This window comes from Paraburkholderia ferrariae NBRC 106233 (genome assembly GCF_000685035.1).
Classification (GTDB): domain Bacteria; phylum Pseudomonadota; class Gammaproteobacteria; order Burkholderiales; family Burkholderiaceae; genus Paraburkholderia; species Paraburkholderia ferrariae.
This window is the reverse complement of record NZ_BAYB01000022.1, coordinates 55,189-112,859: the sequence shown is the minus strand read 5'-3', so window position 1 is coordinate 112,859 and position 57,671 is coordinate 55,189. Positions and strand designations below refer to the sequence as shown.

General features: G+C 66.7%; 48 protein-coding genes (2 of these 48 only partly in view). 17 read left to right on the top strand and 31 right to left on the bottom strand.

Annotation, left to right across the window (positions count from 1 at the left end; genetic code table 11):
* On the top strand, positions 1-34 hold the 3' portion of the coding sequence (locus tag BFE01S_RS39755) for a hypothetical protein (RefSeq protein ID WP_052420957.1). 1,046 nt of this gene lie to the left of the window's left edge; 34 of the gene's 1,080 nt are visible here — the last part of the coding sequence; the start codon falls outside the window, past its left edge; it ends in the stop codon at positions 32-34.
* 18 nt (positions 35-52) lie between these two features.
* Here the strand turns inward: BFE01S_RS39755 and BFE01S_RS39750 are convergent, their stop codons facing one another.
* The 7 genes from BFE01S_RS39750 to BFE01S_RS22635 form a co-directional block, all read right to left on the bottom strand.
* Entirely contained in the window at positions 53-919 is an 867-nt protein-coding gene (locus BFE01S_RS39750; RefSeq protein WP_169742656.1) for a DUF3667 domain-containing protein, read from the bottom strand.
* A 216-nt stretch (positions 920-1,135) separates the two neighbouring features.
* On the bottom strand, positions 1,136-1,876 hold the full coding sequence (locus BFE01S_RS22660) for a 3-ketoacyl-ACP reductase (RefSeq protein WP_028227470.1): 741 nt from the start codon (positions 1,874-1,876) through the stop codon (positions 1,136-1,138).
* Positions 1,877-2,035: 159 nt separating this feature from the next.
* Complete coding sequence (locus BFE01S_RS22655) at positions 2,036-2,923, bottom strand: transglutaminase family protein (RefSeq protein WP_028227469.1); 888 nt, start codon at positions 2,921-2,923, stop codon at positions 2,036-2,038.
* Complete coding sequence (locus BFE01S_RS22650) at positions 2,920-5,511, bottom strand: circularly permuted type 2 ATP-grasp protein (protein WP_028227468.1); 2,592 nt, start codon at positions 5,509-5,511, stop codon at positions 2,920-2,922. Before BFE01S_RS22650 ends, BFE01S_RS22655 begins: the two co-directional genes overlap by 4 nt.
* 36 nt (positions 5,512-5,547) lie before the next feature.
* Complete coding sequence (locus tag BFE01S_RS22645) at positions 5,548-9,024, bottom strand: transglutaminase family protein (protein WP_028227467.1); 3,477 nt, start codon at positions 9,022-9,024, stop codon at positions 5,548-5,550.
* A 397-nt stretch (positions 9,025-9,421) separates the two neighbouring features.
* Positions 9,422-10,468, bottom strand: coding sequence for a 2-dehydropantoate 2-reductase (locus BFE01S_RS22640; RefSeq protein WP_028227466.1), 1,047 nt, complete (start codon positions 10,466-10,468; stop codon positions 9,422-9,424).
* A 156-nt stretch (positions 10,469-10,624) separates the two neighbouring features.
* Positions 10,625-11,392, bottom strand: coding sequence for a class II aldolase/adducin family protein (locus tag BFE01S_RS22635; protein WP_028227465.1), 768 nt, complete (start codon positions 11,390-11,392; stop codon positions 10,625-10,627).
* 353 nt (positions 11,393-11,745) lie between these two features.
* On the opposite strand from BFE01S_RS22635, the gene BFE01S_RS22630 reads away from it, so the two are divergent.
* Complete coding sequence (locus BFE01S_RS22630) at positions 11,746-12,300, top strand: DUF4142 domain-containing protein (RefSeq protein ID WP_028227464.1); 555 nt, start codon at positions 11,746-11,748, stop codon at positions 12,298-12,300.
* A gap of 79 nt (positions 12,301-12,379) precedes the next feature.
* Here BFE01S_RS22630 and BFE01S_RS22625 read toward each other — a convergent pair whose 3' ends face one another.
* From BFE01S_RS22625 to BFE01S_RS22605, 5 genes are all read right to left on the bottom strand, one after another.
* A complete protein-coding gene (locus BFE01S_RS22625) occupies positions 12,380-12,808 on the bottom strand; it encodes a DUF1801 domain-containing protein (protein WP_028227463.1) in 429 nt (142 codons plus the stop codon).
* 22 nt (positions 12,809-12,830) lie between these two features.
* Complete coding sequence (locus BFE01S_RS22620) at positions 12,831-13,358, bottom strand: SRPBCC family protein (RefSeq protein WP_028227462.1); 528 nt, start codon at positions 13,356-13,358, stop codon at positions 12,831-12,833.
* Entirely contained in the window at positions 13,355-13,690 is a 336-nt protein-coding gene (locus tag BFE01S_RS22615) for an ArsR/SmtB family transcription factor (protein WP_028227461.1), read from the bottom strand. The genes BFE01S_RS22620 and BFE01S_RS22615 overlap by 4 nt, the downstream gene beginning before the upstream one ends.
* Positions 13,691-13,823: 133 nt before the next feature.
* Entirely contained in the window at positions 13,824-14,591 is a 768-nt protein-coding gene (locus BFE01S_RS42015; protein WP_052420955.1) for an OmpA family protein, read from the bottom strand.
* A gap of 254 nt (positions 14,592-14,845) precedes the next feature.
* A complete protein-coding gene (locus BFE01S_RS22605) occupies positions 14,846-15,538 on the bottom strand; it encodes an aspartyl/asparaginyl beta-hydroxylase domain-containing protein (RefSeq protein WP_028227460.1) in 693 nt (230 codons plus the stop codon).
* Between the two features lie 100 nt (positions 15,539-15,638).
* Here BFE01S_RS22605 and BFE01S_RS22600 point away from each other — a divergent pair, with 100 nt between their 5' ends.
* The gene (locus tag BFE01S_RS22600) at positions 15,639-16,142 is read left to right on the top strand and encodes a hypothetical protein (RefSeq protein WP_028227459.1); all 504 of its coding nucleotides are present in this window, start codon (positions 15,639-15,641) and stop codon (positions 16,140-16,142) included.
* Positions 16,143-16,161: 19 nt separating this feature from the next.
* On the opposite strand, the gene BFE01S_RS22595 is transcribed toward BFE01S_RS22600, so the two are convergent.
* Together BFE01S_RS22595 and BFE01S_RS22590 are read right to left on the bottom strand one after the other, a co-directional pair.
* Positions 16,162-17,067: an alpha/beta hydrolase family protein gene (locus tag BFE01S_RS22595; protein WP_042338264.1), complete on the bottom strand. Its 906-nt coding sequence runs from the start codon at positions 17,065-17,067 to the stop codon at positions 16,162-16,164.
* A 26-nt stretch (positions 17,068-17,093) separates the two neighbouring features.
* Positions 17,094-17,912 (bottom strand): AraC family transcriptional regulator, encoded by an 819-nt coding sequence (locus BFE01S_RS22590; RefSeq protein WP_052420954.1) that lies wholly within the window; start codon positions 17,910-17,912, stop codon positions 17,094-17,096.
* A 129-nt stretch (positions 17,913-18,041) separates the two neighbouring features.
* Between BFE01S_RS22590 and BFE01S_RS22585 the strand changes: the two genes are divergently transcribed.
* Together BFE01S_RS22585 and BFE01S_RS39740 are read left to right on the top strand one after the other, a co-directional pair.
* Entirely contained in the window at positions 18,042-19,280 is a 1,239-nt protein-coding gene (locus tag BFE01S_RS22585) for an FAD-dependent oxidoreductase (RefSeq protein WP_042338262.1), read from the top strand.
* 14 nt (positions 19,281-19,294) lie between these two features.
* Positions 19,295-19,744 (top strand): hypothetical protein, encoded by a 450-nt coding sequence (locus tag BFE01S_RS39740; RefSeq protein WP_042338261.1) that lies wholly within the window; start codon positions 19,295-19,297, stop codon positions 19,742-19,744.
* A gap of 8 nt (positions 19,745-19,752) precedes the next feature.
* On the opposite strand, the gene BFE01S_RS22575 is transcribed toward BFE01S_RS39740, so the two are convergent.
* Together BFE01S_RS22575 and BFE01S_RS22570 are read right to left on the bottom strand one after the other, a co-directional pair.
* Positions 19,753-21,129: a sigma-54-dependent transcriptional regulator gene (locus tag BFE01S_RS22575; protein WP_028227455.1), complete on the bottom strand. Its 1,377-nt coding sequence runs from the start codon at positions 21,127-21,129 to the stop codon at positions 19,753-19,755.
* Complete coding sequence (locus BFE01S_RS22570; protein ID WP_028227454.1) at positions 21,114-22,583, bottom strand: sensor histidine kinase; 1,470 nt, start codon at positions 22,581-22,583, stop codon at positions 21,114-21,116. Before BFE01S_RS22570 ends, BFE01S_RS22575 begins: the two co-directional genes overlap by 16 nt.
* A 352-nt stretch (positions 22,584-22,935) precedes the next feature.
* Here BFE01S_RS22570 and BFE01S_RS22565 point away from each other — a divergent pair, with 352 nt between their 5' ends.
* From BFE01S_RS22565 to BFE01S_RS22545, 5 genes are all read left to right on the top strand, one after another.
* Positions 22,936-24,060: an efflux RND transporter periplasmic adaptor subunit gene (locus tag BFE01S_RS22565; RefSeq protein WP_028227453.1), complete on the top strand. Its 1,125-nt coding sequence runs from the start codon at positions 22,936-22,938 to the stop codon at positions 24,058-24,060.
* A 13-nt stretch (positions 24,061-24,073) separates the two neighbouring features.
* Entirely contained in the window at positions 24,074-27,169 is a 3,096-nt protein-coding gene (locus BFE01S_RS22560) for an efflux RND transporter permease subunit (RefSeq protein ID WP_028227452.1), read from the top strand.
* Between the two features lie 6 nt (positions 27,170-27,175).
* A complete protein-coding gene (locus BFE01S_RS22555) occupies positions 27,176-30,403 on the top strand; it encodes an efflux RND transporter permease subunit (RefSeq protein ID WP_028227451.1) in 3,228 nt (1,075 codons plus the stop codon).
* Between the two features lie 2 nt (positions 30,404-30,405).
* Positions 30,406-31,920 carry an efflux transporter outer membrane subunit gene (locus BFE01S_RS39735; RefSeq protein ID WP_042338260.1) on the top strand — a complete coding sequence of 505 codons (1,515 nt, stop codon included), beginning with the start codon at positions 30,406-30,408 and terminating at the stop codon, positions 31,918-31,920.
* A 123-nt stretch (positions 31,921-32,043) separates the two neighbouring features.
* The gene (locus BFE01S_RS22545) at positions 32,044-32,766 is read left to right on the top strand and encodes a Crp/Fnr family transcriptional regulator (RefSeq protein ID WP_028227450.1); all 723 of its coding nucleotides are present in this window, start codon (positions 32,044-32,046) and stop codon (positions 32,764-32,766) included.
* A gap of 27 nt (positions 32,767-32,793) precedes the next feature.
* Here the strand turns inward: BFE01S_RS22545 and BFE01S_RS39730 are convergent, their stop codons facing one another.
* From BFE01S_RS39730 to BFE01S_RS22520, 5 genes are all read right to left on the bottom strand, one after another.
* Positions 32,794-33,048, bottom strand: coding sequence for a hypothetical protein (locus BFE01S_RS39730; protein ID WP_052420953.1), 255 nt, complete (start codon positions 33,046-33,048; stop codon positions 32,794-32,796).
* 300 nt (positions 33,049-33,348) lie between these two features.
* A complete protein-coding gene (locus tag BFE01S_RS22535; RefSeq protein ID WP_028227449.1) occupies positions 33,349-35,241 on the bottom strand; it encodes an AI-2E family transporter in 1,893 nt (630 codons plus the stop codon).
* 59 nt (positions 35,242-35,300) lie between these two features.
* Complete coding sequence (locus BFE01S_RS22530; protein WP_028227448.1) at positions 35,301-35,954, bottom strand: MlaC/ttg2D family ABC transporter substrate-binding protein; 654 nt, start codon at positions 35,952-35,954, stop codon at positions 35,301-35,303.
* Between the two features lie 248 nt (positions 35,955-36,202).
* On the bottom strand, positions 36,203-36,868 hold the full coding sequence (locus BFE01S_RS22525; RefSeq protein ID WP_028227447.1) for an O-methyltransferase: 666 nt from the start codon (positions 36,866-36,868) through the stop codon (positions 36,203-36,205).
* Between the two features lie 8 nt (positions 36,869-36,876).
* On the bottom strand, positions 36,877-37,281 hold the full coding sequence (locus BFE01S_RS22520; protein ID WP_028227446.1) for a VOC family protein: 405 nt from the start codon (positions 37,279-37,281) through the stop codon (positions 36,877-36,879).
* 405 nt (positions 37,282-37,686) lie between these two features.
* Between BFE01S_RS22520 and BFE01S_RS22515 the strand changes: the two genes are divergently transcribed.
* Positions 37,687-37,962 (top strand): hypothetical protein, encoded by a 276-nt coding sequence (locus BFE01S_RS22515; protein ID WP_028227445.1) that lies wholly within the window; start codon positions 37,687-37,689, stop codon positions 37,960-37,962.
* A gap of 17 nt (positions 37,963-37,979) precedes the next feature.
* Here BFE01S_RS22515 and BFE01S_RS22510 read toward each other — a convergent pair whose 3' ends face one another.
* Positions 37,980-38,582 carry a LuxR family transcriptional regulator gene (locus BFE01S_RS22510; RefSeq protein ID WP_245621172.1) on the bottom strand — a complete coding sequence of 201 codons (603 nt, stop codon included), beginning with the start codon at positions 38,580-38,582 and terminating at the stop codon, positions 37,980-37,982.
* Positions 38,583-38,771: 189 nt separating this feature from the next.
* Between BFE01S_RS22510 and BFE01S_RS44510 the strand changes: the two genes are divergently transcribed.
* Both BFE01S_RS44510 and BFE01S_RS22500 read left to right on the top strand, forming a co-directional pair.
* Positions 38,772-39,494, top strand: coding sequence for a hypothetical protein (locus tag BFE01S_RS44510; RefSeq protein WP_028227443.1), 723 nt, complete (start codon positions 38,772-38,774; stop codon positions 39,492-39,494).
* A 199-nt stretch (positions 39,495-39,693) separates the two neighbouring features.
* Complete coding sequence (locus BFE01S_RS22500) at positions 39,694-40,152, top strand: GNAT family N-acetyltransferase (protein ID WP_028227442.1); 459 nt, start codon at positions 39,694-39,696, stop codon at positions 40,150-40,152.
* 46 nt (positions 40,153-40,198) lie between these two features.
* Here BFE01S_RS22500 and BFE01S_RS22495 read toward each other — a convergent pair whose 3' ends face one another.
* On the bottom strand, positions 40,199-42,433 hold the full coding sequence (locus BFE01S_RS22495; protein WP_028227441.1) for a putative bifunctional diguanylate cyclase/phosphodiesterase: 2,235 nt from the start codon (positions 42,431-42,433) through the stop codon (positions 40,199-40,201).
* 417 nt (positions 42,434-42,850) lie between these two features.
* Here BFE01S_RS22495 and BFE01S_RS22490 point away from each other — a divergent pair, with 417 nt between their 5' ends.
* The 3 genes from BFE01S_RS22490 to BFE01S_RS22480 all read left to right on the top strand — a co-directional run bounded on the left by BFE01S_RS22490 (position 42,851) and on the right by BFE01S_RS22480 (position 46,314).
* On the top strand, positions 42,851-43,993 hold the full coding sequence (locus BFE01S_RS22490) for an HPP family protein (protein ID WP_028227440.1): 1,143 nt from the start codon (positions 42,851-42,853) through the stop codon (positions 43,991-43,993).
* Positions 43,994-44,083: 90 nt separating this feature from the next.
* On the top strand, positions 44,084-44,497 hold the full coding sequence (locus BFE01S_RS22485; protein ID WP_028227439.1) for a MarR family winged helix-turn-helix transcriptional regulator: 414 nt from the start codon (positions 44,084-44,086) through the stop codon (positions 44,495-44,497).
* A 5-nt stretch (positions 44,498-44,502) separates the two neighbouring features.
* Positions 44,503-46,314 (top strand): chloride channel protein, encoded by a 1,812-nt coding sequence (locus tag BFE01S_RS22480; RefSeq protein WP_028227438.1) that lies wholly within the window; start codon positions 44,503-44,505, stop codon positions 46,312-46,314.
* 211 nt (positions 46,315-46,525) lie between these two features.
* On the opposite strand, the gene BFE01S_RS22475 is transcribed toward BFE01S_RS22480, so the two are convergent.
* The 5 genes from BFE01S_RS22475 to BFE01S_RS22455 all read right to left on the bottom strand — a co-directional run bounded on the left by BFE01S_RS22475 (position 46,526) and on the right by BFE01S_RS22455 (position 51,390).
* Positions 46,526-47,770 (bottom strand): acyl-CoA dehydrogenase family protein, encoded by a 1,245-nt coding sequence (locus BFE01S_RS22475; protein ID WP_028227437.1) that lies wholly within the window; start codon positions 47,768-47,770, stop codon positions 46,526-46,528.
* Positions 47,771-47,815: 45 nt separating this feature from the next.
* Positions 47,816-48,580: an SDR family oxidoreductase gene (locus BFE01S_RS22470; protein WP_028227436.1), complete on the bottom strand. Its 765-nt coding sequence runs from the start codon at positions 48,578-48,580 to the stop codon at positions 47,816-47,818.
* 66 nt (positions 48,581-48,646) lie between these two features.
* Positions 48,647-49,663, bottom strand: coding sequence for a phosphotransferase (locus BFE01S_RS22465; RefSeq protein WP_028227435.1), 1,017 nt, complete (start codon positions 49,661-49,663; stop codon positions 48,647-48,649).
* 25 nt (positions 49,664-49,688) lie between these two features.
* Positions 49,689-50,372: a histidine phosphatase family protein gene (locus BFE01S_RS22460; RefSeq protein ID WP_028227434.1), complete on the bottom strand. Its 684-nt coding sequence runs from the start codon at positions 50,370-50,372 to the stop codon at positions 49,689-49,691.
* A gap of 112 nt (positions 50,373-50,484) precedes the next feature.
* Complete coding sequence (locus tag BFE01S_RS22455; RefSeq protein ID WP_028227433.1) at positions 50,485-51,390, bottom strand: LysR family transcriptional regulator; 906 nt, start codon at positions 51,388-51,390, stop codon at positions 50,485-50,487.
* A gap of 264 nt (positions 51,391-51,654) precedes the next feature.
* On the opposite strand from BFE01S_RS22455, the gene glgX reads away from it, so the two are divergent.
* Positions 51,655-53,847 (top strand): glycogen debranching protein GlgX, encoded by a 2,193-nt coding sequence (gene glgX, locus BFE01S_RS22450; RefSeq protein WP_028227432.1) that lies wholly within the window; start codon positions 51,655-51,657, stop codon positions 53,845-53,847.
* Positions 53,848-54,004: 157 nt separating this feature from the next.
* Here glgX and BFE01S_RS39725 read toward each other — a convergent pair whose 3' ends face one another.
* From BFE01S_RS39725 to argE, 3 genes are all read right to left on the bottom strand, one after another.
* Positions 54,005-55,312, bottom strand: coding sequence for a flavin-containing monooxygenase (locus BFE01S_RS39725; RefSeq protein ID WP_042338258.1), 1,308 nt, complete (start codon positions 55,310-55,312; stop codon positions 54,005-54,007).
* A gap of 22 nt (positions 55,313-55,334) precedes the next feature.
* Positions 55,335-56,756 (bottom strand): purine-cytosine permease family protein, encoded by a 1,422-nt coding sequence (locus tag BFE01S_RS22440; protein WP_028227431.1) that lies wholly within the window; start codon positions 56,754-56,756, stop codon positions 55,335-55,337.
* Positions 56,757-56,877: 121 nt separating this feature from the next.
* A protein-coding gene (gene argE / locus BFE01S_RS39720; RefSeq protein ID WP_042338257.1) for an acetylornithine deacetylase crosses the window boundary here: on the bottom strand, positions 56,878-57,671 show its 3' portion. It continues 400 nt past the right edge of the window; only the last 794 of its 1,194 coding nucleotides appear in the window; its start codon lies beyond the right edge, outside the window; its stop codon occupies positions 56,878-56,880.

The following is a 57,671-nucleotide window of genomic DNA, read 5'->3' as shown; positions in this document are numbered from 1 at the left end:
GTTCGTCTCGCGCGGCGGCAAGCTCCTGCGCTGATACGGCAATAAGCGGCGCTCAGTGCGCCTGCAACGTGATGCCGGAGGACATCAACGTCACGAGGCCCAGCGCCACGGCGCACAGCAGCGCATAGGTGCCCGCCAGAAACAACGCCCGCGCCAGTTGCGGCCACCAGCGTCCGCCATAGACGCGCCTGAGCGCGACAACCAGCCAGACGAAAAGCACGGCGACAGCGCAGGCTGCATACGACCGTATGCCCGGCAGCAGGCAGACGAGAAACGCGATAAAAGCGAAGGCATGCAGGTGCAGCGAAAATAACAGATGGACTCCGTAACTTTGCTGCCGGCTTCGATAGGCGAGCGCGCACATTGCCGCGAACAAGGGCATCAGCACGAAAAGCGCATAAGGCAGCCGGTGCAGCAGATGTTCGCTGAATGCCGCGAAGCTTTCGGGCTGATTCAACTGGCCGACGACCTGGGCCGCGAACGAGAGCAAACGTCTTTCGTCGGGATCGGCGTCGGACGCCGCGATCGTTGCGAGGGCCTGCGCCGGGTGCGCCACCGGCTTGCCGTCGATATGCACGACCTGCAGCGGCGTGAACATGCCGGACCAGCCAAGCAGCAGGAAGAAGAGAAAGCTGAACGTCAGATAGAGCGGCAGCGGCTTGACGTAGCGCTTGCGCCGTCCGGCGAGATACTCCGCCGTGAGCTGCCCCGGCTTGAGGATGAGCAGCTTGACCGTGGCCACCAGCTTGCCTTCCGCGGCCACGTAGTGATGCAGATACTCGTGCACGAACTCATGCAGCGTAGGCAACTCATGGACTGTCTCCTGGCCGCACTGCGCGCAATACGGGCCATGCACGGCGGCATCGCAATTCGGGCAATGCTCGGGCAGGGCATGCGGGGCGTGCCGGGCGACGGACATGAGCTCACCTGAGCGGGAGTGGGAACAGCGCGCATTCTGAAGGCGAAGGCTCATGGGCGTCAACCGGGCGGCAGGCGCGTAACGCGCCGCTCCGCGCGCTTGCCGCATAACACCGGCCGTAAACGCAAAATGCGGAAGCCGGTTCGCACCCGCTTCCGCACCGCATCAGGTAGGATGTCCGTCCGTTAAGACTGCCAGGCAGACGGCCCCCGTCCTTTAACTCATGTGCAGCCCGCCGTTCAGCGAGAAGTCCGCACCCGTCGAGAAACCCGCTTCGTCCGACGAGAGCCACGCGACGATCGAGGCGATCTCATCGGGGGTGCCCAGCCGGCGCACGGGGATGCTCGCCACGATCTTCTCCAGCACCTCGGGCTTCACTGCCTTCACCATGTCCGTGCCGATATAGCCCGGAGAAACGGTGTTGACCGTCACGCCCTTGGTGGCCACTTCCTGCGCGAGCGCCATCGTGAAGCCGTGGATGCCTGCCTTGGCCGTCGAGTAGTTGGTCTGCCCGAACTGGCCTTTCTGGCCGTTCACCGACGAAATGTTGACGATACGGCCAAAGCCGCGTTCGACCATGCCGTCGATCACCTGTTTGGTGACGTTGAAGAGGCTCGTGAGATTGGTGTCGATCACGGCGACCCAGTCCTCGTGCGTCATCTTGCGGAACACCACGTCGCGCGTGATGCCTGCATTGTTGACGAGCACGTCGACTTCGCCGACGTCTTTCTTGACCTTCGCGAACGCGGCGACCGTGGACTCCCAGTCGGCCACGTTGCCTTCCGAGGCAATGAACTCATACCCGGCCGCCTTCTGGTCTTCGAGCCATTTCACGCGGCGCTGCGAGTTCGGCCCGCATCCGGCGATCACCGTGTAGCCGTCCTTGAACAGCCGCTGGCAGATCGCGGTTCCGATGCCGCCCATACCACCGGTTACGTAGGCAATACGCTTCGCCATAAATCCTCCTTTCGATTATTGAGGGGTATAAGCCAGTCGACAAAAGCCATGGAGGATGGAAGTCAGTTTGACGACCGCGCGCGCGCCGCACGATGGGCATAAACCCCTACGTGAAAACGCGAAAGATGTCCGGCGCCGCGTGGACGGCAAGCCCGTCGTTCAGACCGGCAGCACGCTGACCGCCACCTCCACCTGATGCTCGCCGCCGCCGAGAAGCGAGCCGCGCAACAGCGACACGTCGCTATAGTCGCGGCCGGTGGCGAGCGTCACGTGATCAAGGTCGGCAAGGACGTCGTTGGTCGGATCGAGGTCGATCCAGCCGCTTGCCGGGCAGTGCACGGAGACCCACGCGTGCGAGGCATCCGCGCCGATCAGGCGCGGCTGGCCCGGTGGCGGGTCGTTGCGGAGATACCCGCTCACGTAGCGGGCGGGCAGGCCGAGCGAGCGCAGGCAGCCGATCATCACCTGCGCGAAGTCCTGGCAGACGCCGTGGCGCATCTCGAAGGCCCGCGCGGCGGGCGTGTCGAACTCCGTGGCCGAGGTCTCGTACTCGAAGTCCGCGTGAATGCGGTGCATCAGGTCGATCGCACCGAGTGCAACGGGAGTGCCGGGCGTAAAGCTCGGCAAGGCATAGGCGCGCAACTCGGGACTCGGAACGACGTTCGGCGATGCAAAGCAAAATTCGGACTCCGGATAAAAAAGCGCACCAGCACGATAGCGCAGACGCTCGGCGACCTGTTCCCATGGGGGCGTCGTGGACGCGTCGAGTGTATCCCAGCGCGGTGACAGCTGTACGACAGTCTCACTCGTCATGCATAACGTCTCGTGCGGGGTATCGAGCGAGAAGTAAAGCACATCATTGCCGAACGCGTCTATGCGACTTGTTCTATAGGAAGGATACGGATCAATGCTTTCGGTGTGCGACACAATCTGCTGCCACGCACAGGCCAGCGGACGAATGGTCGCGAGATGCTGCGCCGTGGCCACGGCCATCGAGTAGCGGTAGGTCGTTTTATGCGAGACGCTTAGCGTAGTCGGGCCGTTCATGCGCCTCCCGGAGCCGCAGGCGCCGCCGCATGGCTGAAATAGCGCGCGCTGATTTCGCTGGAAGCCGTCATCGCGATCGCGCCAAGCCGGTCGCACAGTTCCACGAGCACGGGATAGCCGCCGTATTGATCCGTCGTGCAGAGCTGTTCGAGCGTCGGCATCGATGCGATATCGGGCATGAGCGCCGCGAACGGCAGGCGCGGCGCACCGCCCGCGGCCGCTTCGATCTCCGCGAGCTTCTGGCGCAGCCGCGCATAGACGCCATAGAGGCCGCGCGGATTCATTTCGTCGATCACGAGCAGGTCCAGCAGCGCGGGCACTTCCAGCCGCCCCGGATACATGGAGCGATAGGTAAGCGTCGAATCGAACAATTGCAGCAGCAGATCGAAGCCCTCGGGGCTCGCGAGCAGCCCGTTCGCCGCCACCGTGCGCAGGAAGGTGGCCATGGTCCACATGCGCTCGATATGACGGCCCGCGAACAGCAGCCGCCAGGTTTCGTCGCGCGTCATGCGGTCGCCCTGTGCGCCGCTGATGGCCAAAAGCTGCGTCGCGAGATGTTCGAGCGCATCCATCAGCGCAACGCGGTCGTAGCGTTCGCCCGCGGCGGGAGGGGCGATGCGCACGAGGGCGTCGCGAAAGTCATTGCGCGCCGCGAGAATCGTGCGCCAGTGGTCGTTCGAAAGCCGCCCGCGCACTTCGCCGCAGGCACGCGCCTGGCTTGCGAGGCAATGGCCGATGCCCGGCACGCTCGCCTGTTCGCCAAGGCTTGCCACCAGCGCGCGTTCGAACGCGTGCCGCGAACCGTTCACCACCGTATCCGTGCCCGTAATCAGGCCGCATAGCGAAGCGAGTTCGACGAAGGTGGCGAACATCGTATCGGCATCGTTGCTTTCCAGCGAACCGAGGATCAGCCGGCACAGGCGCACGCCGTTCTCGGCGCGTTCGCCATAGCGGCCCGACCAGAACAGGTTTTCGGCCGCGCGGCTCGACACCGTGCGGCGCGTGCGCGTGGCGAGGTCGCCGGGCTTCATCGGCGAAGGCAGCAGCGAGAACGGCGGGCTCGGCTGCTTCGAAAGCACCCACGTATCCACGCTGCTGCTGCCCAGTTGCATCGACTCCGTGGTCTGCCGTTCGGCGGCGAGGCGCGTGAAGCCGCCCGGCACCACGCGCCAGTTGCCCGTGAAGTCGGCAATGGCGTACACGCGCAGCACCGAGGGGCGGCCCGCCAGCGTGCCGTCCTCGTAGCGCGGCGTGCACGAATACGAGAGCGGCGCCTGGATCGTGAAGGCATCGGCGGCATGCTCGATGCGCTCGCGCCATGCGGGCAGCGGCTGGCGCCCCGCCGCCAGGCCCGGCGCCGCGCCGGATGCGCGGCCGGTCCGCACGGACGGCCAGGTCGGCACGAGAAACGCTTCGTCGAGCTGAGCAAATGCCGCCTCGCAGGCAGCCGCCTCGCCGCACCACCAGGTCGGCACGCTCGGCAATGCGAGCGTTTCGCCCAGCAGCGCCCGGGCGAGTTCGGGCATGAAGCCGTGCAGCGCGGGCGATTCGACAAAGCCGGAGCCGGGCACGTTCGAGACGATCACGTTGCCCGCGCGCATGACCTGCAATAGGCCCGGCACGCCGATGGTCGAATCGGCGCGCAGTTCCACCGGATCGCAGAACACGTCGTCGAGGCGGCGCAGCACCGCGTGCACGCGCTCGAGTCCCTTAAAGGTCTTCAGGTACAGCATGTCGTCGCGCACCGTGAGGTCCTTGCCCTCCACCAGCGTCACGCCCAGGTAGCGCGCAAGGAACGCATGCTCGAAATAAGTCTCGCTGAAGGCCCCGGGGGTGAGGAGCGCGAGATGCGGCGCGGCGCCGGCTTCGTCGCCATGCAGGGTCGTGCGCGCGGCGTCGGCGAGCGTGGCGATCAGTTGCGAGTAGGCCGGGGCGAGCCGCCGCACGCGCATCGTGCGAAACGCATCGGCAAAGAGGCTGGAGACGATCAGGCGGTTTTCGAGCGCGTAGCCGAGGCCCGAAGGCGCCTCGGTGCGATGCGACATCACGGTCCACACGCCCTCGGACGAACGCGCGAGGTCGATCGCGACGATCTGCAGATAGCCGCCGCCCGGCGGCGTGTAGCCCTTCACGGGCCGCAGATAGCCCGGATGCCCGAACACCAGCGCGGGCGGCAGCAGGCCGCGCGCGAGGAGCGTCTGGGCGCCGTAGGTGTCCGCCACGATCGCTTCCAGCAGCCGCGCGCGCTGGATCACGCCCTGCTCGATCTGCGCCCATTCGGTGTCGTCGATCAGGAACGGCAGCAGGTCGAGCGACCAGGGGCGCGACTCGCCCTTGTCGGCATAGACGTTGTAGCTGATGTCGTTGTCGCGCACCTGGCGTGCCACGGTTTCCCGCGACTGTGTCAGGGCCGCTGCGCCCTCCTCGCCGAGCAGTTCAAAAAACCGCCGCCACGGCTCGCGCAGCGCGCCGGTCTCGTCGCACAGTTCGTCCCAGTGTCCCGCGCGCGGCGGCAAGAGACGCAGGCGCGAGAGGGCGTGCGCGTGGGACGCCGTGGCGTCGAGGGGCAGGATCGACTGGAAAGACAAGATCGTATCGGTGTTGGAATCAAGGGTCGGTGGGGCTCAGCCGCGCAGGTCCAGCGTGAAAGGAAACTCCAGGCTGCGTTCGAGCGGCGCGATCGCGACCGGCCCCGGTGTATGGCCGATCGTGAAGAAGCGCGCCCGGCGGCGGCTTTCAGCTTCGTAGGCGTTGACCGGAAACATCTGATAATTGCGGCCGCCCGGATGAGCTACATGATACTGGCATCCGCCGACCGAGCGGCCCGTCCAGCTGTCGATCACGTCGATCGTGAGCGGCGCATGCACGCCGATGGTGGGATGCAAGGCGGATGCCTGGGCCCACGCGCGGTAGCGCACGCCCGCCACGTACTCGCTCGCGCGGCCCGTGGGCTGCAGCGGCAGCGGTTCGCCGTTGACCGTCACCACATGGCGGTTGTCGTTCAGGCCCAGCACGCGAATTTCCAGGCGCTCCACGGAAGAATCGACATAGCGCACCGTGCCGCCCGGGGCGCCCTCCTCGCCCATGACGTGCCACGGCTCCAGCGCATTGCGCACCACCAGCGAGAGGCCGCTCGCCTGCATTTCGCCCACCGGCGGGAAGCGGAATTCGAAGTGCGGCGCAAACCATTCGCGCTCGAACGCATAGCCGGCTTCGTTCAGGTCCGCGAGCACGTCGTCGAAATCCGCCTGCACGAAAGTGCCGAGCATGAAACGGTCGTGCAGTTCGGTGCCCCAGCGCGTAAGACGCGTGGTGTACGGCGTGTGCCAGAAGTGCGCCACGAGCGCGCGCAGCAGCAGTTGCTGGACGAGGCTCATGCGCGCGTGCGGCGGCATTTCGAAGCCGCGCAGTTCCAGCAGGCCGAGGCGCCCGGTGGGGCCGTCCGGCGAATAGAGCTTGTCGATGCAGAATTCGGCCCGGTGCGTGTTGCCGGTCACGTCGATCAGGATGTTGCGCAGCGTGCGGTCGATGAGCCATGGCGGCACGCGGCCGCCGGCGCCCATCTCCGCGAGCAGGTCGAGCTGGCGCTGCAGTTCCCGGAACGCGATCTCCAGTTCGTACACCTGATCGTTGCGCGCTTCGTCCACCCGCGGCGCCTGGCTCGTCGGGCCGATAAAGAGCCCTGAAAACAGGTACGACAGCGAGGGATGGTTGTGCCAGTAGGCGATGAGGCTCGCGAGCAGATCGGGGCGACGCAGGAAAGGGCTCGCTTCCGCCGTGGCGCCGCCCAGCACGAGATGATTGCCGCCGCCCGTGCCGGTGTGGCGCCCGTCGAGCATGAACTTTTCGGTGCACAGGTACGACTCGTGCGCGGCCTGGTAAAGGTATTCCGTGTGATCGACGAGTTCGTCCCAGTTCGATGCCGGATGAATGTTCACTTCGATCACGCCCGGGTCCGGCGTTACCTGAAGCACCTTCAGGCGCGGGTCGCGCGGCGGCGGATAGCCTTCGATGACGATCTTCAAGCCGAGGTCTGCCGCGGTGGCTTCGATGGCCGCGAGCAGGTCGAGGTAGTCGTCGAGCGCGGCGAGCGGCGGCATGAAGACGTAGAGCAGCTGGCATTCGGTGCCGATCGATTCGTTTTCGACTTTCGGCCCGGCGGCGCGCGCGGGATTGCGCGCTTCCACGCACAGCGCCGTGCGCGTGATCCACGAGGCGGATTCGCCGCGTGCGGGCAGGCGATTCACATCGAGGTCATCGCCCGGCGTGGTGCGATCTCCAGCGCTCTGCTTGTGCCGCTTGCCCTCGCCCCCTGCTTCACCCTGGCCGCCAGCCGGTGCCGCTGCATAAGCCGTTGCAGGCCGCCCTTCCTCGCGATACTGCATGCGCAATTCGGCCGCGCTGCGCAGCGGCACCGGCGGCGCAAACGGGTCGTGCGCGTGCTGCCACGGGTAGTCGTTCGACGAGACCCACGGCAGCGAGTCGAGCGGCAGCCGATAGCCCATGGGCGAGTCGCCCGGCGTCAGGTACATGCGCCCGTCGCGGAAGAACCACGGTCCCGTCACCCAGCGCCCACCGGCCAGCGCGCCAGCCTGCTCGCGCGCGAGCGGCAGCACGTAGCCCGTCACCGCGCCGAGGCCCGCGTCGAACACGCGGCGCAGCCGCACACGTTCGAGTTCGTCGTCGAGGCGCGAGTCGAACGGATCGACGTTGACCGGCAGGCGGCGCTCGCGCCATAAGTAGTACCAGGTGTCTTCGTAGGCTGCCTGGACGTATTGATCGTCCAGGCCCAGCTTGCCCGCGAGATGGCGGACGAAGCGGCTCGCGTCGTCGGCTGTGCAGATGGCGGGGTCGCGTTCGTCGGCGAAGAGCGATGGGTCGTGCCAGCAGGGCTCGCCATCCGCGCGCCAGTAGAGCGACATGGCCCAGCGCGGCAACTGTTCGCCCGGATACCACTTGCCCTGCCCCACGTGGAGAAAGCCGCTCGCGCCGTAGCGCGCGCGCAGCTTGCTCATGAGCGCCGCCGCATAGCCGCGCTTGGTGGGCCCGAGCGCATCGGTGTTCCATTCGGGCGCGTCGCGGTCGCGCACCGCCACGAAGGTGGGCTCGCCCCCCATCGTGAGCCGCACGTCCATGTGCGCAAGCTGCGCGTCCACCTGCTCGCCCATGCGCAGTACGGCAGCCCACTGTTCGTCCGTATAGGGCTTCGTCACCCGCGGCGTTTCCAGCACGCGCTCGATCGCCATGGTGTGGCCGAACTCCACCTCGCATTCGTCCACCGCGCCCGAGATGGGCGCCGCGCTGCCGGGTTCGGGCGTGCAGGCCACGGGAATGTGGCCTTCGCCGGCCAGCAGCCCGGAAGTGGGATCGAGGCCGATCCAGCCCGCGCCCGGCAGATAGACCTCGCACCACGCGTGCAGGTCGGTGAAATCGGTCTCGGTGCCGCTCGGGCCGTCGAGCGCCTTCACGTCGGGCGCGAGCTGCAGCAGGTAGCCCGAAACGAAACGCGCCGCGAGACCGAGCTGGCGCAGCGTTTCCACCAGCAGCCAGCCGGTGTCGCGGCACGAGCCCGAGGTCAGCGCGAGCGTTTCCTCGGGCGTCTGCACGCCGGGCTCCATGCGGATCAGGTAGCGGATCTCGCGTTGCAGCCGCTGGTTGAGCTCCACGAGGAAGTCGATGGTCACGCGCGGCGTGAGGTCGATGCTCTCGACGAAGCGTGCAAAGCGCGGCGTGGGCTCGCGCTTCACGAGATAGGGCGCAAGCTCGCGCTGCAGCTCCGCGGGGTAGACGAACGGGAACTGTTCGGCTTCGGGTTCGAGAAAGAAGTCGAACGGGTTGTAGACGGCCATCTCGGCCACCAGATCGACCGTCACCTTGAACTCGCGCGTCGGCTGCGGGAACACGAGCCGCGCCTGCCAGTTCGCAAAGGCGTCCTGCTGCCAGTTGACGAAGTGATCGGCAGGCTCGATCCGCAGCGAATACGAGAGGATCGGCGTGCGGCAATGCGGTGCGGGCCGCAGCCTCACGACCTGGGGCGAAAGCTGCACCAACCGGTCATAGCGGTAGTGCGTGACGTGATTTAGCGCGACTCGAATAGACACACAGGGCTCCTGATCAGATCGTGAACCGGCGTACTGCTCCAAGGCCTGTTCACGGCAGGAACGGACCCTGGCCTTCCCGCCTCCGGCGTAGCGTGCGTGGCGGGGCCACCTTGCCGAAAACGGCGAGGTAACAGCAATCTTCGTGCCGAAATATGACAGTTCGCGGTGGAGGGCGTCTGTCCGGGCCGATGGGCGGCCCGGCACGCACCCGTTCGGTGCGAAAAGCCGGCGGTGCGCACCAATGCGGTACGGCGCGGCATGACGTGGGACGGCCGGGCCGTCCACGGTTGATCTATCACCCTTCAATGGCAGCCCGGCCAGGCGCTGCTCCCGGACAGGAGCGGGCTCTGCCCTGTATCACAGTGGCACAACCCTGGGCTTGCCCGATGACCCGGGTTCAGGCCTTCGCCAGCATGCCCGACCCGGCGCCCGCTGCCGCCTCGCGCAATTGCGCGAGCAACGCGTCGCCCGACCAGGACGGACGCATTTTCGCCTGCTCGGCCTCGCGCACCAGCGCGCACAAACGCGCGTTGACCGGCGCCTTGCGGCCCAGCCGCTCCGCGAGGCGAGGCACCTCGCCGTTGATCCAGTCGATCTCGGTCTTGCGGCCCGCGCCCAGATCGTCGGACATCGAGGAGCGCGCGAGCGGATCGATCTTCAACATGCGGCGGCCAAGCCGCTCGAACCAGGTGTCCGGCAATGCGAGCAGCCGCGGAATCCAGTGCGGCGGAAACGGCGTGAGCTTCGCGGGGCGAATGCCCGCCGCGTCCAGCAACGCAAGCAACTCCTGCTGCGCCATGGCGAGGCAGCGCCGGTAGGCGCGCTGCGAAAGCTCCTCTTTCAGCGGCCGGTTGGCAAGCGCATTGATGGCGTTGTTCAGATTCAGCAGCAGCTTGGCCCATTGCACGGGCAGCATGTCGTCGTGTTCGACGAGCGGCAGTCCTGCACGGCCGAAGTCGGCGAGAAAGGGCTGCAAGAGCGCGGCCCCCTGCACTTCGAGTTCGCCGCCCGTGCCTTGATGGAACGCACCGGGGCCCCGCTCGATCACGTTGAAAGGCACCATGCCCGCCAGCACCGGATTGTTCGGCAGCGCGGCGCGCAGCACCTCGGCGTTGCGCACGCCGTTCTGAAAGCTGATGACGGGCACGCCGGCCGGCAGCACCGCGGCAAGCTCGGCGGCGGCTTCGGCGGTCGCCGCCGATTTCACGCTCACGAGCACCAGATCGGCCGTAGCGGCCGCGGCGCCCCCGGTCGCGTACTCGATGCGGTGCGCTGCCGCTTCCCAGCGGCCGCCGTCGTAGTGCGTGAGCACGACGCCATGCTCACGCAGCAGCCCGCCCATGCGCGCACGGCCGACAAACACGACTTCGCTGCCGCCCGCCAGCAAACGGCCGCCCAGATACACGCCGATCGAGCCGGCACCATACACACAGATCCTTGCCATTTCCCTACCTCGATGCGGCGCGTCTGACACTTTTGCCGCGAATGTGCCGTGAACGTGCCGCGAATCTTCGCAGGGCATGCGCAATGCATCCCCCCCCGATGAACTGCGGGACAGCTTGCGAAAACCGTCCCGTGCAACTCGCCGCTTTTTTTCCGCTTAATCCGCGTAACCGGGATTAGCCCGGTCGAGGCGGCGCAACAAGCCCGGCCACACGAGCACGCCCGGGCTCATGCCGCGCGTTACCTCCGCGATCTGCCGCTTGATCCCGGCCAGAATGGGCGGCGCAATCTCGCGCAGCGCGCCGCCGCCGGCCTGGGCGCGCACCTGGATCATGCAGGCGGCTTCGAAGAAGTACATCGCCACGAACGCATCGGCGGCCGACTTGCCCACCGTCAGCAGGCCGTGATTGCGCAGCATCAGATACGTGTTGGTCCCGAGGTCGGCAACGAGGCGCGGCTTCTCTTCCTCGTTCAGCGCAATGCCCTCGTAGTCGTGATAGCCGAGCGCCGCCAGCACGCCCAGCGACTGCTGCGAGATGGGCAGCAAGCCCTTGTCCTGCGCCGAGACGGCCACGCCGTTCACCGAATGCGTATGCATGACGCACAGCGCATCCTCGCGCGCGGCATGCACGGCGCTGTGAATCGTGAAGCCGGCCGGGTTGATGTCGTAGGGCGCGTCCATGACCTTGTTGCCATGCAGATCGACCTTCACGAGCGACGAGGCCGTGATCTCGTCGAACATCATCCCGTACGGGTTGATGAGGAAGTGATGCTCGGGGCCCGGCACCCGCGCCGAGATATGCGTGAACACCAGATCGTCCCAGCCGAACAGCGCGGTGAGCCGGTAGGCCGCGGCAAGATCGACGCGTGCGGTCCATTCGGCGGGGGAAACCAGGTGCTTGAGTGTGGGTTGCGATGCGTTCACGGCATGTCTCCGGGTTCGGGGTTGCGATGCGGGCAACGTGGCGTGCGTTCCTGCCTGACGCCTTCTGTTGCGAGCCCTCATGATCGGCGGATTGCCGGGTGAAATCTGTCGGGTATGCGACAGCGCCGCGACAACCGCACGACAACCCCGTCCCCCACCACAACCGCCGCCATCGTTACCAGCCGTTACAGAAGCCACGCCATCGTTTCACCTCTCGCCAGGCGGACTTTCTAGAATTCGTCAGACCGTTGCGCGATGACCGATGACCAGTTTCGCACGACGGTCCCGCGCAGAGCCACGCCCGCCTGGCCCTGCCGGAGCACTCGATACCAGGCACGTAGAAAGGAACCCGTATGACTCGCCTCTCGCTGGCCTCGATTCTCACCACGTCCGCCTTCGGCCTTTGCGCCGTTACACTGGGCGCGCACGCCCAGACGCCTTCGGCCCCCGTCGCGGCCGGGGCTCAGGAACTGCATGCCGCCGACCAAACCTTCATCACGGACGGCACCCAGACCGTAGCCACCCAGCGCGATGCAGCACGCATCGCCGATTCGCGTTCGAGCGATCGCGACGTGAAGGCCTTCGCCGAAAAGCTGGTGGCCGACTACACGAAGCTTTCGGATTCGATGCGCGCAGCCAGCCCGCGCGGCGTGGACGTGCCGGCCAACGACCCCGACACGGCCGTGCTGAACGGCATCAAGAACTTGCGCGGAGCCGATTTCGACAAGACCTACATCGAACAGGTGGCGCTGGACGGCCAGCAGAAAACGCTTTCGGCGTTCCAGGCGGAAATCGCTTCGGGCCGCGACGCCGGTTTGAAGAAGGCTGCGACGGCGGCGCTGCCCGTGATCCAGGCCGACTACGCACAGGCGCAGGAACTCGCGAAGCGCAAGCATCTGGCGGGCTGATATCGCCGGCTTGCTGTTCAGACCCACCCGTGCGCGTATAGCACGCGCGCCGGTGGGTGACGTCGAATCGCGTTGCGATTTACTTTGCCGTTGCCCGCCGGGCTTTCGACTTCGCACCCGCAGCATTGAGCTCGATGGCAACGCGCACGAGGGCCTTGAACAGCTTCGCATCGACCTGCTCGCCTTCGCGGATGTCGATCGCACGCCGCACGTTTCCATCCAGGCTCGAATTGAAAAGGCCGCCCGGGTCCGGCAGCGCAGCGCCCCTGGCAAAGGTCAGCTTCACCACCGCCTTGTACGATTCGCCGGTGCAGATAATGCCGCCGTGCGACCACACGGGCGTGCCCATCCACTTCCATTCCTCGACGACATCGGGGTCGGTCTCCCGGATAAGCTGACGCATCCGGCTCAAGGTCTCGCCGCGCCAGTCGCCCAGTTCCGCGATCCGGTTGTCGATCAGCGCGGACGCCGATGCCGGTTCGCTCCCAGCCGTTGCCGACTTCTTCATGCCTCTCTCCAGGGAGAATGATTCAGAGTCCGAAGCGTTTCGTGTATTCGTCGTTCAGGCGCGGCCACTCGAACTTCATGGCCTCGCCGCCCACAATGCGCCCGATGGGCTCGTCGCCAAGCAGGCGCTCGAGCACGTCGAGGCAGATATGCCAGCCGGCGGCGCCCATGGCGATGAAATTGCGGTCGATGTTGTGCCACAGCGTGAGGCGCGTACCGTTTCCAAGCGGTTCGAGCTCCCAGCGCAGATCGTTGTCGCCCCAACGGTATTCGAGCAGATGCGGTTCCTCGGCACGCGTGACCTCTGTTTCCGAGACGTGCGGTGCCGGCGTGCCGACCGTCGAGAGCTTGACGGGACCGACGGCCGCCAGGCTTCGATCGGCGTCGAACGGCGCCCACTCGCGCAGGCTGGCCGGGTCGGTCAGCGCCTGCCAGACTTTCTCCGGCGCATGCCGCAGATCGCGGACCAGAATCAGCGTCCACTTCTCCCCGTCCTTGCGGACCTCGGCGCCGGCGGCGGGGCCCGGCCTGTAGTCGTTGCGGCGGCTCATCGTTTCTTCCCTTTGCGGCGTGGTGGAGGATGGATCTGGTCGAGATGACGTTCGAGCGCATCGACGTGCGCCGACCAGTAGCGGCGGAACTGGGCAAGCCAGGCGTCGATTTCCATGAGCGGTTCGGGCCGGATGCGATACACGCGCCGCTGCGCCTCGACGCGCGACTCCACGAAGCCGGCCTCCCGAAGCACGCGCAGGTGCTTCGAGACCGAGGGCTGCGACAGGTTCAGCTGCTCCTCGATATCGCCCACGGACCGCTCGGCGTCGGCGAGCAGGGTCAGGATGGCGCGGCGGTTCGGCTCCGCGATGATGGCGAAGGTGGATTCCATGACATATATATACTTGGCGAGGCATATACGTGTCAAGCCAGGTTTTATCGAAGCAATGAACCCGGCGCTCGCCTGGGCCGCGGATCGCGGGCGCGTCCACGGCACAGGCGCCGCATTCAGAAGAGAGAAACGATTACTGCGTGTACATCGGCGGCCCGGGCGGCGGCGGCGGCGCATAACGATTGCCCGGGTTGGCCGCCGGGTTGCCCATATAGCCCGGGTTGCCCGCGCGCGCGAACGTGACGATCTCCACGCGGCGGTCCGGTTGCAGGCAGGCGACCAGGCGGTCCTGCGGCTGGTTGTCCGCGCAGTGCGTGATCGGGTCCTGCGAGCCCATGCCGCGCGCGTCGATACGTTCGGCCGGAATGCCCTGCTGGACGAGCAGCGCCTTCACCGCATCGGCCCGGCGTTGCGACAGTTGCAGGTTATAGGCCGACGAACCGAGACGATCCGTATAGCCGCGCACTTCGATGTGGCCGAAACGCGTGCCCCGGAGCTTCGCCGCAATGTCGCGGATGTCCGCGCGGCCGCCCGGCAGCACGTCGGAGAGATCGCCGCGATCGAACGCGAAGAGGGCATCCGCCGAGAGGCGCATCACCTGCGCGACGGGCGCGGGCGGCGGCGGCGGGACCGCTACGCCACGTGCGACCACGACCCAATGCCCCGGCACCCAGACGTAGCGGCCATACTGCCAGGCCCAGTAACCGCGTGCCCATGCGTAGCCCACGCGCGGCGCGGGCGCGACCTCCACCATGGGAGCGGGCGGTGCAAGCAGCACCACCTGTGCCGAAGCAGACGGGATGCCGGTGAAGCATGCGGCGGCAAATGCAGCGCCGGCCGCGAGGGCGATGACGAGACCGCGCCGGCTGCCGGCGCGTTCACGTGAGAGAGCGTGTTTCATGTCGTGTCGTGCAACCGGTGGGTAAGGTGATGCAAGACTAACGACTCGCCCGATGAAAAGCTTTTGCGGAGTGTAAGTAAAAATCGGCGCCGCAATGGTGCGGTACCCTGCCCGAACAGGTCTGCTGGCGGCGCCCGGCGCCATGCCCGGCTCGCCCCGGCAGCCGGTGACGTAACGGCGCGTAATCAACCGGCCGTAAGCCGGAAACACCTGTTAAACGACTGTAAAGCCAACGCGCGCCTTTCGATTTGCGCCTAAACCGCGATCTTGGGCCCGCGCAGATAAATGCCCAGCCGCACGAGCGCAATCACGGCGTTCGAAAGCAGCCGCATGTCGCGCGGCATATTGCGGCGGCGGATATCGAGCAGCAGCACGACGCGTACCTCATCGCTCGCATTGCGCACTTCGTGTTCGAACGTGTCGTCCCACAGCATGAATTCGCCGTCGTGCAAGCGGTGCTCGTGGCCATCCACGGTGAGCGTCGCGGCAGGCAGGCCGTTGGCGTCGAGCGGCATCGAGAGCACGAGATAGCCGCGCAGAATGCCGCGAAACGGCCCGCGATGGGGCGGCACATGCTTGCCGGGCGCCAGAAAGGAGAACGAGGCCGAAAGCACGTCCGGCGAGGCTTCGACGATCGAGGCGAGCGTCGGGCAGCGCGAGAGATTGCGCGCAAACGGCACGCCGTACGCCTGCATGATGTACATGCGCCAGTCGCGCCCGTCGTTGTCGGAGATCTCGGCCTGCTCGCGCATGATCTCGTGAAAGCGCGGAACGCGGCCGAGGCCGGCCGCCACTTCGAGCGCCTCCGCGCGGATCGCCTGCCAGTTCGCGAGGAAGCGCCCGGCGTCGGGAAAATGGCGGCTCGCATCGAGCACGGGCGCATCGTGCAGACGCCGGTCGTAGATGCGGCGCATGAGCCCCGTGCAACGTTCGTAGAGCCGGTTCATCGCCGTCGTGACGACGGCCGCCCGGGGTTTGCCTGCCGGTGAGTCGTGGTTGTACATGTGCCAATCGCAAACAAGCTGAAACAATCGGAAAACAAGCGGGATGAAGCGTGAAGATACGTTCGACGATCCGGCGCCCGTCGGGTGCCGGCGTGCGCCGCTCGATGTATTGTCGCGCGAACAGTTGACGGATTTACAACGCACCCGCAATCTGGCCGCCGATCTGGCTCATGCGTTCCAGGCGCGCTTGTTGCTGCGCTTGTTGCTGCGCTTGTTGCTGTATTGTTCCGGTACATTGCAGCAGGCTGCCAACAAGCTTGCTGTAAGCCCAGGTGCTCCCATGTTTCCCGCCATCACCACGCTCGCTTTACTGATCGTCGGCTACGTCCACACCCGCCTGCCCCGCTACACGGTCCCGGGCCGCAAGCGGGTCATCGCGCATGCAGTGCTGCTGCTCGTCGGCCTGGCATTCGGCGTGATCTGCGCGATGGCCGCCGGGCCCGCCGCGCCGCCGTGGGCTGCGATCGCGAGCGGCGCGGGCGTCGTTCACGTGCCGGCGTTCTGCGTGCTCGTCCTCAAGCGCATCAGGCATTCCGGGCAAAGCTGATCGGGCGGCCCGCAGCCGCCTATTTTTCGACCGGCTTCTCGAATAGCTGCTCTGCGTTGGCCGCTTCGATCGCTTTCTCGTCGTCCGGCAACACCTGGCTGTTCAGCCCGAGGCTGTCGAAGAACTTCCATAGCGTCGGCGCCCAGGTCTCGTAGCCGCTCGCATGATGGAAGAACATGTGCGAGTCGCCATCGGCAAACGTCCCTTCGTCGAAGTAGGCCGAATTCGGATTGCCCGCGTGGTAAGCCTCGAAAAAGCGCTTCGAAAGCGTGCCGCCGCCCCAGTAGCTGTCGTTGTCGCCGTAGAGAAACAGTGCGGGCACCCTGGAGTCGGCGCCGAATGCCTTGTAGTCGTCAACGAGACCGTCCTGCCAGCCGCCGCACTTTTCCTCGCGGCTGCCGCCCGCGAAGTTGACGATACCCAGCACGCCCGGCAGGTTGCGCTCCCCGAGCGCGACCGTCGCGATACCGCCCTGCGACTGCCCGATCACGACGATGCGGCGGGCGTCGATAAAGGGCAGCGTGCGCGCGTAGTCGATCGCCACCTCCACGCTGTCGGCCCAGTGCCGCGCGGCGGATTCCACATCGCAGCCGTGAAAGTACGTGCCGCCCGAGTTCGCGATGCCTTCGCGGTTGGGCACGAGCACCGCGTAGCCCCGCGCGAGAAACTTCTTTGCCTGCCAGATGAACTTCGTGTCGGGCTGATGCGTGCCGCCCGGTGCCTTGCCATGGTTCAGCACGACGAGCGGAAACGGTCCGGGGCCGGGCGGCGTGTAGAGGTAAGTCGAAAGGTGCACGGTGAAGAAGCCGTGCTTCACGGGCACCATGACGTGCTCGTAGCGCAGGGGCTGATCGGCCTCGTCGCCGGCGAAAGCGGAACTCGCGCACAGCACGGCGGCCAGCATGGCAAGGATCAGGCGCTGCATGATTGTTCTCCGGGTTGGCGGCGCGATTATCGCGTATGTCCGGCGTTGCCGGCCGGGCGCTGCTCGCGCGCAAAGTAACGCCCCGGCGACTCGCCAAAGGCCTTGCGAAACATCGCGATGAAATTGCTCGGCGTGGCGTAGCCCAAAGCATCCGCCACCTGGGCGACGCCCTCCCCGCTCGCGAGCCGCTCCAGCGCCAGGGTGAGCCGCGCCTGCTGGCGCCATTGCACGAAGCTCATGCCGGTTTGCGCGACGAAATGGCGTCGCGCCGTGCGTGCGGAAAGGCCGGCCCACACCGCAAGCTCGTCCAGCGTGCGGGTGTCGTCGGGGTGCGCGATCAGCCGGTTGGCAATCGCGAGGAGCCGCCGTTCCGCCGGCATCGGCAAATGCAGCACTTCCTCGCGCGCGCCGCGGATTTCGTCGAGCAGCACGGCCACGACGCGCGCCTGTTCGGGCTCCAGCGCCCCGGCGCTGTGAGGCCAGCTCGCCGCGCGCCGCACGAGCGCGCGCAGGAGTTCGCTCACCCCCATCACGCAAGGCCGCTCCGGCAACAGCGTGCTCGCGTCGGGCGCGAGCATCACGCCCCAGCCGCTCAGTGCGCCGCTCACGCTGGCCTCGTGGTCGAGGCCGGGCGGAATCCAGCCGGCGCGATGCGGCGGCAGCAGCCAGGACCCCTGCGCGGTGCGAACGCGCACGAGGCCCTGCTCGATGCAGAAGAGCTGGCCGCGCGCGTGGCGGTGCCAGCCGTATTCGCGCGTGCCGAGGCGAAACGCGTTCTCCGGTTCGTCGCCGCCCCAGAACGCGAGCAGCGCCGGGCCGTCCGTACGCTCGCTGAAATCCTCCACGCCGCTGCTCCTTTTCCAGTTTGGCCGGATTTCATTATTTCCGGTCCAACTGTCATTATCAAGCATGAGCGCTCCGCCGTTAGCCTTGAGGGTATGGCGGGTGCAGCCTGCGCCCCGAAAGGAGAATGAATGCCGTCCACGCCTGTCTCGCGTCCTGTCCCCCTTCACGTCTCGATCGCCGGTGCCGGACCCGGCGGCCTGTGCCTCGCCCAGGGGCTCAGGCAGGCCGGCATCGACTGCGATGTCTACGAGCGCGACGCCGCGCTGTCGAGCCGCCATCAGGGCTATCGCATCAGGATCGACGCCGATGGGCAGCGCGCGCTCGCGCAATGCCTGCCCGCCGGCCTCTATGCCCTGTTCCGGCAAAGCGCCATCGTGTCTTCAGGTGCGCGCTTTTTCGATTGCGACCTCGCGCCGGTCGCGGGCCGCGTGCCCGAACGCTGGCGCACGTCGGGCGACGCCGCTGCCCCGCGCGCACCGGCAGCAGAGGCCGCCCCGGTGCCCGAACTCGCCACGAACCGGCAGACGCTGCGCGAAATCCTCATGTGCGGGCTCGAAGACCGCGTGCACTTCGGCGTGCCGCTGCAACGCTTCGCTATCCTGAACGATGAAACCGTGCGCATCGATTTCGCCGATGGCGCGATGCGCCATTCGACCTTGCTGGCGGGCGCGGACGGCGTGAACTCCGTGGTCCGCAAACAGCTCGCACCCGGCGCCGATCCGGCGGAGACCGGCGCCGTCTGCGTCTACGGCAAAAGCCTCGCCACAGCGGCATTGAAAGCGGACCTCGGTGCGACGCTGTGCGAGGGCACCTCGGTCATCTTCGCCGACGGTTTCACTGCGATCGTGGACCCCATGCTGTTTCCCGAGCCGCTACCGTCGCTCGCCGCACGCCTGGCACCGCAATGCCGCCTCACGCCCGTGGACGATTACTTCTACTGGGCGTTCATCGGTCCGCGCGCAAGCCTCGGCATTGCCGCCGGCACGGCCCCCGACAACCTGGCCGCGCACATCGGCGCAATCGTGCGCACCTGGCACCCGCAACTGCGCGCCCTGTTCGCGCGCGCAGACGCCGAATCGATTGCGATGCTGCCCGTGCGCAGCGCCACGCCCGCCATCGCGCACTGGCAACCGGGCCCCGTGACGCTGCTCGGCGACGCCATCCACGCCATGAGTCCCGCCGCCGGCGCCGGGGCAAACACGGCGCTGCGCGACGCCGCCGCGCTCGCCCACGCGTGCCGCCCGGCCTCCCTGCGCGAAGGTGTTGCCCGCTATGAGCGCGCCATGCGCGACTGGGCTGCCTCCGCAATCCTCGCCTCGGAAAGCGGCACCCGCCTGCTGTCCGGCAACACCACGCTTTATCACTGACCCAGGAGTCCGCCATGACAGGCAACGACCGTTTCATCGTGCACGATCTGCACGCCTTCCCGCTCGTCTGGTCGCGCTGCCGCGCCATCGTGCCCGGCTACGCCGCGCAGTGGGCGCACGAGATGGATGCGCTGCTCGCGCGGGCGGAACCGTTCGTCATCGTTTTCGAGGAAGGGCAGCCCGAGGAGACTCACGACGACCGCAAGACCCGCGGGCTCTGGCTCAAGCAGAACAAAGCGCTGCTGGGAACCGTGTGCCGGGCCGTGATCGCGATCGAACCGGACGCGGAAAAGCGCACCGCCCTGCAGGCGCAATCGGCCCTGGCTTCACGGGCGTTCTCCGTCGCGATGGAGGTCGCGGCATCGAGCGAAGCCGCCCTGGAGCGCGCGCGCGAAATCCTTGCCGATGCGCCCTGTTCACCCTATGCACCCTATTCGCCCTATGCACCCGCACCGGATGCGTAGAGCACCGCTCATCGCGCCGCACCCTGCGCTTCCTCGCCCTCGGCCCCCTTGTCGTCCGACACCTCGATGCCGTAGCGCTTGAGCTTCGCATAAAGCAGTTGCCGGTTGATGTTCAGGCGGCGCGCGGCATCCGTGCGGTTGTTGCCGCTGTGCCGCAGCGCACGGCGTATCAGCATCTCTTCAAGGCGCGCGAGTGCGGAGGGCAAGTCCTCGTCGGGCCAGTCGAGAACCGCATCCGCTCCCGCGCGCTCGCCCTGCAGGAAGGCCAGATCGGTCGCGTGGATATACTCGCCGCGCACCATCACGGCCACGCGCTCCATGGCGTTCTTCAGTTCGCGCACGTTGCCGGGCCAGCCATAGCGGATCAGGTGCGCCGCGGCGTCGGCGGAAAGGCGCTTGCGCGTGCCCGCGCGGGCAAGAAAATGCTCGGCAAGCGGCACGATGTCGGCAATGCGCGCGCAAAGCGGCGGCAGATGGATCGGCACGACATGCAGCCGGTAGTACAGGTCTTCGCGGAAGCTGCCCTCGCGCACGCCGCGCACCAGGTCGCGGTGGGTCGCCGCAATCACGCGCACCTGCACGGGCACGGGGCGCCCGCCCACCGGCGTCACCACCCGTTCCTGCAAGGCGCGCAGGATCTTGGCCTGCATCGCCATGCCCATATCGCCGATCTCATCGAGAAAGAGCGTGCCGTGCCCGGCCTGGCGGAATGCGCCCTCGCGGTCGGCGCTCGCGCCCGTGAACGCGCCGCGCACGTGGCCGAACAGTTCGCTCTCCAGAAGATCGGCCGGTATCGCCGCGCAGTTCACCGCCACGAACGGCCCGCGATTGTGCCGCCCATGCTCGTGGATCGCCCGCGCCACCACCTCCTTGCCCGAACCCGTTTCGCCGGTGATGAGCACGGTGGCGTCGCTATCGGCCAGCACGCCGATGGCTTTTTGCACCGCGCGCATCGCCTCGCTCGAACCGATCAGCGTTTCGGGCTCGGCGCTCGCCGAAAGCGGCTGCGGCTCCACGATGCTCGCGAGCATGCGCTCCAGCACCTGGGCCAGGTCGTTGCGGCCGATAGGCTTCGTGAGGTGGTCGAAGGCGCCAAGGCGCATGGCCTCGATCGTGTTCGAAGCCGTGGCGTGCGCGGTCAGCACGGTCACGGCCGGTGCGGCCGTCGCGGCCGGCCGCTCGCGCAGCCGGCGCAGCACGTCGAGCCCGTCGATGCCCGGCATGCGCAGATCGAGAAACATCGCGCTCACCGTCTCGTGCTCGAGAAGTTCGAGCGCAGCCGATCCGTTCGCCGCGAGGCACACGCTGTGGCCAAGATCGCGTACGACTTCGGCGAGCGCCTCGCGCATGGTCTCGTCGTCGTCGACGATCAGGATGTGGGCCATGGCAATACCATTTCAAATGTCGTTCCCTTCGCGAGCCGCACGAAGCGGGCCGTGCCGCCGTGCGCCTCCGCCACCTCGCGCACGATCGAAAGACCGAGCCCCGTGCCGTCGGGCCGGCCGGTGACGAACGGCTCGAACAGGTGTTCGAGGATCGCGGCAGGCGGCCCCGCCCCTTCGTCATGAACCGCGAAAACGGTCGCGCCGGGTTCGCGCCGCACCGCGACTTCGATACGGCTGCCGGGCGGCGCCGCTTCGATCGCGTTGAGGATCAGGTTGTCGAGCGCGCGCTCCAGCTGGTCCGGATCGAAGCGCGCCTCGCCGGCCTCGCCCGTGCGCGTCATCGTAACCTGCTTCGTCGCCGCGCGATCCGCGTGGCGGGCGAGGCACGCGTCGAGGAACGGCCCGATGGCCACCTGTTCGCGCCGCGGCTCGTCGTGCTCGGTAATGCTGAGGAGGCGCCGCACCAGCGCGTCGAGCCGCTCGATCTGGCCGAGTATCACCTGAAGCGCCTGGGGCTGGCGCTCGGGTCCGGCCGCCACGGCGCTTTCGGCTTTCAGGCGCATGGCCGCAATCGGATTGCGGATTTCGTGCGCAACGCCTGCCGCCACCCGGCCGATGGCGGCCAGGCGCTCGGCCGTGGCCATCTGCCGCGCGAGCGTATCGGCGCGCTGGCGCGCGATCGAAAGCCGCCGGCCCGCTTCGTTCAGCGCCAGCACGATGCGGTCGAGCTCGCGCTCGTGCGTGGCGGGCAGCACCGGCAGTTCGGCCACGTCGTAGGCATTGAGCGCGCTTTCGATCTGCGAAACGTGGCGCGACCAGGTCATCGTGAGGTGGGTGAGGAGCGCCGCCGCCGCCAGCACCGTCACGAGCAGCACGCCCAGCCCCGCCATCAACTGGTAATAGCTGCGGCCCGCGAACGTGAGCGTCCAGCTCATCGTCCACGCGGTGAGGTGCGGGATGGGGCCCGGCAGCGGGCAGGCCGTCAGCAGCAGGGTCTGCGACTGGCCGCTGTAGCGCATGCTGCTCAGGCGGTCGCTCGCGAGCGCCGCCTCGTTGATGGAGCGGATGCGCGGCAACTCTCCCGCGGGCGGGTCGGTGCGCTGAATGGCGCCCGCATAGGTGGGATACGCGTAGGCGAACGAGCCCGCCTCGCCGCTCCAGACACCGCCCTGGATGCCCGGCCGCGTGCGCAGCGAACCGTTCAGCAGGTCGCCCAGATGGCGGCGCAACGCCGCGTCGTCCAGGCCGTCCTGCAATTCCGGATGCGCCGCGCTATACGAGCGGTACGCCACGGCGATCGCATCGCACGCGTGGCTGTTCTCGGCGGCGGCCTCGCCCAGTTGCGCGGCCGCGGACTGGTGAAACAGCCCGACCATCAGAATGCCGGTCGCCAGCGCCGCGCCGACGAGAAGGACAAGCAGCAGGATCAGCCGGCCGCGTAGGGATCGGAGCATGTCGGTGGGGTTTCCGGTTTTCTGGGGTGATGAGCAACGAGGGCATTATCCGATGCGAAAGCCATGCCAGGCGAGCCGCCGGCCTCATGCGCCCCTGCCGCGCCGCATCATCGGGCCGCCTCGCTCCCCCCTGTGTCGCAAATCACGACACGCGCTGTTCGGATTCACGACAACCGCATGCCTGCCAGGCACGGCAAATCGCCATGAAACCCGGATCGCATCGTATGCGATGCGACTGGCATGATGGTTGCAGAGTCCTGCGGGCGTTTTACCTCTCCCGCGTGGCCGGCATCGTTTCGATCGAACCCGCAAGGCGAAGGCGGCGCGCTACCGGGTTCCCGATCGAGGCGTTATGAAACGAAAACACATCAGCTGGATAGCACTGGCCGTCGTCGTGCTGCTCATCGCCGTTGCGGCGTGGTTCTTCCATGGCCGGCGTCCCGCCGCGGCCACCGCCGCCGCGCCGCGCGGCATTCCGGTTTCGGCCGTGGCCGTGAAGCTGGCCGACGTGCCCGTCTATATCGACGCGCTCGGCACCGTCACCGCCATCCGCACCGTCACGCTCATCACCCAGGTCAACGGCATTCTCGATTCGGTCGATTTCCAGGAAGGCCAGCGCGTGAAGAAAGGCCAGGTGATCGCGCACATCGACTCGCGCCAACTGGAGGCCGAGTTGCAGCAGGCGCAGGGCACGCTCGTGCACGACGAGGCGACGCTCGCCAACGACCGCCTCAACCTGCAGCGCTACCAGACCCTCATCAAGGCCGGCTCGATCACGCAACAAACGCTCGACACGCAGGTCGCCGCCGTCAAGCAGGACGAAGGCACGGTCACGGCCGACACCGGCAACGTGAAGAACCTTCAGGTGCAGGTGAGCTACTGCACGATCACCTCGCCCGTGGACGGCGTGATCGGCCTGCGCCTCGTCGATCCGGGCAACTACGTGACGACCGCGAGCACCACGGGCATGGCCGTGATCGCGCAGCTCGAACCCGCCACCGTGATCTACGCGGTGCCCGAGGACTACCTCGGCCAGATTCACGCGGCCATGGAGCGCGGCCCCGTGAAGGTGCTGGCCTACGACCGCGACAAGCGCAAGCTGCTCGCCACCGGCACGCTGCTCGCGCTCGACAACCAGGTCGATACCACCACGGGCACGGTCAAGGTGCGCGCGCAGTTCGAGCATGCCGGCGACGCGCTCTTTCCGAACCAGTTCGTGAACGCGCGCATGCAGGCGGACACGCTCGACCAGGTGCCGGTGATCCCCACCGCGGCGATCCAGCACGGCACCAACGGCGACTTCGTCTTCGTGGTGGGCGCCGGCAACAACGCCGTGCTGCGCAACGTGAAGGCGGGCCCCGTGAGCGGCGACGACACGGCCATCCTCGACGCCGGCGTGAAGCCCGGCGAGCGCGTGGTGACCGACGGCGCCGACAAGCTCGACAACGGCTCGGCCATCCGCGTCGTTTCGCACTGAACGGGCCGCCTCCATGAACATCTCGCGCCCGTTCATCGAGCGGCCGATCGCCACCTCGCTCCTGATGGTGGCGGTGCTGCTCGCCGGTCTGCTCGGCTACCACCTGCTGCCCGTTTCGGCACTGCCCGAGGTCGATTACCCGACCATCCAGGTGTACACGCAGTACCCCGGCGCCGCGCCCGACGTGGTGAGCTCGTCGATCACGGCGCCGCTCGAAGTGCAGCTGGGCGAAATGGCGGGACTGAAGTCGATGAACTCCACGAGCTCGAATGGCGTCTCCGTCATTACGCTCGAATTCGATCTTTCGCTTTCGCTCGACGTGGCGGAGCAGGAGGTGCAGGCCGCGATCAACGCGTCGGCCAGCTACCTGCCCGCGAACCTGCCCTACCCGCCCGTCTACAGCAAGGTCAATCCGGCCGATGCGCCGGTGCTCACGCTCTCGCTCACGAGCGACACGCTGCCGCTCACGAAGATCGAAGACCTGGCCGACACGCGCCTCGCGCAGAAAATCTCGCAGATCTCGGGCGTCGGCCTCGTGACGATCAGCGGCGGGCAGCGCCCCGCGGTGCGCGTGGAGACGAATACGGGCGCGCTCAATTCGCTCGGCATGTCGCTCGACGACGTGCGCACGGCACTCGCCGACGCGAACGTGAACCAGGCCAAAGGCAATCTGGACGGCCGCTACCAGTCGTACTCGATCGGCGCCAACGACCAGCTCCAATCGGCCGGGGCCTATACGGACCTCGTGATCGCCTACAAGAACGGCGCACCCATCCGTCTTTCGCAGATCGCGCACCCGGTCAACGGCGCCGAAGACGTACGCCAGGCCGCATGGACCAACGCTACGCCGTCCATCGTGCTCAACATCCAGCGCCAGCCGGGCGCCAACGTGATCGACGTGGTGGACCGCGTGCAGAAACTCCTGCCGCAACTGCGCGCGAGCCTGCCGGGCACGCTCAAGGTCGCGGTGCTCACCGACCGCACGCAAACCATCCGCGCCTCGGTGCGCGACGTGGAATACGAGCTCGGCATGGCCGTCGCCCTCGTGGTGATGGTGATTTTCCTGTTCCTGCGTAAGCTCGCCGCCACGATCATTCCGGCCGTCACGGTGCCGCTCTCGCTGATCGGCACGCTCGCGGTGGCCTACGGCCTCGACTTCTCGCTGAACAACCTCACGCTGATGTCGCTCACGGTGGCAACGGGCTTCGTGGTGGACGACGCCATCGTGATGATCGAAAACATCACGCGCTACCTGGAGATGGGCGAGACGCCGCTCGAAGCGGCGCTGAAGGGTGCGAAGCAGATCGGCTTCACGATCGTCTCGCTCTCGGTCTCGCTGATCGCCGTGATGATTCCGCTGCTTTTCATGGGCGACGTGGTGGGCCGGCTCTTTCGCGAGTTCGCCCTCACGCTCGCCATCGCCATCGTGATTTCGGCCTTCGTCTCGCTCACGCTCACGCCGATGATGTGCTCGCGCATGTTCAAGGCGCACGACCCCGCGCACGAGCAGGAACACCGCGCCGACTTCTTCGACAGGATCAATGCGCATTACGTAAAGGGGCTCGGCTGGGTGCTGGAGCATCGCGTGCTCACGCTGGTCTCGGTAGCGGCGACGGCGGCGCTCACCTTCCTGATCCTGTTCCTCATGCCCAAGGGCTTCTTCCCGGAACAGGACACGGGCCTGATCGAAGGCATTTCGCAGGCGGCGCCCGGTATTTCGTTCCCCTACATGGTGAAGAAGCAGGAAATGCTGGTGAGCCAGATCCTCAAGGATCCGGCCGTGGAAAGTCTCTCGTCGTTCATCGGCATCAACCAGACGAGCCCCACGCTCAACCAGGGCACCATTCTCATCAACCTGAAGGACAAGGGCGAGCGCGACAGCAGCGCCGCCGTGATCCGCCGCCTCGCGGATTCCACGGCGAGCGACGCCGGCATGCGTCTCTTCCTGCATCCGGTGCAGGACCTCACGCTGGACGACACCATTTCGACCACGAGCTACCGCGTGGGACTGCAGGCGACCGACCCCGCCGTCCTCGACGAATGGACCGGCAAGCTGATCGCGGCGCTGCGCGCGGACCCGGCGTTCGCCGACGTGCAGAGCCAGGCCATGCAGCAGGGCAACCAGATCCAGCTCACCTTCGACCGCGACACGGCTTCGCGCCTGGGCATCACGCCCCAGGCCATCGACGACGTGCTGTACGACGCCTACGGCCAGCGCCAGGTTTCGACCATCTACACGCAGTTGAACCAGTACCACGTCGTGCTCGCGGCCGACCGTGCATCGAGCGACATGACGCACCTGCTCGACGGGCTCTACGTCGATACGTCCTCGGGCGGCGTCGCGCCGCTCGCCTCGATGGCGAGCATGAAGCTCGTGCCCGCGCCCGTGACGATCAACCGCCAGGGCCAGTTTCCGTATGCGGACGTGTCGTTCAACCTGGCGCCGGGCTACACGCTCGGCACGGCGCTCTCGCATCTTTCCAGCGTGGAAAAGCGCATCGGCCTGCCGCCCACCGTACAGGCGTCGCTCGAAGGCTCCGCGGCCACCTTCCAGGCCTCGCTCGCCAACGAAGCCTTCCTCGTGGCGGCCGCGATCATCGTCGTGTACCTGATGCTGGGCATTCTCTACGAGAGCTTCATCCACCCCGTGACGATCCTCTCCACCCTGCCCTCCGCCGCGCTCGGCGCGCTCGCGGCGCTCGTCATCACGGGCACGCAGTTCGACATCATCGGCCTGATCGGCATCGTGCTGCTCATCGGCATCGTGATGAAGAACGCGATCATGATGATCGACTTCGCGCTCGAACTGGAGCGCAACGAGAAGCTCGCCCCCGTCGAAGCCATTCGCCGCGCCGCGGAACTGCGCTTTCGCCCGATTCTGATGACCACCATGGCCTCGCTCTTCGGCGCCGTGCCGCTCGCGTTCGGCACCGGCATGGGGGCGGAGCTGCGGCATCCGCTCGGCATCGCGATCATCGGCGGGCTGATCGTGAGCCAGTTGCTCACGCTCTTCTCCACGCCGGTGATGTATCTCGCGCTGCATCGCGTGGAAGACTTCTTCAGCAAGGGGGCGCGCGGCGCCGGCGAGCCGGACGTCGTGGCGGAGTAAGCGGCAATGAACCTTTCCGAACCGTTCATCCGCCGGCCCGTGGCGACCACGCTGCTCGCCGTGGGCATCGCGCTCTTCGGCATGCTCGCCTTCAAGCTGCTGCCCGTGGCGCCGCTGCCCGAGATCGACTTTCCCACCATCAACGTGACCGCCCACCTGCCGGGCGCCGATCCCGAAACGGTGGCCACCTCGGTCGCCACGCCGCTCGAACGGCAGTTCGGCCAGATCGCGGGCATCACCCAGATGACCTCGGTCAGCTCGCTGGGCGCCACGCGCATCACGATGCAGTTCGACCTGAATCGCGACATCGACGGCGCCGCGCGCGACGTGCAGGCCGCCATCAACGCGGCGCGCACGAACCTGCCCGCAAACCTCGACGGCAACCCCACCTACCGCAAGGTCAATCCCGCCGACGCGCCCATTCTCATCGTCAGCCTCACCTCCGACTCGGCCACGCGCGCGCAGCTCTACGACGCCGCGTCCACGGTGCTCCAGCAAAAGCTGCTGCAAACGCCGGGCGTGGGCGACGTGACCGTGGGCGGCGGCGCGCTGCCCGCGGTGCGCATCGAACTGAACCCGGACCGCGTGAGCCACTACGGCGTGAGCCTCGAACAGATCCGCACCGCCATCGCCAATTCCAACACCGACCTGCCGAAGGGCTCGGCCGCGCTCGGCGGCGTGGCGTACACGATCGGCGCGAACGACATGCTGTACCGCCCGGCCGACTATGCACCGATCGTCGTCAAGCGCGTGGGCAACGATGTCGTGCACATCTCCGACCTGGGCTACGTGCGCCAGGACGTGGAGAACCTGGAGAACTTCGGCCTCTCGGACGGCAAACCCGCCGTGCTGCTGATCGTGTACAAGGAGCCGGGCGCGAACGTCATCGACACGGTGGACAACGTCAAGGCCGAGCTGCCTTTTCTCGAAGCGTCGATTCTGCCCACTATCAAGCTCAACATCCTGATGGACCGCACGACCACGATCCGCGCCTCGCTGCTCGACGTGGAAATCACGCTGATGGTCTCGATCCTGCTCGTGACCGCCGTGACGTTCGCGTTCTTTCGCAGCTGGCGCACGACGCTCGTGCCGGCCATCGTCGTGCCGCTTTCGCTGCTCGGCACCTTCGGCGTGATGTACTTCCTCGGCTTCAGCCTGAACAACCTCTCGCTGATGGCGCTGACGATTTCGACCGGTTTCGTGGTGGACGACGCGATCGTGGTGGTCGAGAACATCATGCGCCACCTGGAGCGCGGCGAGCCGCCCGTGCGCGCGGCGCTCAACGGCGCGCGCGAAGTGGGCTTCACGGTGCTCACGATCAGCGTGTCGCTCGTTGCCGTGTTCATTCCGCTGCTGCTGATGGGCGGCATCGTGGGGCGGCTCTTTCGCGAGTTCTCCGTTTCGCTTTCGGCGGCGATCCTCATGTCCATGCTGATCTCGCTCACCGTCACGCCCATGCTTTCGAGCGTGGCGCTGCGTGGCGAGCACGCGGGGCACAACGAGGAGGAGTACCCCGATTCGCGCTTTCACCGCTTCTATGCGCGCACGCTCGGCTGGGTGATCCGCCATCCGCTTTTGATGGGCATCGTCACCATCCTCGTGCTCGCGCTCAACGTGATGCTCTATGTGGTCGTGCCCAAGGGCTTCTTTCCGCAGGAGGACACGGGGCGCCTGATCGGCTCGATCCAGGCTTCGCAGAGCATCTCCTACCGGCTCATGCAGCAGAAGTTCCAGGCCATTTCGAAGCAGGTGCTCGCCAACCCGAACGTGCAGGCCGTAGGCGGGTTCATCGGCGGCACCAACGCGATCAATACGGCGCTGCTGTTCGTCACGCTCAAGCCGCTCGGCGTGCGCCATGCCACGGCCGACGAAGTCATCGCGCAGATCCGCAAGACGCTGGGCGACATTCCGGGCGCGCGGCTCTATCTGCAGTCGGCCCAGGACATCACCGTGGGCGGACGCCAGAGCGCGGCGCAGTACCAGTACACGCTCACGGCCGACGACCAGGGCGACCTCGACAAATGGGTGCCGAAGCTGGTCGCGCAGATGCACAAGATGCCGATTCTCCAGGACGTCAACACGGACCAGCAGGACAACAGCATGCAGGCCACCGTCGACGTGAACCGCGACGCGGCTTCGCGCCTCGGCGTGAACTTCGATTCGATCGACAACGCGCTCTACGATGCGTTCGGCCAGCGCCAGGTCTCGACGATCTACAAGTCCGCCAACCAGTATCACGTGGTGATGGAGCTGGCGCCCGAGTACTGGACCGATCCGGCCGCGCTCAAGGGCATTTATGTGCCCGCCGGGGCGCCGGGCTCGGGCGGCGCCGGTTCGAGCGGCAGCGGCAGCCCGACGGGGGCGAGCGTGGCGACGTCCGCGCGCGCCGCCGCAGCCGCGGCGGCCGCGGCTTCGGCCGCCGCCGTGGCCGGTCCCGGCAGCACCACCGTCACGCCTTCCACTGCCGTGCTCGCAAACGGCCAAGCGCTCGTGCCGCTCACCGCCATGGCGCGCTTCTCGATCGACCGCACGGCCATCTCCATCAATCACCAGGGCGTGTTCCCGGCCGTCACCGCGTCGTTCAATCTCGCGCCGGGGGCGTCGATCGGAGAGGCCACGCGCCAGGTGGACGACGCCGTTGCGCAACTGCGCATGCCCGCCAGCATCGTCGGCAGCTTCGCGGGCACGGCGCAGGTGTTCCAGCAGTCGGTGGCGAGCGAGCCGCTGCTGATCGTGGCCGCGCTGCTCTCGGTGTACATCGTGCTCGGCATGCTGTACGAGAATCTCATGCACCCGCTCACGATCCTCTCCACGCTGCCCTCGGCCGGCGTGGGCGCGCTGATCGCGCTGCTCGTCACGCACACGCAGCTCTCGATCATCGCGCTCGTCGGCGTGATCCTGCTGATCGGCATCGTGAAGAAGAACGCGATCATGATGATCGACTTCGCCATCACCGAGGAACGCGAGCGCAAGCTGCCCGCCGAAGAGGCCATCACGCGCGCGTGCCTGATCCGCTTCCGCCCGATCATGATGACCACGAGCGCCGCGATACTCGGCGCGCTGCCGCTCGTGTTCGGCTCGGGCTACGGGTCCGAATTCCGCAAGCCGCTCGGCATCTCGATCATCGGCGGCCTCATCTTCAGCCAGATGCTCACGCTCTATACGACGCCCGTCATCTATCTGTGGCTCGACCGGGCCTATCAACGCTTGCGCCGCCGCAAGAAGGAAGCATGACCATGAGTACGCCCTCTCTCTTCGCGCCGTGTGCGCTGCGCCGCTGTGCGGCCGCGCTTGCGCTCGCCTGGCTCGCCGGTTGTGCCGTGGGGCCCGACTACCGCAAGCCCACGGTGCAGATTCCGGCCGCCTTCAAGGAAGGCGTGGCCTGGCAGCGCGCCGGGGCCAATCCGCAAGCCTTGCTGGCCAGCGACTGGTGGACCGTCTACGACGACCCCGCGCTCACGCAACTGGTGGAGCAGTCGCTCAAGGCCAATCAGTCGATCGTCGCCGCCGAGGCCGCGTACCGCCTCGCCCAGGCCAGCGTCGATGCCGACGTGGCGAGTCTCTTCCCGGTGGTCACGGCGGGCCTCTCAGCCACGAAGAGCGGCACGGGCGCCAATGCGGCCACGAGCGGCATCAGCTCGACCACGGGCACGGTGCCGGGCGTGCACAACACGGTGAGCGCGAATGTGGCGGCCAGTTGGGAGCCCGACCTGTGGGGGCAGATACGGCGCGAAATCGAATCGGGCAAGGCGAGCGCGCAAGCCTCGGACGCCCAGCTTGCGGGCGAGCGCCTCTCGATCGCCGCGAGCGTGGTGGACGACTACTTCGCGCTGCGCCAGGCCGATGTCGACATCGTGTTGCTCAAGCAGCAGCAGGGTATCGAAGCGCGCCTGCTCGACATCACGCGGGTAGCCTATACGCAGGGCACGGCGTCGAACGACGACGTGCTCGCCGCACAGGACGCACTGGAACTCGTGGTGGCCGAGCTGCAGACCACGGAAACGTCGCGCGAGCAGGACGAGCACGCCATTGCCATGCTGATCGGCGAACCGCCCGCAAGCTTCACGCTCGCGCCGCGCACGGACTATGCGTTCAATCCGCCGGCCGTGCCGCTCGCGCTGCCGTCGCAACTGCTCGAACGACGGCCCGACGTGGTGAGCGCCGAGCGCTCGGCGGCGGCCGCCAACGCGAAGATCGGCGCGGCCGAAGCGGCGTTCTTCCCGGTGCTCGATCTGAGCGCGCAGGGCGGCTTCGAGCACAACACGTTCGCCCATTTGTTCTCGCTGCCCAGCCGCGTGTGGACGCTCGGCCCGGATCTGGCCGCCACGATCTTCGACGGCGGCGCGCGCACCGCCGCCGTGCACGAAGCCGAGGCGAGCTACGACGAAGCCGTGGCCAACTACCGGCAGGCCGTGCTGGGTGCGTTCCAGAACGTGGAGGACAGCCTGTCTTCCTGGAACCACCTTGCGCAGCAGGAAACGGCGTACGCGCACATCTACCGGCGCAACCAGGCGCTATTCGCCAGCACCCAGGCGCAGTTGAGCGCCGGCACGGCCAGCGAGGCCAACCTGCTCACGCAGCGGCTCACGCTGCTGCAGGCCGAACAGAATCTCAAGGACACCGAATCGCTGCTGGTGCAAAGCAGCGTGGGGCTGATCAAGAATCTGGGCGGCGGCTGGAACGAAAGCGAGGACGAGAAGGCGGCAGTGGCGGCGGCCACACTCGGCAACGGGGCCAAGGCCGTTCAATAGCGGCACGGTTTGCCTGAGGCGGTCGTCAGGGCGTTACAGCCTCCGCTGTTGGACCTTGACGCCGACGCAAGCACCAGCGCTTAAAATCTGCGGATACCCGACTTCGCCCACTTCGATCCGCCGATGGACACGCCCCAACGCTATCGCCCGCAACTGGAAACCGCCGGCTGGTTCCGCGGTCTGCCGGCCGCCCTCAAGGACTGGCTGATCGGGCACGGCACGCTTGTGACGCTCGACAAGGACGAGCGGCTCTACCGCCAGGGCGACCGGCCCAACGGGCTCTACGCCGTGCTGGGCGGCGCGCTTGCCATCGGCACGGTCGGCGCGGACGGCAAGGAAGCCCTGTTGGCCGTGCTTGGGCCCACGGCATGGATCGGCGAGATTTCGCTCTTCGACGGGCTGCCGCGCCCGCACGACGCCACGGCGGCCAGCCGGACCCTCCTCATGCACGTGCCGGAAGCGGCGCTGCTGAACCTGCTGGAGACCACGCCGGCCTACTGGCGCGACTTCGCGCTGCTGATGGCGCAACGCCTGCGGCTCTCGTTCCTGAATAGCGAAGACATGACGCTCCTGCCCGCGGCGCAGCGGCTCGCGCGCCGGCTGCTTTCGATTGCGGGCGGCTACGGCGGATTGCTGGAGCGCGGCGACCGCGTTCGCCTTTCGCAGGAGCGGCTTGCGTCGATGGTGTCGCTGTCGCGGCAAACCACCAATCAGTTGCTCAAGAAACTCGAGAGCCAGGGCATCGTCGCCCTCAGATCGGGGGAGATCGCGATTCTGGATTTCGAGCGGCTGCACGCAGCGAGTTGCGGCGAAGACAGGGCGGAAGCGTTGAAGAACGGCGGTTAGGCGGCAAAGGCCACGTTAACGTTTGCGTCAAAGACCGGCAGCGAAACGATCGAACGCTGCGGTGTCGCGCGCCTGCGGGGCCGCGGCGTCGATACGGCCCACCGCTTCCAGCAGCACGCGCCCCGCCTTCGTGAGCGAAAAGCGGCGATGGCCCCCGGCGCGCGCTTCGAGCGCCACGAGGCGCCGCTCGAGCAGCGTGCCGAGTTCGGTACGGTTCATGTCGATCTGGTCCGGCGAGTGGCGGACCAGCATCAACGTGGAAAATTCATGCGGGCTCAACATCGGGTCGTCTCCCAGTAACCGTGATGCCGCAACCAGGGGCACAGGGCTGTGTATGGTGGAGGGAGAATGTGACAGACGTATGAATGTCACATTCTCCCTCTCCGGCATGATCGGCTCAGGCTTCTGCCGCGCGGGCAGCAACGCCGCCGCGAGCGGGCCGCCCAGTCGCTGCGCGAGGTTCAGCGCCGTGTTCGCCACCGGCACCCGCGCTTTCGGCCGCCTTGAACTGGCAAGTCAACCTTGCCAGTTTGACTGTTTAAAAGAGATCGGCCGAACCGGCGGCATCGCCGGCCGGTCCCGTCAATTGCCGGAGCGGACCGTCAACGCGCCGCCCGCCTGCCCCGCCGCGCACGCATCGATCAGATCGCGCAGGGTCGCCGCGAGGCTCGCGCCCGGGTCTTCCACGACCACCGGCCCCTCTTCGCGCCGCAATGTGCCCACCCCGACGACGATGCGCGCCTGCGCGCTGCGCTCGCGCAGACGGCGCACGACGTTGCGCAGATAGGGCGGCGCCTCCGGCGTGTCGAGCGACACGAGGCAGACCACGTGCGTGGTGCGCGGGTCCACCATGCCCGCGCGCGTGCTGCGCACCTGCTCGTAGCTCGTGGTGGCGCACGGCACGCCGCGCCGCTGCAGCAGTTGCGCCACGATGGCCACCACCACTTCGTCGAAGGCGCCCCGGCCCGGCACGCACAGCACCGGCTGCGGCGCTTCGCCTGCCTCGGCCTGCGCGTCGCGCGCCGCCCCGCCATCGAGACCCGGCTCGTCCGGCGGAAGATGGCGCGAGTCGTCCACGGATTCGAGATCTTCGACGATGTCCAGCAGCGCCTGATTGATGCGCTCGAGCTGCTCGGCGGGCAGCACGCCGCGCAACGCGTCGTTGCGCGCGAAACGCAGGCCTTCCAGCACGACCTGTTCGTAGTAGTCGATGAGCGGCATGCCCGCGAGCAGGCGGTCGGCCTGCAGCAGCGCTTCGTGCGGATCGTCGGCCAGCAGGCGCTGGTAGCAGGTTTGCGCGGGCGTCAGGGCCGGCTGGTCGCCCAGCAGGATGGTCAGGAAGTTGAGCCGGTCCACATACCGGCCCAGCGTCACGATGCACAGCGTGAGCGGCGTGGAAAGCACGAGCCCGATAGGCCCCCAGAGCCAGCTCCAGAAGATCGCCGCCACCACCACCGCCAGCGGAGAAAGACCGGAGCGGCGGCCATAGAGCATCGGCTCCGCGAACTGCCCCGCCACGACATCGACGACGATGAAGAGAATCAGCGTCGATACGGCCATCGTCCATTGCGGCTGGATGGCGGCGGCGAGGATCGTGGCGGACACCGCTGCGATCCAGATGCCGATGTACGGCACGAAGCGCAGCAGCGCGGCCATGGCGGCAAAGAGCAGCGCCCCGGGCACGCCGATGCCCGCCAGCCCGATGGCAATGACCGCCCCCACCGAAACGTTCACGCCCAGTTGCGCCACGAAGTAGCGCGACAGGCGCTGCGAGGCATCGTTGATGGCCGTGGTGGTGCGATGCAGGTCGTCCGAGCCGAACACGCTGATCAACCGGTCGCGCAGATCCTCGCGCTGCAGCAGGATGAAGATCGTCACCACGAGCACGATAAAGCCGGTTTCGAGCGGCCCGACCACCGGCGAGAGCGCGCGCTGCGCGAGCTGCATGGGCGTGGGCGCGGGCGTGTGCACCTCCACCGGCATCGGCACCGCGGGTGCGTTGCGCGCCGCGCGGCCGCGCGGCTGCGGCGGAGCGGGCGGCGGCGTGGGCGTTATGCGCTGCAGCGCCGCGGCGGCGCGCGACATGAGGCTGTCGGCGCGGCCCACGGTCTTTTCCTGCACCGTCTCCACTTTTTGCTCGATGGCCTCCTGATACTGCGGCAGATCGGCGGCCAGCTGCACGATCTGCGCACCGATGAGCGCGCCCACGCCCGCGAGCGCGAGCACCGTCACGAGCACCGCAACGAGAATCGAAAAGAACTGTCCGAGATGAAACCGGCGCAGCAACATCACGAGCGGCGCCAGCAGGAAGCTCAGCATCACCGAAAGCGTGATGGGGATCAGCACCTGGCGGCCGAAATACAGGCCGCAGACCACCACCACGCAGGTGATGACCGAGGCGAGGCCATGCAGCGTGGGCGAACTCGAAGGAAAAACGCGGTTGCGCCGCCCTTGCGGCGGCAGCGGGAAATTCATGTCGTATCGTGGCGTCTTCATGGATCGGCTGGATGAGCCGCGTGCGGGATCGCGCTCGCTCACGACTTGCCCGAACTGAGTTCCTGGTTACGCGCCGCGAGGAACTGGATCAGCCCATCGATGCCGCCCTCCTGGATCTTCTCGTTGAACTGCTGCCGGTAGGTCTGGATGAGCCACGCGCCGAGCACGTTCAGGTCGTAGAGCCGCCATCCCTGCGGCGTCTTGTACAGCCGATAGTCTATCTCCATGGGCTTGCCGTTCGTCTGGGCAAGCGTGCGCACCACGGCGTCGGTGTCCTCGGGCGCCATGCGCATCGGCAGATAGTCGATCTGCTGGTCGGGCTTCAGTTGCGCCAGCGCGCCCGAATACAGATGGATCAGCAGCGCCTGGAACTGCGCGACGATCTGCTCCTGCTGGGCGGGCGTGGCCGTGCGCCAATGGCGGCCCATGGAAAGCCGGGTCGTGCGCCGGAAATCGACATAGGGCAGGATGTCCCGGTCCACGACGCCGCGGATGCGGGGGATGTCGTCCGGCGCGATGGCCTGGGTGCGCACTTCGTCCAGCACCTGCTGGGTGGCCGTCTTGATGAGCGCCTGCGGATCGGACTGATCCACCGCGGTGCCGGCGCGCGCCGGTGCCGCACTCACGAGCGGGGCCAGCAGCGCGATCAGGAGAAAGAGCCTGGAAGAAAACCGGGGCAGAAGCCTGTTCATCGATGTCTCGCAGTGAATACCGGGGGGCAAGGGGCCCCGAGGCGTTCAGTCTACAAGGTCGGGCCGGATCGGATCAGAATGCTGCGCCGCAAGGGGCGGCGGGCTAAGGCGGCGGCGGACTCATAATCCGCCGTAATCACGCAAACCCCGTACCAGCGCATGCAAACCCCGTACCAGCGCTCAAGCCCGCCGGCCCCGGTGCAGACCTGCGCCCCGGGGCCGTTGTGCCTGTAAAAACTACATCGCGCTCAGGCAAGCCGCATGGAAAGCTCCACGTCCTCGGCAAAGGGCAGCGACAGATAGCCCGCTTCCGGCGACCGCACGCGCTCCAGGTACTCCGGGCTGTAGTCGGCGTTGTCGGCAACAATGAGCGCGCCTGGCCGCAGATGATGCTCGACGAGGCTCAGAACCTCCGGATAGAGCGCCTTCGCGCCGTCGAGCAGCAGCAGGTCCACCGTCTCCGGCAGGCCGGCGCTGAGCGTTTGCAGTGCGTCGCCCTCGCGGATCTCCACGAGATCGAGCACGCCGCCCGCCGTGAGATTGGCGCGGGCGCGCGCCACCTTGGACGGCTCGAACTCGCTCGTGATGAGCCGGCCGCCGCCATTGTCGCGCAGTGCCGCCGCGAGATGCAGCGTCGAAATGCCGAACGACGTGCCGAACTCCACGATCGTCGCGGCCCGGCTGCTGCGCGCCAGCATGTAGAGCAGCAGCCCCGTTTCGCGCGACACGGCGAGCGGAAAATCCTTTAGTTCTCCATAGAAGTCGAGATAGTCCGTCTTGCTGCGCATGAGACGCGCGCGCTCTTCCGCCGGAATCGCGGCGATGGCCGGGTTCGCCATCGGCGAAGCGGCGTCTGCATCCTTGAACAGCCGGTCGAGCAGCGGCGCAACCGGAGCGGTAGTCAATGTATTCATGTGCGTACTCACTCTTCGAAGGTGCCCTGGTATTCCGGTGCGGCATCGCGGCGCGTATTGATCTCGAACATCACGCCGCCCGGCGCGCGGCAAAAGAATCGCGAACCGCGGCCATTGTTGAAGACCTCCGTCTCCATCTCCACGCCCTCGGCCTTGAATCGCTCGTACAACGCCTGAACGGCGTCGAAACTCGGCAGTTCGAACCCCGCGTGAAATGCTCTCGGCCATGCGGGTGTTTCGCCGGCGTGGTCGATCACCACGTCGAAACCCGGGCGCTTGAGGATATACGACTTCTCCCACCTTCCCGAGATCGTGAAGCCCAGGTAACGCTCGAAGAAAGCCGCTGTGGCGGCCGTATCGGCCGAAGGAAAACTCAGGTGGTTGAGCTTCATGCTCTTGATCCATTCCGTCATCGTCGTTCTCTCAAACTGTGGCGGAGGCCCCATGCCATGACCGCCCGACGAAGTCAGAATATAAGCAAATGCTCACATTTAAAACTCGCATTCGGCGCCTGGCGCAAAAGGGTGGAATCGCAGGCGGGGCAGGGGTTTCGGGCCGCCGGGAAGAAGTGGGGGAATGCCTTGCTCACATTCGAAACGAGGCTTGCCCCGCGCCTTCGGCCCCTCTGATTAGCAGGGTATGATGGGCCCACCCTCTTCGCTAGGATGGTTGTAAGGCGAAAGCGCACTGTCACAAGCGAGAGACCAGCCTGTAGCAACACATAGAACCACTAGAAAGAGGTATCGGCTACGCGCCGTTTGCGTAGCGATGCCGAACCGTCAAGAGTCGAAAAGACCATAGCAACCTGAGAGAACCACATGAAAGCACGGACAGCGGGGGCAAAGCCGGACGAAGTGCCGCATGGTGCGAAGACCGCGGACGCAGCCATCGCGCATCTGGAACGCGTATTATCGGTTGCAGATGCCTGCACGATCTTCGGGCAGCGTTACTGGCTCGGACGCGTGCAGCAATTGCTGGCCGCGCCCGACCTGCTTCCGCTGCACCGCCAGCGTCTGCGTTACCTGATGGAACGCCTCGCGCCTCCCGCCGAACCGTCGCAAACGTTTTCCGGCAAACCCACGCATTTCACCTGATACTCCCTTCGCTGTACCTATCTTGTCTTCGGCGGCCAGCTTCCCGACGAAAGTTGCCTGAGCCACAAACTCATGAGGCCCGCGCGGCCGCGCACGCCGTATTTGCGAAAGATGCCGGTGATATACGAATGCGTGGTGGAAACGGCCAGCCCCAGCCGTTCGGCGATCTGTTTTTCCGTGGCCTCTGTCAATAGCAATTCAAGGACTTTGCGCTCGTGCGGCGCCAGCATGGCCAGCAGCACGGCGAGCTCCGTGTCGCGGCGCCGCAGGTGCGTCACGTCGCGCGCGACGCCCACGCGCAACCGCTCGTGCGCGAGCCAGCGCGCGGACCAGGTGATATGGACATCGCTGCCGTCGCGATGGAGGTAGCGGTTTTCGAACCCCACGCGCTTGCGACCCGCCAGTACCTCCTTCGCCTCCCGTAGCGTCGCGTCCTGATCGGCCGGCACCACGAAATCGATGATCTGCTGATCGATGAACGCAGACGGCTCGAAGCCGAAGATCTCCGCGCACGCATAGCTCACGTAGCGAATGCGCCCCCGTTCGTCCACGAGGAAGGTCGCGTCGGGAGAAAACTCGGCGGCCGTCATGACGAGTTCCAGGGCTTCGTTGCGCTTCATGGCGTCTGGATTTTCCGGTGCGCTGCAGGGTGAGGGCTGCCTGAACCGCGATTGCGCCCATCTTACGTGGTTGTGTCCGCATCGCCCAGGCAAATTTCGGGCGGCGCTGGACATTCGACTGATGAATTCTAAAATGCAAACATCCGAAACGTGGCGGATTCACCGCCAGCACGGCGCAGGGAAGACGACATGACCACGAACGCCAATGCGCCGCTGCACGACCCTTCGGAGTACGTCGCGAGGCATCTGCAGCAATTTGCCCACCCCGCGAGCGCCGCCGGGCAGCATCCCGGGTTCTTCGTGTATCCGCTGGGGCTCGCTGTCGTGGCCGCGCTCTTTGCCGCGCTGGTCGTCCTTGCCATGCTCACGGACCGGCGCGCCCTCTTCAGGATCGACCGCAGCATAACCTTCGGCCAGCGACTCGCCTTATGGTGGTCCTGCGCGTGGCGCCAGTGGCTCGCCAGTGCGTTCGTCTTTGCCGTCTGCTTCATGGCGTTCCACTTTCTCGTGAGATCGGGCGGGTCGTTCCGGAGCCTGGAGTCGGATCTGATGACGCACGGCCCCGTGTGGAACGTGCCCGGCTGGGCCTTCCTGGTCTCGTTTGCGCCCTTGCTGGTAAGCGTGCTGATCTACGTCCTGCTGATCCTGCCTCTGGCGGGATACATGGTGAAGAGCGGGCTCGTTGCACACGCCCTGCCGAGGCCCGCGCGCTTTGGCTTGACCCAGGCAACGTTGATGGGTTTGACCACGTACGCGTGGTCGATACCGGGCAGCCTGCTGATCGCCTACGTGGGCTGGCGGCTGCCGTACCACGCGCAAGGGCTGATTCACGCCGTGTGGCTCGTGGCGTGGGGGATGTATATCGTGCTCCCGCGGCAGGTGAGAAGGATAGCTCGCCTGGCGGGATATTGAGGAGGTGGCTGAAAAATCATAAGGAATACGAAACTCAGACCTCCAATCCTGCGAAAGCGGCTTCGTGTGATCGATCACATGATGCGCGCCGGGTTCGCTCACCCATTGCGTCGTTTCGGGGCGCGGCGCCAGGGCAGCCCCTGCGAACGCGCTATCATCGGGCTCCCCTCCCCTGAAACCCCTTGAAAGGAGCCAGCGAATGGAAGTGCGTGCCGTGAACGAAAGCGACCTCGATCTGATCTGCCGCCACCGCGAAGCGATGTTTCGGGACGCGGGCCGCGACGAGCTTACGCTGCGCACGATGACCGCGCACTTCCGCACGTGGCTCGAACCGCGCCTGCGCGACGGCTCGTACTTCGGCTTCCTTCTTCACGAAGCGGGCGTGCCCGTTGCGGGCGTCGGCCTGATGGTGATCGACTGGCCGCCGCACCCGGCGCACCCCGAGCAGGACGTGCGCGGCTATGTGCTCAACGTGTACGTGGAGCCGGCCGCGCGGCGCCGCGGACTCGCGCGCCAGTTGATGAGCCTGGCCGACGCCGAGTTCGCCCGGCGCGGCGTGCAGTACGCCATTCTCCATTCGACCGCGCAGGGCCGCAGCCTTTACGCGGGTCTCGGCTGGGCGCCCACCACGGAAATGGCGAGGTCTATTCCCGCGTAAAGCAGCAAGAGCGCCCGCCATAGCGGGTTCGACGCAAACCGCGCCGCTACGAAACCGCCTCGCGCCCTTCGCGCAGCATGGCGGCATAGGCCGAGGCGGACACCGGCCGCCCGAACAGATAGCCCTGCTGCCGCTCGCAGCCGAGCGATTTCAGGAACGACGACTGTTCGGGCGTTTCCACGCCTTCGGCCGTGACCCGCATGCCGAGCGAATGCGCCATGGCGACCACCGCCTGCGTGATGGCGGCCGAATCGCGATTGTCGGGCAAGCCCATCACGAACGAGCGATCGACCTTGAGGTGATGAAGCGGAAAGCGCTTCAGGTAGGAGAGCGACGAATAGCCGGTGCCGAAGTCGTCCACGGAAATCCGCACGCCGAGCGCGTTGATCGCATTGAGCATCGGCATCACGGCCTGGCTGTCGTTCATCAGTAGTCCTTCCGTAATTTCCAGCTCCAGCCCGGCGGGGTCGAGCCCGGTCTGCGCAAGGCAGCGCTCCACCTGCTCGACCAGCCCCTCGGTGAACTGGCGCGGCGAGAGGTTCACGGCCATCACGAAGTCCGGCGCCAGCACGCGGCGCCACTGTGCGGCCTGGCGGCACGCGTGCTCCAGCACCCAGTGCCCGATCGCGATGATCATGCCGGTGTCTTCGGCCACCGGAATGAATTCGGCCGGATACACGGGGCCCAGCTCGCTGCTTTCCCAGCGCAGCAGGGCCTCGGCGCCAATCGGCCGGCCCGTCGTGCCGTCCACGATAGGCTGGTACACGAGCGAAAGCTCGCCCGAGGCCAGCGCACGCCGCAGCATCTGCTCCACGAGGAAGCGGCGCTGCAAGCGGTGCCGCAATTCGGTCGTGAAAAACTGGAACTGGTTGGTGCCGCGCTGCTTGGCGACGTACATGGCGGAATCGGCGTTGCGCATGAGCGCGGCGGCATCGAGTCCGTCTTCGGGAAAACGGCTGATGCCGATGGAGGCGCCCAGGTAGTATTCGTTGCCGGCCACGGCGAACGGCACGGCAATGGCGTCGAGCACCCGCTGCGCCAACGCCACGATTTCGCCTTCGTCGTCGTGATGCCGCATGGCAATCACGAATTCGTCGCCGCCCACGCGCGCGAGCGTGTCGGTTTCGCGCACGCAGCGCGCAAGACGTTCCGCCACCACGCGCAGCAGCACGTCGCCTGCCTCGTGGCCGCCCGTATCGTTCACCTTCTTGAAGCCGTCCAGATCGACAAAAAGCAGCGCAAGGCGCGGCCCGTCCTCCCCGGTATCGAGCAGGTCACGCATGCAATCGGCCAGATACGTGCGGTTATAAAGGCCCGTAAGCGGATCGCGGGTGGCCAGGTAGCGCAGTTGCTGCTGCGCTTCGCGCACCGCGCCGATATCGGCGAACGACACCACCACGGAAACCGCCTCGGCCTCGCCCGGCCGGAAAATCGGCAGCACGTTTTCCGTGACCCAGACCACTTCTCCGTTCGCGAGTTCGAGCCCCGCCGTCTGGCCGATCACCGGCTTGCCGGTGCGCAGCGCGCGCATGCTCGGGCGCTGCGCGTGGCGCATGGGCAGCCCGTTGTCGTCGAGCACGCGCGGAATCACGTTCAGGATGCTTTGGCCGATCGCGTCGTCGGGCAGGCGCAGAATGCGGCGCGCACTGCGGTTGAACGCCAGCACCGTGTCGTCGCGCGACTGCACGACAATCCCCTCGTTCAGATGATCGACCACGAGGCGGTGGTGCTCTTCGCTCTGCGAGAGCCGCTCGGCAATGGTCTGCTGGTTGAGCATGGCCGCCGCGCTCAGGGCGATGTCGCGCAACAGCGCTTCCTCGGCCTCGCTCGGCCGCCAGGGCACGCGATGATACACCGCGAGCGCGCCCAGCACGCCGCCGGCTTCGTTGTCGAGCGGCATCGTCCAACAGGCGCGCACGCCGCTCGCCAGCGCGATGCGTGCGTACTCGCCCCAGCCGGTTTCCTCGCGGAAATCCTCGACGGTCACCACGCGGTTCTCGTACATCGCCGTGCCCGACGGGCTGCTGCCCGGCCCCACCGGCGAGCCGTCGAACTCGCGATGGTAAGGCTCGGGCAGCGACGGCGCGCTGCCCACGCGCAAATGCCGCCCGTCTGCATCGAGCAGCAGGATGGAACACGCCGAGCCCTCGCCGAGCAAACGCTCGGCGCGCCGGCACACCTCGGCGAGCAGTTCGGGCAACGGCATGCTGCGCGCGATGAGCTTGAGCATGCCGCGCTCGAATGCGAACGCCTCCTGCGCCGAACCTTCAACCGGGTGCATGTCGCCTGGCTGCGCACCGCCCGCGCCATCCGCCCTTTCCGAATAGCCCATCACCGCGCCTATCTCCTGGCGCAGCGGCCTGACCGAACCGCCGCGCATGTTCGTGCGTTCTCAGTGCGTGTCGTTCGTGCGTTGCCACACCCGCCAATCGCGGGTCTCTCCTCTGCAATATCGGCACGGCGCCAGACTTCTTGACTGCCTGAGCGCGCCGCCGCGATTCATCCCGCATTTCCCGTCGTTACCTGCGGTTCGCCGTGACGGCCCGATGCGGGTGTACGAGCCGATATATCATATTGCGATATAATTCGGCCACTGCAGGGAGGTGGGAATTTGCCGCCGATACTCAACATCGCGCGCCGCCGCCTGCTTCCAGATCGCTTTCATTTCTTTTTCCACCGTATTCTTCCGGCCTTCACCGTGTCACGCGCCTACCTCGCCCGCCAGCTTGCCGCCTTCGCCCCCGCCCCTGTCGCGCTGCCCTGGCGGGAGCGGCTGCGTTCGAGCCTGGGCGCCCTCTTTGGCATCGCGCTGACCGGCGGCCTCGCGCACTGGCTGATCGGCCCGGTGGCAAGCATCCCGTTCCTGATCGCGCCGATGGGCGCATCGGCGGTCCTGCTCTTCGCCGTGCCCGCCAGTCCGCTCGCACAACCCTGGTCGATCATGGGAGGCAACCTCGTTTCGGCCGCCGTGGGCGTCACCTGCGCGCTCCTGATCGCCGATCCGGTCGCCGCGGCGGCCACGGCCGCGGCCGTCTCCATTGCGGCCATGTTCGCGCTGCGCTGCGTGCATCCCCCATCGGGGGCGGTCGCCTTGACAGCCGTGCTGGGCGGCCCCGCGGTCCACGCGCTCGGCTACCGGTTCGTGATCGAGCCCGTCGCACTCCAGTCGGCCGTCCTGCTCGGGTCGGCGCTCGTCTATCACGCTGCAACCGGCCACCGCTACCCGCATGTGCCGGCCCGTACCGCCGCACCCGCGCAACCCGGCTTCTCGCGCGCCGACCTCGAGGCTCTCCTGCGCGAGCGGGACGAATGGCTGGACATCGACCCAGCCGATCTCGAAGCGCTGCTGCGCGAAGCCAGCATCCGCGCCTATGCACGCACGTTCGGCGAAGTCGTCTGCGCCGACGTGATGACACGCGAAGTCGTCAGCATCGGGGCGCAGACGACGGTGCGCGAAGCCCGCCGGCTGCTGCGCCGCCATGACGTGAAGGCGCTGCCCGTCATCGACGCGCAGCGCCGCGTGAAGGGCATCGTCACGCGCGCCGACCTCGCGGACGATCACGCACCCCATGCGGGCCGGCTGCTCGCGAGCCGCCTCGCGCGTCTCCTCGCCCCGCGCGCGGGGTTCGACGATCCCGTGGACACGCTCATGAGCGCACCGGTACGCACGGTCGCGGCCACGATGCCGATCGCGGAACTGGTGCCGATCTTCGCGGGCCGCGGCCATCATCACGTGCCCGTGGTGGATGCCGAGGAACGGCTAACGGGCATCGTGACGCAAGCCGATCTGATTTCGGGCCTCTACCACCAGTCGCAGGCACGCGCGCCGCAAGGCGCCTGAAATTACCCACACGCCTGTTCAGGCATGCCCCATGCACATGTATCACGTTGTGATACATTAACGTTTTGCCCAACCCCGATCGATCCACTGATGAAAAAGCGCATGCGCGACCTGAACAAGGCCGATTTCGAGCAGCTATCGGAGTTCCGCTACCAGATGCGGCGCTTCGAGCGCTTCTCCGAACAGGCCGCCCAGGCCGAAGGCATCACGCCGCTGCAATACCTGCTCCTGCTGCACGTGAAGGGCTACCCGGGCCGCGAGTGGGCCACGATCGGCGAGCTGGCTGAACGCCTGCAGGCCCAGCATCACGGAGTGGTGGCGCTGGTCTCGCGCTGCGAAGCGCTCGCGCTCGTGGAGCGCCGCGTGAGCGAGCGCGACCGCCGCCAGGTGGAAGTGCATCTGCTGACCGAGGGCGAAAAGCTGCTTGCGCGCCTGGCCGAGCTGCACCGTGCCGAACTGCGTTCGCTGGAAGGCGCCTTCACGATTCCCCGGATCGACCTGTGACCGCCATGTCGAACGCCCCCCACAAGCACCGCCCAAAGCACGATCACAAGCGCGACTTTTCGGCGAACGCGCGGCTGCCCGGCATTGCCGCGCTCGCGGCCGGCATCGGCCTCGCGGCAACTTTCGCCGCCTACGTGCTGCTGAGCCTCATCCACCTCTTCACGAACCTGTTCTTCTTCGGCCGCTTCTCGTTCGCGGACCATTCGCCTGCGCACAATACGCTCGGGCTCTGGGTCATCCTGATTCCGGCCGCCGGCGGATTGATCGTCGGGCTGATGGCGCGCTACGGCTCGGAGCGCATACGCGGCCACGGCATACCCGAAGCCATCGAGGCGATCCTGTTCGGCAAGAGCCGCATGTCGCCGAAGGTGGCGGTGCTCAAGCCGCTTTCGTCCGGCATCGCCATCGGCAGCGGCGGCCCGTTCGGCGCCGAAGGGCCGATCATCATGACGGGCGGCGCCATCGGCTCGCTCATCGCGCAGTGCGTGGAAGTCACGTCCGCCGAACGCAAGACGCTGCTCGTGGCCGGCGCGGCCGCCGGCATGACCGCCGTGTTCGGCACGCCCGTGGCCGCCGTGCTGCTGGCCGTGGAGTTGCTGCTGTTCGAATGGCGGCCGCGCAGCTTCCTGCCCGTTGCCGTTGCGTGCGCGGTGGCGGGCTTCGCTCGTGCTGCGTTCTTCGGCGTCGAGCCTTTGTTCGCACTGCAAACCACTCCGCCGCATGCGCTCGCGCTCGGCTCGTGCGTGCTCGCCGGCCTGCTCTCGGGCGCGCTGGCCTGCGGCCTGTCGAGCGCGCTCTACAAGGTCGAAGACCTGTTCGGGCGGCTGCCGCTGCACTGGAGCTGGTGGCCCGCACTCGGCGGTCTCGTGGTAGGCATGGGCGGATACTTCGAACCGCGCGCGCTTGGGGTGGGCTACGACGTGATCGGCGACCTCCTCCATCAGCAGATTTTCTGGCAGGTGGCGCTCGGCATCCTCGTCGTGAAGGCCATCATCTGGGTTGTCGCGCTCGGCTCGGGCACCTCCGGCGGCGTACTCGCGCCGCTCCTCATGCTGGGTGCGGGACTGGGCGCGGTGCTTGGCCACGTGCTGCCCGGCGCGGACCCCGCGATGTGGCCGCTCGTCTGCATGGCGGCCACGCTCGGCGCAACGCTGGGCGCGCCGCTCACAGCCATCGTTTTCGCCTTCGGCCTCACGCACGACAGCAATGCGCTGCTGCCGCTGCTCGCGGCCACGCTGGTCGCGCACGGCTTCGCCACCGTGGTGATGCGGCGTTCGATCATGACCGAGAAAATCGCTCGACGCGGCTATCACATCTACCGGGAATACGGCGTCGATCCGCTCGAACGGCATTACGTGGACGAGGTCATGTCGCACGAGGTGGAAACGATCGATGCGGACACAACTGTCCGCGAAGCGTTCGCGACGTACTTCGGCCCTGCGCAGACACGTCGCGCGTGGCCCGTGGTGCGTGCGGGCGCGATAGTCGGCATGGTGGATCGCACGGTGCTCGAGCGCTTCGCTCACGATGCGCGCGACGCCACGCTCGGCGCGATGCCCGGACAACAGGCGCCCGATGTGGCGTTACCCGAGGAAACGTGCCGGCAGGTTGCGACGCGGCTGGCCGTTCACGGGCTCGAACGCCTGCCCGTGGTGGAGGACCGCGAAACGATGCGGCTCGTGGGTATTGTCTCGCGCAGCGATCTCGTCAAGCTCTCGCTGGCGCACTTCGAAGACGAACACAAGAAGGAGCGGTTCCGCCGCTTGCCGCTGGGCGGCCCGAAACGGCGGTTCCCGCCGGTGCGCAAAACAGGTTGAGGGCATCCACTATAGCCCGATGAAAGCGGCATAAGCGCCCTCGTGCTGGAGGCGCTTATGGATGGTGGAAGACCTTTTTTGCCGAGATACGCGCTCTGCCCGAAGATTGCAATGCGGGCGGACCGTTAGTTGCGAATTTATCGAGCGAAGAGGCAAATAGCAAAACGCCCTCGCCTGGCATGGCGAGGGCGCGGCACACCGGCGCAGCCTGTTACGCGTGCGGCGTGAGATACGGATTGTCGCTGCCCGGCTCGTACTGCCGTTCCTTGACCTCCATGCGAGCGATGCTCTGGAGATGGACCTCGTCCGGACCGTCGGCGAAGCGCAGCGCGCGGCCCCAGGTCCAACTGTCGGCCAGCGGCGTATCGGGGCTCAGCCCCATCGCGCCGAAGGTCTGGATTGCCCGCTCGCACACGGCGGTGTGCACGCCCGGCACGAGCGCCTTGATCATCGCGATCTCTTTGCGCGCCGCCTTCGCCCCCACGTTGTCGATCATCCATGCCGCTTTCAGCACGAACAGCCTCGCCTGATCGATTTCGATACGCGACTTCGCGATCCACTCGCCAACCGGCCCGTGCTGGTAGAGCTTCTTGCCGAACGCCGTGCGCGCCTGGGCGCGTTCCACCATCAGTTCGAGCGCCAGTTCCGCGGCCCCGATCGAGCGCATGCAGTGGTGAATGCGGCCCGGCCCGAGACGCGCCTGCGCAAGCGCAAAACCGCTGCCCTCTTCTCCGAGCAGATTCGCGCGCGGCACGCGCACGCCCTTGAACTCGATCTCGCAGTGCCCTTCGGGCGCCACGTGATTGACCACCGTGATATTGCGCACGATCGTGACACCCGGCGTATCGCGCGGCACCAGCACCATGCTCTGCTGGCCATGGCTCGGCGCATCCGGATCCGTCTTGCCCATGACGATAAAGAGCTGGCAGTTCGGGTGCGCCGCGTTCGTGATGAACCATTTGCGGCCGTCGATCACGTAGTCGTCGCCGTCACGGCGAATCGAAGTGGTGATATTGGTGGCGTCCGAAGACGCCACGGCGGGCTCGGTCATGGCGAACGCGGAACGGATCTTGCCGTCGAGCAGCGGCTTGAGCCATTGTTCGCGCTGCGCCGGGGTGGCGAACATATGGAGCAGTTCCATGTTGCCCGTATCCGGCGCGTTGCAGTTGAACACCTCCGACGCCCACGACACGCGCCCCATGATCTCCGCGAGCGGCGCGTATTCGAGGTTGGTCAGGCGCGTGCCGGGCTCGTCGTCGCGCAGATGCGGCAGGAAAAGATTCCAGAGTCCCGCCTCGCGCGCCTCGTCTTTCAGTTGCTCCATGAAGGAGACCGGGTACTGCCCGGTGCTCACTTCCTCGTGCCATTCGCGAATGCGCGGAACGATGTGCTTGTCCATGAACGCGCGCACCTGCGTGCGCAGCGATTCGACCTTCTCGCTATATGCAAAGTCCATTTGTGCTGCTCCCATCCTGAAGTTCGTCGTCAATACAAGGCGCGGCTAGATCGTCAGCCCGCCGTCCACGACGATGCACTCGCCGTTCGTATAGCTCGCTGCGTCGGACACGAGATAGAGCACCGTGCCGGCCATTTCGCGCGGCTCGGCGTGCCGGCGCAGCGGAATCCGGGCCATCCAGCTCTCGTACAGCTTCTGGTCTTCGAACAGCGCGCCGGCAAAGCGGGTCTTGGTCAAGCCGGGCAGCAGCGCATTCACGCGAATGCCAAGCGGTCCGCACTCCTTCGCGAACGCGCGCGTCATGTTGACCACGGCGGCCTTGGTAATCGAGTAGATGCCCTGCTTGTCGCCGGGCTGCAAGGCGTTGACCGAGGCGGTATTGACGATTGCCCCGCCGCCGTTTTCCCGCATCAGCTTGCCGCCCTCGACGGACATGAAGAAGTAGCCGCGCAGATTGACTTCCACGGTCTTCTCGAACGCCGGGAGATCCGTATCGAGAATGTGGCCGAAGTACGGGTTTGCGGCGGCGTTGTTGACGAGAATGTCGAGCCGCCCGTGGCGTGCGCGAATATGCTGGAAAATCGCGTGGATGTCTTCGAGACGCCCCACGTGGCACGCAAACGCCTCCGCGCTGCCGCCCGCGTCCCGGATCGCGCCGGCCACGCCCTCGCACTCGGCCAGCTTGCGGCTCGACACGATCACGTGTGCGCCCTGCTCCGCCAGCAGCTTCGCAATCTCTTCGCCGATACCCCGGCTCGCACCCGTGACGAGCGCGATCTTGCCTTTAAGATCAAATAAATTCGTAGTCACAATCAACCTCGTCAGGTAAGCGCACCAACCCGTGCGCCACAGCTACATAGCACTAGATAACTTCGTTCAGATCAGCTCGACGCCGAGCGTTGCCAGAGCGCCCGTCATTTCCCCTGCCTGGCGCGCCTTCGCATTCGAGGCGTTGCCGCCCAGCGCCCGCTTCTTCACGCCCTGCACAATCGCGGCCAGCCGGAAGAAGCTGAAGGCCAGATAGAAGTGCCAGTTCTCGATCGAAGACACGCCGCGAAGGCGGCAGTACTGCTCGACGAGCGCCGCCTCCTCGGGCACGCCCAGCGCCGCCCGGTTCAACCCGGCCAGCCCGGTAACCTGGCCGTGCGCAGGCAGCCTCAGGCACATGCAGAAGTACGCGAGGTCCGCCAGCGGATTGCCCAGCGTGGAGAGCTCCCAGTCCAGCACCGCGCGAACCTGCAAGGTCTCGCGCCCGAAAATCAGGTTGTCGATGCGGAAATCTCCGTGGACGAGCGAAGACTTTCCGGCCTCGGCCGGGCAATGCGCCGGCAGCCATGCGATGAGCGCCTCCATCGCGTCGAGTTCGTCGGTCTGCGCGGCCCGGTACTGCCGCGTCCACACCTCGATCTGCCGTTCGAAGTAGTTGCCGGGGCGCCCGTAGTCGGCCAGCCCTACGGCTTCCACGTCCACGTCGTGCAGCGCCGCCATGGTCTCGAGCAGCGAGTCGTACACGGCACCGCGCTGTTCGAGCGGCACTTCCGGCAACGCCGGATTCCAGAAGATCGGCCCTTCCTCGTAGCTCATGACGTAGAACAGGCTGCCGATCACGTCGCGATCTTCGCAAAGGTGCCACGCACGCGCGACCGGAACCGCGGTGCCGGCGAGCGCGGCGAGCACGCGGAATTCGCGGTCCACGGCATGCGCGGACTTGAGCAGTTCGCCCGGCGGCTGGCGCCGCAGCACGTAGTTGCCGCTTTGCGCCTTCAGCAGAAAGGTGGGATTGGACTGGCCGCCGGCAAACTTCTCGACGGACAGCGGCGCGCGAAACCCGGGCACGTGCGCTTCCAGATAGCGCCCGAGAGGTTCGACGTCGAATTGAAGACCCGCATTCATGGTATTGCGCTACTCCGGATGCACTTCAGCCATAGGTGACGAATTCCCGCCGCTCGACACGTTCGAGATGGGGCAGCGAATTGAAGCTCACGAGCGACATGGCGCTCTCGTTGAAGACGTACTGGCAGACGCTGCTGTTGCGAATCTGCATGTTGAGGGCGATGGCGGCAGCAGAGGGCGCGTCGAGCGCCTGCTGGGCGAAAACGGCAATCGGGCCGCCGGAACTCACCACCAGCACCCGCTTGCCGCCCGAACGTTGAATGGCATGCCGCGCCGCTTCCACGCGGGCCTGAAACTGGCGCCATGTTTCCGGCACGCGCCCGGGCAGGCGGTCTTCGGCCCACAGCTGGAGCACCTGCTTGAGCCCTTTGTAGAAGTGCTTTTTCGAACCGTCGCTCGTATCGCCCGCAATACCGGGCGATACGCCGGTTTCGCCCAGGGCGCCAAACAGCGCATGGAAGTCGTATTCGTTGAGCCCGGCGTCCTGAACGACGTCCACGCGCCGGTCTTCCATGGCCGCGAGTATTGCGTCCGCGGTCTGCTCGTGGCGCCGCATCGTGCCGATCACCACGCGATCGAATTTCATTCCGGCCTGCGCAAAATAGTCTCCCAGCCACTGCGACTGCGTGTAGCCGGAAGCCGATAGCTCGTCGTAGTTGGCAGCGCCGAACGACGCCTGGCCGTGCCGCACAAGGTAGAGTTCTGCCATGCCGCCCTCGTCTTAACCTGGGGAGAACACTACCGGCATCGGCGTAATTCAGGAAATTTATTATCGTGATAGGCAGCTATAAATTTCCGTGACACCCCGGCGCACGACTCGCCTATGCGCCGCGCTTCCTGACCCGCATCAGCAGGCCAATCTGCTCGCGCAGCCAGCGATGCGCGGGGTCGGCCGTCACGCTGCGGTGCCAGTAGCCATGCGACTCGAGATCCGGCAGGTCGAAGGGCAGCGTGAGGATGCGCGCGTCGTAGCGCTGGAGCAGCGCGAGCGGCGCGGTGAGAACCAGATCGGTGCGCATGGCAATCAACGGCGCGACCAGGTAGTGCTGCACGCGGGTCTGGATCGCGCGCCGCAGCCCCAGCTTGTTCAGTTCCGTATCGACAAGGCCCGGCCCCTGGCGGCGGCTCGACACGTGAATATGGCCGAAGCCCAGATAGTCGTCGAGAGTGAGCTTGCGCCTTTTGAACGGGTGGTCGTGGCGCAGCATGCATGCATAGCGGTCGCGAAACAGCGGCTCCTGTTCGAGATAGGGGTCGTCGAGCAGCGGCGCGTCGATGGCGAGGTTCACCGTGCCGCTCGCCAGCGCCTCGGGCACGTCCCTGCGCGTCGTGAAGTAGCTCTCGATGCGCACGCCCGGCGCCTCGCGCTGCAACACCTCCTCCAGCGCGGGCAGCAGGATCGCCTCCGTGAGGTCGGTCATGCTCAGGCGAAAGGTGCGCTCGCAGGTGGCCGGGTCGAACTGGCCGCCCGCATGCGTGCTCGAATCGAGCAGTTGCAGCGCCTCGCGAACCCGGCCAACGATGTTCTCCGCCAGCGGCGTGGGCACCATGCCGGCCGACGTGCTCACGAAGAGCGGATCGTCGAAGGTCTTGCGCATGCGCGCCAGCGCGTTGCTCACCGCGGGCTGCGTGATGAAGAGCGTTTCCGCCGCGCGCGTGAGATTGCGCGTCCGGTAAACCGCTTCGAAGACAACGAACAGATTCAGATCGACCTTGGACAGACGCATGCTTTCCCGTTCCTCATGTTTCCCCGCGTTTTTTCTGCTGCATTGCCCGGGCGGGCGGCGCCGGCAGGCAATCAGCACGAAACGAGGATCGTCGCCGCGCCGGGGGCGAGCGTCAAGAGAGCGGTTGTCAGCCGGTTGCCGCGGCGCTCCAGGCCGGCAGGCCCGGGTCCGATACTTGCTCCCCTCTCTGCGGCACCGGCATCCCGCCCGTGCTGCGATTGCAGCGATCGCCACCAGGAGGATTCGGCCCCGTCCGTCGAGATCATGAAAAAAACCACATCGCGCATTGCCGAGGGGCAGCCGTTTCCGCTCGGCGCCACCTGGAACGGCCACGGCGTCAACTTCTCGCTCTTTTCCGCCCATGCGACAAAAGTCGAGCTGTGCCTCTTCGACAGCAGCGGCAGGCGCGAAATCGAGCGCATCGTCCTGCCCGAGTACACCGACGAGGTCTGGCATGTGTTCGTGTACGACCTGCGGCCCGGCACGATCTACGGCTACCGCGTCCACGGCCCCTACGAGCCGGAAGCCGGCCACCGCTTCAACCCGCACAAGCTGCTGCTCGACCCCTATGCCAAGGCGCACGTGGGCGCGCTCCGCTGGCATCCCGCCGTGTTCGGCTACACGCTCAAGCACGAAGCGCTCGACCTCTCGTTCGATGCGCGCGACAGCGCCCCCTACGTGCCGCGCTGCCGCGTGGTCGATCAAACCTTCAGTTGGCACCACCCCTTGCGTGAGCGCGTGGCGCGCGAACGCATGATCGTCTACGAAACGCACGTGCGCGGCTACACGATCCGCCACCCCGAAGTGCCGCCCGAACAGCGCGGCACTTTCGCCGGACTGGCCCACCCGGCCGTGCTGGACGGCATCCGGCATCTGGGCGTGACCTCGGTCGAACTGATGCCCGTGCACATGTTCCTCAACGATTCGCACCTGCTCGAACGCGGCCTCACCAACTACTGGGGTTACAACACGATCGGCTTCTTCGCGCCCGACCCGCGCTATTCGGTGGGCGCGCAAGGCTCGATCGACGAATTCAAGCTGATGGTGGACCGCTTTCACGAGTCCGGGCTCGAAGTGCTGCTCGACGTGGTGTACAACCACACCGCCGAGGGCAGCGAACTGGGGCCCACGCTGTCGTTTCGCGGCATCGACAATGCTTCGTACTACCGGCTGCTGCCGGACACGCCGCGTTATCACATCAACGACACGGGCACGGGCAACACGCTCAACCTCTCGCATCCGCGCGTGCTGCAGATGGTCACGGACAGCCTGCGCTACTGGGTGGTGGAGATGGGCGTGGACGGCTTCCGCTTCGATCTCGCGACGATTCTGGGCCGCGAGCCCGATGGTTTCGACGAAGGCGGCGGCTTTCTCGACAGTTGCCGCCAGGACCCGATCCTGTCGAGCGTGAAGCTGATTGCGGAGCCGTGGGACTGCGGGCCGGGCGGCTACCAGGTGGGCGGCTTCCCGCCGGGCTGGGCCGAATGGAACGACTGCTTTCGCGACACCGTGCGCGCATGGTGGAAGGGCGACGAAGGCCAGGCCCCCGACCTCGCCACGCGCCTGTGCGCATCGGGCGACCGCTTCAACCGGCGCGGCCGCCGGCCGTGGGCGAGCGTGAACTTCGTCACCGCCCACGACGGCTTCACCCTGCACGACCTCGTCTCGTACAACGAGCGGCACAACGAAGCCAACGGCGAAGACAACCGCGACGGCCATGCCGACAACCTCTCGTGGAACTGCGGCGCCGAAGGCCCGACCGACGACCCCGAAATCCGCGCGCTGCGCGAGCGGCAAAAGCGCAACCTGCTCGCCACGCTGCTGCTCGCCCAGGGCACGCCGATGATCGTGGCCGGGGACGAGTTCGGCCGCACCCAGCAGGGCAACAACAACGCCTACTGCCAGGACAACGCCATTAGCTGGGTCGATTGGGAGGGCATAGACGACGCGGGCCGCGAGCTCGCCGCATTCGTGCGCCAGCTCACGATCCTGCGCCATGCGCTGCCTGTTCTGCGGCGCAACCGCTTCCTCACCGGCGAGCACAACGACACGCTGGACGTCACCGACGTGACCTGGTTCTCGCCCGCGGGCATCGCGCTCGCCCCCGAGCAATGGGGCGACGCCAACATGCGATGCTTCGGCATGCTGATCGATGGCCGTTCGCAGACCAGCGGCATCATGCGGCTCGCCTCGGACGCAACGATGCTCCTCGTGCTCAACGCGTACCACGACGTCGTCGAGTTCACGCTGCCTTCGGTGCCGGGCAACGACCAGTGGAGTTGTTTGATCGACACGAACGTGCCCGTGCGAGACGAACTGCCGGAGTTCGAGGCCGGCGACACGTATCAGGTCACCGGACGCTCGTTGCTGCTCTTCGCACTGCACGCGCGCGGCGCGACGCAGCGCGTGTTCGAGCGGCTGGAAGAGAATCTTACGGCCGGACCCGAGGAGATCTGAGCGGGCTCAGAACTGCCTCCGGCCCGGGACCCCGAACGTCACTCGCGCGGTGTCGAACCCGCCCGGTTTATAGACCGGCGGGCCCGCGAAGCGCGGCCCTCCGCTTCGAGCCGTCGAGGTGCGCCACGAGCAAGCCCGTTCCCGATGGCCGCATGCCTCACGCCTCGCTTCCCGCCAGTTCCTTGCTGCGCACGCAGTCTTTCTGGCGCTGGGTGGCATCGCGGTAGTCGAGATACTTGCGCTGCGTCACGATGTGGTCGGCAATATGCTTCGCGTCGTGCCACACACCCCAGATAAAACTCGATCCGCGGCGCGACAGCCACGGCAGGCCAAGGAAGTAAATCCCAGGCTCGCTCGAAACCCCGCGCTGGTGTTTGGGCTTGCCCTTCGCATCGAAGGCGTTCACGTCCAGCCAGCCATAATCGACGGCATAGCCCGTGGCCCACACGATCGAAGTCACGCCCGCCGCCGCGAGATCCAGTTCGAGGAGCGGCTGGGTCATGCATGCAGGATCGGGCAGCCTTCTACGCGCTTCGGGTTCTTCCGGCAGATCGAGACCGTTGCGCGCGATATAGGCGTCGGCCGCGTCGAGAATCGACAGATAGCTTTCGTCGCCGCGCGCGATGTTGGTGACGAGATCCGTATCGAAGCGCACCAGGCCGCCTTCGAACGATTTCGTGAGCCCCACGAGCGTCATGCCCTGGTGCGCCAGCTCGCGGAAATCGATGGTCTCGCCGCCGCGCGCGCCGCTCACGGCAATCGTCACGTGCTCCTTGCCGGGCCGCGGAATTTCCGCATCCCATTCGCCGAGCACCCCCAGCCACCAGCAGAAGTCGCGGCCGCGGTAGCCGCGCGGCGGCCGGTCGTGCGGACCCACCGAGAGATAGACCTTGCGCCCCGCGCGCTGCAGTTCGTCTGCGATCTGCACGCCCGACGATCCGGCGCCGACCACGAGCACGCCGCCCTCGGGCAACTGGCGCGGGTTGCGATAGTCGGCCGAATGAATCTGCGCAAGCGTTTCGCTCGACGGCGCGATCGGTGGAATCACAGGCCGCTGGAACGGCCCCGTGGCCACCACCACACGATTCGCCTCGATCACACCGTCACTCGTTTCGACCACGAAGCCCGGTTGCCCTGCTTTGCGCACCACGCGCTTCACTTCCACGCCGGTCCGCACCGGTGCATTGATTTTCTTTGCGTACGCAACGAAATAGTCGGCCACCTGCTCTTTGGAGGCAAACGCATCCGGGTCCAGGTCGAACTCCATGCCCGGGAAGCGGTCGTGCCACGCCGGCCCGTTGGCAACCAGCGAATCCCATCGGCCCGTGCGCCAGCGCTCCGCAATGCGGTCGCGCTCCAGCACGAGATGCGGTACGCCCAGCTTGCCCAGATGCTCGCTCATGGCGATGCCGGCCTGCCCCCCGCCCACGACGAGCGTATCGATCGAGGTCGTTTCGATTGTCATTGCTGTTTCCTTGTGCAAGATGTTATCGCTGTGCGCCGGCCACCGTCACCGGGCCTTGCCGGCGGCGGCGGTATGCGCCGTCACGCGAGGCGAGCCAGTAATAGAGCGGCGAGGTCACGACGAGGCCGATGAGCCAGGACAGATCGGCGCCGTCCAGATGGGCAGGAATCGGGCCCGAATACATCGGCGTGTTCATGAACGGGATCTGCACCGCGATACCCACCGCGTACGCAATGAGCGCCTGCGGATTGATGCGGCCGTAGATGCCGCCGTCCACGCGGAAAATGGAGTCGATGTCGTAGCGGCCCGCATGAATCAGGTAGAAGTCGATCAGGTTGATGGCCGTCCACGGCACGAGCACGACCAGCAGCGCCAGCACGAGATCGACGAAATGGCCCACGAAATCGCGCGAGGCGCCAATCGCCGCGAAGCAGCACGCCGCCAGTATCACGATGGAAAGCACGGCACGCGCCTTCGAAGTGGGGATCCAGCGCCACACGAAGGTTTGCAGCGAGGTGATGACCGAGAGCACCGCGCCGTAGAGATTGAGCGCGTTGTGGCTGATCACGCTCAGCAGGAACAGCACGAGCATGATGGGACCGAGCGCGCCCGTGGCCTGCTTGACGGCGTCCATCGTATCCACGCCGGCCGGCACCGCGAGCGCCGCCACGGCGCCGAACGCGAAAGCGAGCGTCGAGCCGAGCGTGCAGCCCAGGTAGGTGGCCCAGAAGGTCGAGCTCACGCCCACGTCGGCAGGCAGATAACGCGAGTAGTCCGAAACATACGGCGCAAACGCGATTTGCCAGAGCGCAGAAAGCGACACGGTGGCGAGCCAGCCCGCGAAGTTGAAGCCGCCGCGCGTGAGGAAATCCGCCGTCTGCACGTGGGAGAAGATCATCGCGAATCCCACCACGATACCGATGCCGAGCACCCAGGTGCCGATGCGGTTGAGCACATGGATGAAGCGATACCCGATGATGCCGATCACCCCCGACCCCACCGCGCCGATCACGATGCCGACCGGCACCGGCACGCCCGCTGCCACGCCGTGCAGCGACTTGCCCGCCAGCACGATATTCGAAGCGAAGAAGCCCACGTACATGACGCCCGCGATCACGGTGACGAGCAGCGCGCCCCAGGAGCCGAACTGCGCGCGGCTCTGGATCATCTGCGGAATGCCCATCTGCGGCCCCTGCGCCGAGTGCAGCGCCATGAACACGCCGCCCACGGCCTGGCCCACCACGATGGCCACGATGCCCCAGAAAAGATTGAGGTGATAGAGCTGCACGCCCAGCGCGCCCGTTACGATGGGCAGCGGCGCGATATTGCCGCCGAACCATAGCGTGAAGAGGTCGCGCACCTTGCCGTGACGGTCCTCGGGCGGCACGTAGCCGATTGTGTGCTTCTCGATGAGCGGGGCGGACCCGTTCTCTGCTGCTGACATGACGTCTCTCTCCAATGCGGCGCGCGGGCGCGCCAGGTCTCGGGTTGGGCGCGCGCTCGTGGGCGGCGCCTGTTGTAGGGGTGGCTTGCGCTCAGGCGCAGAGGCGCGGTTCAAACGCGGTTCAAACGCGGGCCAGTTCCGGCACGCGGGCGGGCCACTGCACCGCAAGTTTTTCGAGGAAGCTCAGGCAGCGTTCGAGTTGCGCGATCTCCACGTATTCGTCCGCCTTGTGACCCTGCTCGATCGAGCCTGGGCCGCACACCACGGTCGGAATGCCAATGCCCTGAAACAGTCCGCCTTCGGTGCCGAACGACAGCGTACGCAGCGTGGTATCGCCGGTCATCTCGCAGGCCAGTTCGGTGAGCCAGCCGGCGGCGGGATCGGCCGCGAGCGCGGGATAATCCACGAGCTCCTGCCATTGCACGCCGGTATCCTTGCTGACCGCCTGCATCTCGCCGGCCAGTTCGTGTTCGGTATAGCGTTGCGCCGCGCGCACGACGTCGTCCACGGGGTCGCCCGGCAGGTTGCGCAATTCGAATTCGAGCTCCGCGCGGTCGGGAATCACGTTGAGCGCAATGCCGCCATTGAGCTTGCCCGTGTGCACCGTCGAATAAGGCGGCTCGAAGCGCGCGTCCTGGTGTCCGTGCTCGCGCAGATTGCGGCTCGCGCGGCGCAGCCATACCGCGAACTCCGCGGCGAAGTCCACGGCGTTCACGCCGAGATGCGTCAGCGCCGAATGCCCGGCGAGGCCCTTGAAGCAGCAGCGATACGCGCGCTTGCCCTTGTGCGCGATGGCCACCTGCATGCTGGTGGGTTCGCCGATCATGCACGCGAGCGGCTTGACCGGTGCGCGCGCCAGCTCGTCGAGCAGCCCGCGCACGCCGCGGCAACCCACTTCCTCGTCGTAGCTGAAGG

Coding starts and splice junctions, on each gene's coding strand:
- BFE01S_RS22570 (WP_028227454.1), bottom strand. CDS start 22,583: ATGCTCCGATCCCTACGCGGCCGGCTGATCCTGCTGCTTGTCCTTCTC.
- BFE01S_RS22530 (WP_028227448.1), bottom strand. CDS start 35,954: ATGAACAGGCTTCTGCCCCGGTTTTCTTCCAGGCTCTTTCTCCTGATC.
- BFE01S_RS22545 (WP_028227450.1), top strand. CDS start 32,044: ATGGACACGCCCCAACGCTATCGCCCGCAACTGGAAACCGCCGGCTGG.
- glgX (WP_028227432.1), top strand. CDS start 51,655: ATGAAAAAAACCACATCGCGCATTGCCGAGGGGCAGCCGTTTCCGCTC.
- BFE01S_RS22535 (WP_028227449.1), bottom strand. CDS start 35,241: ATGAATTTCCCGCTGCCGCCGCAAGGGCGGCGCAACCGCGTTTTTCCT.
- BFE01S_RS22485 (WP_028227439.1), top strand. CDS start 44,084: ATGAAAAAGCGCATGCGCGACCTGAACAAGGCCGATTTCGAGCAGCTA.
- BFE01S_RS39735 (WP_042338260.1), top strand. CDS start 30,406: ATGAGTACGCCCTCTCTCTTCGCGCCGTGTGCGCTGCGCCGCTGTGCG.
- BFE01S_RS22615 (WP_028227461.1), bottom strand. CDS start 13,690: ATGGAATCCACCTTCGCCATCATCGCGGAGCCGAACCGCCGCGCCATC.
- BFE01S_RS22575 (WP_028227455.1), bottom strand. CDS start 21,129: ATGGCCCACATCCTGATCGTCGACGACGACGAGACCATGCGCGAGGCG.
- BFE01S_RS22600 (WP_028227459.1), top strand. CDS start 15,639: ATGAAGCGTGAAGATACGTTCGACGATCCGGCGCCCGTCGGGTGCCGG.
- BFE01S_RS22620 (WP_028227462.1), bottom strand. CDS start 13,358: ATGAGCCGCCGCAACGACTACAGGCCGGGCCCCGCCGCCGGCGCCGAG.
- BFE01S_RS22440 (WP_028227431.1), bottom strand. CDS start 56,756: ATGTCAGCAGCAGAGAACGGGTCCGCCCCGCTCATCGAGAAGCACACA.
- BFE01S_RS22655 (WP_028227469.1), bottom strand. CDS start 2,923: ATGAACGGCCCGACTACGCTAAGCGTCTCGCATAAAACGACCTACCGC.
- BFE01S_RS39740 (WP_042338261.1), top strand. CDS start 19,295: ATGACAGGCAACGACCGTTTCATCGTGCACGATCTGCACGCCTTCCCG.
- BFE01S_RS39730 (WP_052420953.1), bottom strand. CDS start 33,048: ATGTTGAGCCCGCATGAATTTTCCACGTTGATGCTGGTCCGCCACTCG.
- BFE01S_RS22605 (WP_028227460.1), bottom strand. CDS start 15,538: ATGAACCGGCTCTACGAACGTTGCACGGGGCTCATGCGCCGCATCTAC.
- BFE01S_RS39750 (WP_169742656.1), bottom strand. CDS start 919: ATGTCCGTCGCCCGGCACGCCCCGCATGCCCTGCCCGAGCATTGCCCG.
- BFE01S_RS22595 (WP_042338264.1), bottom strand. CDS start 17,067: ATGCAGCGCCTGATCCTTGCCATGCTGGCCGCCGTGCTGTGCGCGAGT.
- BFE01S_RS22475 (WP_028227437.1), bottom strand. CDS start 47,770: ATGGACTTTGCATATAGCGAGAAGGTCGAATCGCTGCGCACGCAGGTG.
- BFE01S_RS22555 (WP_028227451.1), top strand. CDS start 27,176: ATGAACCTTTCCGAACCGTTCATCCGCCGGCCCGTGGCGACCACGCTG.
- BFE01S_RS22520 (WP_028227446.1), bottom strand. CDS start 37,281: ATGACGGAATGGATCAAGAGCATGAAGCTCAACCACCTGAGTTTTCCT.
- BFE01S_RS22565 (WP_028227453.1), top strand. CDS start 22,936: ATGAAACGAAAACACATCAGCTGGATAGCACTGGCCGTCGTCGTGCTG.
- BFE01S_RS22660 (WP_028227470.1), bottom strand. CDS start 1,876: ATGGCGAAGCGTATTGCCTACGTAACCGGTGGTATGGGCGGCATCGGA.
- BFE01S_RS22525 (WP_028227447.1), bottom strand. CDS start 36,868: ATGAATACATTGACTACCGCTCCGGTTGCGCCGCTGCTCGACCGGCTG.
- BFE01S_RS22625 (WP_028227463.1), bottom strand. CDS start 12,808: ATGAAGAAGTCGGCAACGGCTGGGAGCGAACCGGCATCGGCGTCCGCG.
- BFE01S_RS22640 (WP_028227466.1), bottom strand. CDS start 10,468: ATGGCAAGGATCTGTGTGTATGGTGCCGGCTCGATCGGCGTGTATCTG.
- BFE01S_RS22465 (WP_028227435.1), bottom strand. CDS start 49,663: ATGAATGCGGGTCTTCAATTCGACGTCGAACCTCTCGGGCGCTATCTG.
- BFE01S_RS22480 (WP_028227438.1), top strand. CDS start 44,503: ATGTCGAACGCCCCCCACAAGCACCGCCCAAAGCACGATCACAAGCGC.
- BFE01S_RS44510 (WP_028227443.1), top strand. CDS start 38,772: ATGACCACGAACGCCAATGCGCCGCTGCACGACCCTTCGGAGTACGTC.
- BFE01S_RS22585 (WP_042338262.1), top strand. CDS start 18,042: ATGCCGTCCACGCCTGTCTCGCGTCCTGTCCCCCTTCACGTCTCGATC.
- BFE01S_RS39725 (WP_042338258.1), bottom strand. CDS start 55,312: ATGACAATCGAAACGACCTCGATCGATACGCTCGTCGTGGGCGGGGGG.
- BFE01S_RS22560 (WP_028227452.1), top strand. CDS start 24,074: ATGAACATCTCGCGCCCGTTCATCGAGCGGCCGATCGCCACCTCGCTC.
- BFE01S_RS22495 (WP_028227441.1), bottom strand. CDS start 42,433: ATGCACCCGGTTGAAGGTTCGGCGCAGGAGGCGTTCGCATTCGAGCGC.
- BFE01S_RS42015 (WP_052420955.1), bottom strand. CDS start 14,591: ATGAAACACGCTCTCTCACGTGAACGCGCCGGCAGCCGGCGCGGTCTC.
- BFE01S_RS22500 (WP_028227442.1), top strand. CDS start 39,694: ATGGAAGTGCGTGCCGTGAACGAAAGCGACCTCGATCTGATCTGCCGC.
- BFE01S_RS22515 (WP_028227445.1), top strand. CDS start 37,687: ATGAAAGCACGGACAGCGGGGGCAAAGCCGGACGAAGTGCCGCATGGT.
- BFE01S_RS22460 (WP_028227434.1), bottom strand. CDS start 50,372: ATGGCAGAACTCTACCTTGTGCGGCACGGCCAGGCGTCGTTCGGCGCT.
- BFE01S_RS22455 (WP_028227433.1), bottom strand. CDS start 51,390: ATGCGTCTGTCCAAGGTCGATCTGAATCTGTTCGTTGTCTTCGAAGCG.
- BFE01S_RS22630 (WP_028227464.1), top strand. CDS start 11,746: ATGACTCGCCTCTCGCTGGCCTCGATTCTCACCACGTCCGCCTTCGGC.
- BFE01S_RS22510 (WP_245621172.1), bottom strand. CDS start 38,582: ATGAAGCGCAACGAAGCCCTGGAACTCGTCATGACGGCCGCCGAGTTT.